We start from the raw sequence: 56,350 nt of genomic DNA, 5'->3' as shown, positions 1-56,350 counted from the left end.
AAGGCCTGGGATGATATTGACCGTGGCGCGTTGCCCGATGGGCCGGCCAGCCAGATCGCCCGCAATGGCCGCAACGATCTGGAGGCACCTGCCATCTCACTATGTCCGCAAATCGCCGATGTGCTCGCTGCATTGCGTAATACGTCACCCTGGCTGGCGCGCATGTCCGGCTCCGGCGCGACCTGCTTTGCCCTCTATGAAACCGCCCAGCAGCGCGACGAAGCCGCCCATGCTATTGCCGCACAGGAACCCGATTGGTGGCAAATGGTTGGTTTCTTAAGATGATTCTTGACGAAAAGCCGTATCGCCATGTCGGGACCTCCAAACATGGCGGAATTGTTTGCGTGGCCGATCACGCGTCCAACTTCGTGCCCGCCGACATCCCGCTGGGCGTAGCGGCCAATCTGATGAACGAGCACATTGCACTCGACATCGGGGTCGAGGGCGTGGCCGAGCGGATGGCTCGCCGCTATGGAATCCCTGCGCATCTCGCTTGCTTGAGCCGCCTTGTGTGTGATCTTCACCGCGAAGAAGACCACCCCGCCGTTGTTCCGACGACGAGCGACGGGCACCTCATCCCCGGCAATATCGGCGCCGATGTCGAAGCCCGGCTCAAGCGCTTCTACCGCCCCTATCACGAGGCCCTGGAAAAGTGGCTCGAAGCGATCGAGCCGGATCTGATCGTATCACTGCACAGCTTCACGCCCGAACTCGCATCGAGCGACGAGCACCGGCCGTGGGAAGTCGCGCTGCTTTACAATGAGGATGATCGCGCGGCCCGCCACGCAATCCGCCTGTTTGGCGAACAAGGGCTGATGGTAGGCGAAAACGAACCTTATTCCGGCAAGGAACTGAATGCGACCATGAACCGCCATGCCGAAGCGCATGGGCGCTTTTACCTCGCGCTGGAAATCCGGCAGGATCTGATCGCGACACGTGCCGATCAGTCGCGTTGGGCATCGATGGTGGCCGATGTCGCTGGCCGGGTCGATCTCGCGCTCAAGAACGAAACCTGATGCCGGTTTTCCAGCTGGCGAAGGCTATTTCGCACGTTTCCAAGAAATTCTCTTTCGCGCAGGCCTTCTGCTACAGTAAATTTGCTGCCACAGCGGCGCGTAACGCCTGCTGATCCGAAACCGGAGTTACCGAATGCCCGCCTATCGTTCCCGTACCACCACCCATGGCCGCAACATGGCCGGCGCACGCGGATTGTGGCGTGCCACGGGTATGAAGGATGGCGATTTTGGCAAGCCGATCATCGCCGTGGTGAACAGCTTCACGCAATTCGTGCCGGGCCATGTCCATCTGAAAGATCTGGGCCAGCTGGTCGCACGCGAGATCGAGGCTGCCGGCGGCGTTGCCAAGGAATTCAACACCATCGCTGTCGATGACGGAATCGCGATGGGGCATGACGGCATGCTCTATTCGCTTCCGAGCCGCGACCTGATCGCTGACAGCGTGGAATATATGGTCAATGCCCATTGCGCCGATGCGATGGTCTGCATCTCCAATTGCGACAAGATCACGCCGGGTATGCTGATGGCCGCGCTGCGGATCAATATCCCGGTGGTGTTCGTATCGGGCGGACCGATGGAAGCGGGCAAAGTCGTGATGAAAGGCAAGGAAGTCGCGCTTGATCTGGTCGATGCCATGGTTGCTGCCGCGGACGAGCATTATTCCGACGAGGAAGTGACCGCGATCGAACAGAACGCCTGCCCAACCTGCGGCTCTTGCTCGGGCATGTTTACCGCCAATTCGATGAACTGCCTGACGGAAGCATTGGGCCTTTCCCTGCCGGGCAATGGTTCGATGCTGGCGACCCATGCCGACCGGCAGGGTCTGTTTGAACGGGCAGGGCGCCTCGTCGTCGCATTGGCCAAGCGCTATTACGAAGAAGGCGACGAGAGCGTGCTGCCGCGTTCCATCGCCAGCTTCGAAGCATTCGAAAACGCCATGTCGCTCGACATCGCGATGGGTGGTTCGACCAATACCGTGCTGCATCTGCTCGCCGCCGCGCATGAGGCTGGGGTCGACTTCACCATGGAAGACATCGACCGGCTCAGCCGCCGCGTGCCCTGCCTCAGCAAAGTCGCGCCTGCCAAGGCCGACGTCCATATGGAGGACGTGCACCGCGCAGGCGGGATCATGGCGATCCTGGGCGAACTTGATCGCGCCGACCTGCTCCACACCGCGCTGCCCACGGTGCACAGCCCGACAATGGCCGACGCGTTGGACGATTGGGATATCGGCCGCACGCAGAACAACAAGGTGCGCGAGTTCTTCGCCGCCGCACCGGGCGGCGTGCCGACGCAGACTGCCTTCAGCCAGTCCCGCCGCTGGGAAGCGCTCGATCTCGACCGCGAAGCAGGTGTGATCCGCAATGCCGAAAACGCTTTCAGCCAGGACGGCGGATTGGCAGTGCTTTATGGCAATATCGCGCGCGATGGCTGCATTGTGAAAACTGCGGGCGTCGATGACAGCATCCTCACATTCACAGGAACGGCGAAGGTCTATGAGAGCCAGGACGCGGCTGTCGAAGCAATCCTGGGTGACGAAGTGAAGGCGGGCGACGTGGTCGTGATCCGCTATGAAGGTCCACGCGGCGGACCGGGCATGCAGGAAATGCTCTATCCCACCAGCTACCTCAAGTCGAAGGGGCTGGGCGCGGCCTGCGCTTTGCTGACCGACGGGCGATTCTCCGGTGGCACGTCGGGCCTGTCCATCGGCCATGTTTCTCCCGAAGCGGAGGAGGGCGGCGCCATCGCTCTGGTGGAAGAAGGTGACACAATCGCGATCGACATTCCGGGCCGCACGATCTCGCTGCAGGTTTCCGATGAGGAACTGGAGCAGCGCCGCGCCGCGATGGAAGCCAGGGGCGACAACGCCTGGAAGCCCGCCGCACCGCGCGAACGCAAGGTCTCGGCCGCGCTCAAGGCATATGCCGCCATGGCGACCTCAGCGGCGCGCGGGGGCGTGCGAGACATCTCCCGGATCACGCGCGGATGATCCGCAGGGCTGCTTCGCTGCTTGCTTTGGGCGCGCTGGCGGCGTGCTCATCGGGTGAAGAAACGCAGCCTCCAAAAGGTGATCCGATCGAATGCGCGCTGGGCGCAGGGGCGGAGTTCGTGCCCGTCTGCATCTATGACTATCGCGAAACCGATAACCAGATCGTGGTGTGGCATCCTGACGGCGGTTTCCGCCGCTTCAACGTGCTGCCAGGCGGAGCCGGTGTCACCAGCGCGGACGGTGCGGAGGACGTCATTCAAGGACTTATGGGCGGGATGCTCGAAGTGACGGTTGGCGATGATCGCTATCGCCTGCCGACCAAGCCGGTCCAATGACACCTTCCCGCCAGATCCTAACGGTCGCGCAGATGCAGGCTGCCGAGCAGGTGCTGATCGACGCCGGAACGAGCGTTGACGAACTCATGCAAATCGCAGGGAAGGGAGCAGCGGATTGGGTCTGGCGCGTCGCGGCTGAACGGCCTGTCACTGTGCTCTGCGGGCCGGGAAACAATGGCGGTGACGGATACGTCATCGCCGAAACGCTGCGGCGGCGCGGGCTGACGGTCCATGTGGTTGCGCCGATTGAACCCAAGACCAGCGCAGCAAAACATGCGCGACAAGCCTACGTGGGCAAAGTCGCTCAATCAGGCGGCGATGCGCATGGACATGTGCTGGTCGATTGCCTGTTCGGATCGGGCCTGACGCGGGCGCTTTCGCCCGAACATCTTCTGCTGCTGAGAGATCTGGCCGCCCGGCACCACATGCTGATCGCCGTCGACTTGCCCTCAGGCGTCGAGAGCGACAGCGGCGCACTGCTCAATGATCGCTTGCCCGAATACGACCTGACCATAGCACTGGGCGCGTGGAAGTTTGCGCATTGGGTGCTTCCTGCGCGCGCCAGATTGGGCGAGCTGAAGCTCGTTCCGATCGGCGTAGAATCCGTTAAGGGCGCAGCGCTGGCTATCGGCAGGCCCTCTGTCGAGCCGCCCGCGCTCGATGCGCATAAATACCGCCGCGGGCTTTGCTCAATTGTTGCGGGGAGAATGCCCGGTGCAGCGCAACTCGCCAGCGAGGCGGCGATGCGGGCAGGGGCAGGCTATGTGAAGCTGCATTCGCCCCACTCGCATGCCACCGCGCCTGCCGGGCTGGTGGTTGATGACGCGCCGCTCAGTGAAGCGCTGGCTGACAGGCGGATTGACGCCATGCTGGTCGGTCCGGGGCTGGGGCGTGGCGGCGAGGGCGAACAGTGCCTCAAAGCCGTCCTGGCGCAAGAGCGCCCGACCGTGATCGATGCGGACGCTCTGGTGCTGTTGACGCCAGGCATGCTGCGCGAAGCAGGCACTTACATCGCAACGCCGCATGACGGCGAACTCGAAACCTTGTGCCGCAGCTTCTCCGTCGTGGCGTCCGGGCGGCAGAAACGCGCTCAGGCACTCGCCCAGACGAGCGGCATGGTGATTCTGGCCAAGGGACCGGACACATTCGTCGCGGCGCCGGACGGAAGGCTGGCTGTGGCTCCACCTGCGCCAAGCTGGCTTTCGACCGCCGGGACGGGCGACGTGCTGGCGGGAATTGCTGTCAGCCGCCTCACGACTGGAGCGGACCCGTTCGTGGCGGCCTGCGAAGCGGTCTGGCTTCATGGCGAAGCCGCGCGGCAGGTCGGCCCGGCTTTTACCGCAGATGATCTTGCACGCGCGGTGAGTGGCGCTATCGCCGCCGCATTGTGAACGACTCTTCAAAAATCATTCGCATCGCCGCCAAAGGCGATGGCGTGACGGCAGATGGCAAGCATGTGCCCGGCACCGCACCCGGCGATACTGTCGAAGCCGATGGCAGCGTGACGCCGGGGCCGCACTACGCCGCGCCTCCTTGTCAGCACTATGGCTCATGTGGCGGATGCCAATTGCAGCATGTCGATGAGGATGCGCTGCGCACTTTCGTGACCGAGCGCGTTGCTTACGCAGCGGAGGGGCAGGGCATAGCGATTGGCGAGCTCCTCGAAACTCACCTCTCGCCCACGCGCAGTCGCCGCCGGGCGACACTTCACGCAATGAAGGTGCAGCGCGGCGCAGTGGTCGGCTTTCGCGAAGCCGGATCGCATCGCATTGTCGATCTGGCCGAATGCCATGTGGTCGCACCCCAACTCTTCGCGCTGGTCGATCCGCTTCGGCACTTTGTTGCGCATCATGGCGGCAAGGGCACCATCGACGTGGCGCTCACGCTGACCGATCAGGGGCTCGATTGCAGCATCAGGAATTTGGCACTGGAAGGACTCGCCGCGACCGAAGCCGCGCTGGAATTCGCGCAACAGAATGGCCTTGCCCGGCTGACGCTCGACCAAGGCTATGGTGCCGAGACCATGTGGGAACCTCAGCCGCTCTCTGTCACTCTTGGGGGCGTTTCAGTCCCGTTCCCCACCGGTGCCTTCATGCAGGCAACCACCGATGCCGAGCAGGTGATGTGCGTGGATGCGAGCGAATGGCTTGCAGGTGCATCTACCATCGCGGACCTGTTCTCCGGGCTCGGCACATTTGCCTTTGCCTTGGCAGGGCCGGCCAAGGTCTTGGCGGTCGAGGCAGCGCGCGATGCGCATCTCGCCTGCAAAACGGCGGCAGGATCGAGCGGTAAACCGGTCCACGCCATGCATCGCGACCTGTTCCGGAACCCGATGCAGCCTGACGAAATCGGGCGTTTTGACGCCGTTTTGCTCGATCCCCCGCGCGCTGGGGCGAAGGAGCAAGTTGCGCAGATCGCGGAAAGCAGCGTCAGCCGCGTAGTCTATGTCAGCTGTAATCCGTCAAGCTGGGCGCGCGACGCCAAGCGCCTTACCGATGCCGGATTCCGTCTTGAGAAACTGCGCCCGGTCGGGCAGTTCCGCTGGTCCACCCATGTCGAGCTAACCAGCTGTTTCACGCGCTAGCCGCGTAGCACGTCCAGAATCTGGTCGAACAACCATTGGCGCGCATGCGGCTCTACATAGGCATGGCTGGCGCCCTTGCAGCGGCGAATCTCGCCATTTGCATTTCCCGGCCACTGCGCATCGAATATCTGCGCCGTGCGGTCGTTCTCTGCCAGCAGGATACGGAATGGCTTGCTCGCCTGCTCCAGCCCTTCGGCCATGTCCTGCGCCAGCGTGGTAGGCTCCGCCTTGGGTCCAAGCGCCTGCTTGATCCCGCGCATCAGCTTGCCAAGATTGACTTGCCCGGTGACGAGCCGGAGCAACTCCTTCGGGTTCTTCAGCTTCTCCGCATAGCGCGAACGCACCGCGTCGGGCGCCATTGCGCCGTCATCCTCCTCGATCGTCCAGGGATTGGATAGTAGAAGGAAGTCGATCATGTTGCCTTTGGACAGCATGAGCGCGCTGGCGGCATCGCAATTGCCGAAAGCGACCAGGCGCTGCATTTGCGGCGCGTTGGCGCGAAAGGCAGCCGCCGCCGCGAGGATATCCTCGGCGGATTCGCGAAACCCACGGTTCTCACCCTCGCTGTCGCCTATCCCGCGCCGGTCGTAACGAAAGACCGGATAGCCCGCTTGCGCGATTGCAGCGGCCAGCTGCGACTGGCCGGAGAAAGCACCTGAGCGGATCTCGTTCCCACCCGATACGATCAACAGTCCGCTCGTGCCGGATGCCTCGTCAAGCGTTCCGGCGAGATTGTCGTCGCCGCAAGGGAACCGGAGATGTGTCCTGGTCACGATTGCCGTTCCAGAGCATCGGCGATCAAGGTGGCAAGGGCGATTGCCTGATCCCGGTCCTCGTCAGGTTCGGCACGCAGCCAAAGTCCGGCTCCGCCAATTTCGGATTGGGCGATTTCCGTCTGGATTGGGCTCTCTACAGGAACGGCAGCTTCCAGCGCCGCAAACATCTGCGCACCAAGCTGCCATCCTGCCAGCTCGATCCCTTCGCGGCGGGCCATTTCCTGCAGGCCGGCGATGGTTTCATCCTGCCCGGCCTCGCGCGCAACGATTGTCCGTGCACGCAACATCGAGCGAAGCTGTTTTGCGCCGCTGGTCGGGGCATAGCGCCATCCGGGCATGTCGTCAGGAGCAATCAGCGCGCTCGCGCGCCAAGCGAGCACATGCGTCGCCCCAAAATGTGCCGCTGCCTGCCTTGCCGCGTCTTTCCAGTCATTGAATGTTTGCTCTGCCTGCGGAGCGAAGCTCTCATTCGTGCCCGGCAGATCGGGCAGGATACTGTCGATTTCGCGTTCCGAAAGCCGCCGCATCACTTCGACGGTTTGACGTCGCAGTTTGTTCGCTTCATCGAACAGTGCGGGCAGGACCAGCAAGCGGAACCGACGCCCCTCGTCGAAATGAACGGCGAGCTCATCGCTCCGCCTTCCATCAGGCAGGCTGCAGGACCAGCTCGTTACCCGCAATGCAGATTAGCCTTCGATGACCTTGGCTTCGGCAAATGCCAGCAAACCGCCATAGGTTTCAAGCATTTCACCGTCGACATCGTCATCCTCGATCAGGATGTCGAGCCGGTCTTCCATTTCGGTCAGCAAGCCCGCGACTGCCATGGAATCGAGTTCCGGAATATGGCCGAACAGGCCGGTGTCCGCATCAAACATTGCGACATTCTCTGGATCGAGGCCGAGCACATCGCACAACACCGCCTTGAGTTCACGATCGATGCTGGCGCGGCTGGGGCCAAGTCCATGACCCCCTTGATGATTTGCGCTGGCTTCGGTTTGACCGGTCATGCAGCAAAATTCCCCTGTTTCAGCGGGCGCAGGCCTTAGCGTTGGGTGGATTATGGTGCAAGCGACGTCAAGCAACGTTTGGCGAGCTGCGGCCAGCTACGCGGCTGACGCGGATCGAGGCAATCGATCCGGAAGCGCGGGCGCACCTGCTCCATCCAGTCCGCCTTGTAGGGATCGTTGCCGGTGCCGAAGTCGACCAGATCGACGCGATCCTTGTCGATGACATGCTCGAACAATGCCGCGGTTAGCGTCGTCCCGGCGGAAAGCTGCTTGTGGCTTTCGAGGTGAGCGAGCTTGTGGATATAAGCCACGCCATTTTCGACAGTCCAGAACTGTGCGGCAACCGGAACGCCCTCGTGCCGGGCGATCCCCAGTCGGATGCGGCCAGCTGCACCCTCATCCTCGGCGAAGCGGCGAAGCAGGGCCGGTTGATCCTCTTCGGGCTTCCAGCTCTCGGCATAGATCGATTCGTAACTATCCCAGATATCTCCATTGAATTGCATCAGAATTTCGACATCAACCTTCTTCGCCTTACGCTTAAGGGTTGTCCGCATCCGGCCAGCTCGCTCCGCCCAATATTCGGCAAAGCTGCGGCCCTCGACAGGCAAGACGTGATTGTGATCGCATTGCTCGCGGCGCACGGCCCAGCCTGCTGATCGAAAAGCGGCTGCAAGGCGTGTCGCGGAGCCATCCTCGTCAGGTACAGGCCATAACGTCACGCGATGTGAACGGCCGCGCAATTGCCGTGCCATATCGGTCAGCAGCGCGTCCCCACGCGGCCCCTCGGGTGCCAATTGCCGCCAGGTAAAGCTGTACCAGTGCCGCAGTGGCTCGATCCGCCCATTCGCTTCTGTCAAGGCAAGCGCGGCGTCGCCTTTACCATCGCTGGCAAGCACAACGAGCGGCGCGAGCCCGGCATCGGCCAGCAACGCAAACCATTCCGACCGTTCAAAAGGAGACGGCGCAGGCTGACACAGCCCTTGCAACACGTTAACCGTCTCGTGGTAGCTCATCGCTGACACGCTTCTAAGTCTCCTGGAACTTCCATGCATTCTGCACCCGATCCCGAACCAAAGCCGCTCGACCATCTTGCCGAACGCGGAGCGGAAGGGGACCCGGCACTTATCCTTCGCGGCGAGACACTTAACCATAATGAGTTAAAACAGCGTGTCGCTCGGCTGGCGGCCTGGCTGGCTAGCGAAGTGCCAGAGAAGGGCGCGCGCGTGGCGACATGGGCGGCCAAGGGCGAACTGACCTGTCTGATGCCACTTGCGGCGGCGCGTGCTGGCCTGGTCCATGTCCCGATCAATCCGCTGCTCAAGCACGCACAGGTCGCCCATATTTTGTCCGATAGCGGCGCGGTGATGCTGATTGGAACGAAGGCGCGGCTTGCCTCGTTGGAAGAGGGTAATGTGCCTGCCATTTGCACCGTGCTGGAGGAAAGCGCGGCGCTGGCCGCGGCCGAGGCGCTGGCGGGTGAATTGCCACCAAGCAATGCTGATACAGACGATCTGGCGGCGATCCTCTACACCAGCGGATCGACCGGGAAGCCCAAGGGCGTAATGTTGAGCCACGCGAACCTGTGGTTGGGTGCCGTAAGCGTTGCGCATTACCTTCGCATGGCTGCAGACGACGTCACGCTGGCAGTGCTTCCGCTATCTTTCGATTACGGGCAGAACCAGCTGCTTTCGTCCTGGTATGCGGGTGGTTGCGCGGTTCCGCTCGACTATCTTTTCCCACGCGATGTGATGAAAGCCTGCGCTAAGCACGGCGTCACTACGCTTGCGGCGGTGCCACCGCTCTGGGTGCAGCTGACCGAGCTCGAATGGAGCGATGACGCCATTCGGGCCATGCGGCGGTTGACCAATAGCGGCGGCGCTTTGACGACAGATCTGGTACATGATTTGCGCTCCATATTTCCGGCGGCAAACCTGTTCCCGATGTATGGATTGACGGAAGCGTTCCGGTCCACTTTTCTCGATCCTGAACTTGTCGATTCACACCCAACTTCAATGGGTAAAGCCATACCTTTCGCAGAGATTCTGGTTATCGACGACGATGGTGACGTCGCGGCGCCAGGCGAGGAAGGCGAGCTGGTTCATTGCGGCCCGCTTGTGGCGCAGGGTTATTGGCAGGACGCCGAGCGTACGGCAGAGCGTTTCAAGCCTGCACCCGCGATGTCCGAATATGGCGGCATTGCCGTCTGGTCGGGCGACAGAGTCACGCGCGATGAAGAGGGCCTGCTCTATTTCGTCGGGCGGCGCGACGCCATGATCAAGAGCGCCGGCAACCGGATCAGCCCGCAGGAAGTCGAGGAGGCTGCGCTGGCGACTGGTCTTGTGGCAGAAGCCGTCGCACTGGGGATCAAGGACGATCGCCTGGGGCAAGCCGTCCATCTGATAGTGCGCGCTTCCGGCGAAGGCGAAGACCCTCAGGCAGCGCTACCGAAGATATTGGCCAAGGAATTGCCTAACTTTATGAATCCACAAGTGATCCATTGGCGCGAAGCCATGCCGCTCAATCCCAATGGCAAGATCGACCGCAACGCGTTGACGCAGGAGCTCTCGCAATGAAGCCGCTCGGCCCCATTCCAGCAGGCTTCGAAACCTTGGACGGCGAACTGGCAATTGGCGGGAAGAGCGCCAGCGCCTTGGCCGATAAAGCCGGATCGACGCCGCTATTCGTCTATTCGAAGGCGATGCTGAACCGGCGGATGGTCGATCTGCGCGCTGCAATGCCGGATCGACTGCGCATTCACTATGCCGTCAAGGCCAATCCTTTCCGCCCGCTCCTGGAGCACATGGCAGGAAAGGTGGACGGTTTCGACATCGCTTCTGGCGGTGAACTGGCGATGATCCTTGCCGCCGGGATTGATCCTGAGAAGGTCAGTTTCGCAGGACCGGGCAAGCGAGACGAGGAAATCGAGGCTGCGATCGGCGTGGGTGCGACGCTCAATTGCGAAAGTGAAGGCGAAGCGCGCCGCACGCTCGCCATCGCCGGGCGGATCGGAAAGGTGCCGCGCGTGGCGATAAGGGTGAACCCCGATTTCGAGCTGCGCGGTTCCGGCATGAAGATGGGCGGCGGGGCCAAGCCCTTTGGTCTGGACGCGGAGCGCGTACCTGCGCTGGCACGCGAATTGATTGCGGGCGGGGCAGATTGGCGCGGTCTGCATATCTTCACCGGCAGCCAGGCCCTTGACGCAGAAGCAATCATAGAAACCCAAGCCAACGTATTGAAACTAGCTGCGAAAATTGCAGAAGAGGTTGGCGAAGTTCTGCCTAAACTGAACATGGGTGGCGGCTTCGGAATTCCCTATTTCAACGGCGATGCGTCGGTCGACATTGCGGCCATTGGCACTGTCTTGAGCGCCCGGGTTATCGATTTACCAGACGTTCTCACAGAGACAGAACTCTGCATCGAACTCGGCCGTTTCCTGGTCGGGGAAGCTGGAGTCTATCTGACCCGGATCGTCGACCGGAAGATCAGCCACGGCACGACCTATCTCGTCACCGATGGGGGGTTGCACCACCAGCTTGCCGCCTCCGGCAATTTCGGAACCGTGGTTCGGCGCAACTATCCTGTTGCCATTGCGAGCAAGTTCACCGCAGAGCCCGAAGAGGAAGCCAGTATCGTCGGCTGTCTGTGCACGCCGCTCGACCGCTTGGCCGATCAGGGTCATTTCCCCCAGGCAGAGGTTGGCGATCTGGTCGCGGTGTTCTGCGCAGGCGCCTATGGTGCAAGCGCTTCACCGGCCAATTTCCTGGGCCAGGGTCCGGCTCGCGAAATCCTGATTTAGATTTGCCTAACCGCCTGTCTCGAAACGGGAATGCTGCGTAAATTTCGCAGTAATACTAACGCATTGTTCACCCTTTTAGGGCAAGGACTGCGCCTGTTCCGTGGGTCGGGAGCAGGCAGGTCGCTCTTGCCGTGTGTTTCTTGCCCGCATGCCAAGGCCAAGGATCCGCGTAAATGCCAAGACCCCTCTTCCGCTCATTCCATGCAGGTTGCGCGCTCGCAGCGCTCGCCCTCGGCGGTTGCGCCACAGGAGGCGGCTCGCAGCTTCCGCCCGCCTCGTTTGTCGCCCTGCAAGAGGGGCCCGGCGAGGAATATGTGATCGGTCCGCTCGACGAGTTGACGATCCATGTGTGGCGCAATCCCGAACTCAGCGCCGAAAAGATCCAGGTTCGCCCTGACGGCCGGATCACTATTCCGCTGGTGCGCGACATGCCGGCCGTGGGCAAGACGCCGACCATGCTGCAGGAGGATATCCGCCTGCAGCTTTCCCAGTTCATCGAACAGCCGATCGTTTCGGTGATCGTGAACAAGTTCGCAGGCACGTTCAGCCAGCAGGTCCGCATCGTAGGTTCGACCGAGAAGCCCGCTTCGCTGCCCTACCGTGCGAATATGACCGTCCTCGACGCGATGATCGCAGTAGGCGGCCTGAGCGAGTTTGCCGCCGGCAACCGTGCCAAGCTGATCCGCTTCGACAAGCAGAGCGGCCAGCAGAAGGAATATGCACTGCATCTGGCAGATCTCCTCAAGCGCGGCGACAGCAAGGCCAACGTCATGCTGCAGCCGGGCGACGTAATCATCATCCCGGAAAGCACGTTCTAGGGAACGGATCGCCAGCATGAGCGAAATATTCGAAGAATTGCGCGCCGCGATCTACACGGTCTGGCACCGCCGCTGGCTTGCGCTGGCTGTGGCCTGGGGCATCTGCATCCTGGGCTGGCTGGTGGTGGCGATGATCCCCAACAGCTACGAAGCCAAGGCGCGGATCTATGTCGACCTCGACGACGTACTGTCCGAGCAGATCGGCATTGCGGGCGATGGCCGTCAGGAGATCCGGCGAGTACGCCAGACGCTGGCGAGTTCGGTAAATCTCGAGAAAGTCATTCGCGGCACGAAGCTGGGCGAAGGCATCACAGAACGTTCGCAAATGGACGGCGCAATCGCGGACCTTTCCAAGAAGGTCACCATCGCAAGCGAAGAGGACAATCTGTTTTCGCTCTCCGCCAAGGTGGGCAAGCGCGAATACTCCGACGCCGAGAACGCCATGCTCGCGCGCGATGTGGTGCAGAAACTGATCGATATCTTTCGCGAAGAGAACATCGCGGGCAATCGCAGCGAAGTCGCGGGGACGATCGTGTTCCTCGACCGGCAGCTCGATGACCGCAAGAAAGAACTGGAAGCAGCCGAGCAACGCCGCTTGGCCTTCGAGGCCAAATACCCCGAGCTGATTGGCGGGTCTTCCACGTTGGCGACCAAGATCCAGCAAGCCCGTACCGAGTTGCGCGGCGTGGACGCCGATCTCGCGGCGGCACAAAGTGCGCTGGCCGCGATCAACGGCCAGATTGCCGGAACTCCGCGCACTATTGTGACGCCTGGTGACAGCGGCGGTACGCGCGGGGCCTTGATGCAGGCGCAGTCGCAGCTTGCCCAGCTTCGCGGACGCGGCCTGACCGACGAGCATCCCGACGTCGCGGCCACCAGGAAGCAGATCGAATTGCTGCGCAGGCAGGCTGCTGAAGAGGGCCCCAATGCCGCAAGCGGGCAGCCCAATCCCGCCTATACCTCGCTGATCTCCATCAAGGCTGAACGCCAGGCCGGTGTCGAATCGCTACAGGCCCGGCGCGCCGCGCTGCAATCGGATATCGCGGCGCTGATGGGCAGCCAGGCCAGCGAACCCGAAGTCGCCGCTGAAGCCAACCGGATCAGCCGCGACTACGAAGTGCTGCGGAAGAAATATGACGAGCTGCTGCAGGATCGCGAGGAGATCCGTCTGCGCGGCCAGGTCGAGAACGAGCGCAGCTCGGTCAAATTCGATCTGATCGACCCGCCGGTGGTCCCGCGCAAACCGGCTGCTCCCAACCGTCCTCTCCTTTTGCTCGGCGTATTGTTTGCAGGCCTGGGGGCCGGGGCAGGGGCCGCGTTTGGCATAGGGCAGCTTCGTTCCACCTTCAGCACCGAAGAAAAGCTCGAGCGCGCAATGGGTCTGCCGGTGATCGGTTCGATCTCGCACACGATGAACGATGGCGCACGTGCGATCCAGGCCAAGCGCCTCAAGCAGTTCATTGGCGCCGCCGCGGCGCTTGGCGGCGTCTTCGTTATCCTCCTGGCGATTGAGTTCGTCCAGGTCGGCGGCGTGGCTTGAAGGGGCGAGTGATGACTGAACAGAGCAAGATACCCCTCGACAAGTCCCGGCCTGCAAATGCCGGAGATTCGCTGTTCGAGCGCGCCAGCGGGGCATTCGGCCTCAGCGCCATGAAACCTGCAGCGCCACCGCTCGACCTTTCACAGGCACGCGAACGGGTTGCGCCGCGCCGTTCTCAGCCGCAGCCTATCGCTACACAGGCTGAAGCCGCACCAGTTGCGCGCGCCGAGGTGGCACCGCCTCAACCTGCGGAGTCGGCCGAGACAGAACGCGTCGCGTTGCGCGGAAAGGCCGTCAGCGTCGACCGCAAGCTCTTGCAGGAAACGGGCATGATCGTGCCCGACGGGCCGGTAACTGCACTGTTGGAGGAATTCCGGATCGTCAAACGCGAGTTGCTTGGCGATGCGCGTGAAACGGGCACACAGGCCGCGCGCCGGATTCTGGTGTGCTCGCCGCATCCAAACGAAGGAAAGACCTATTGCGCCGTCAATCTCGCGCTCGCCATGGCGGCGGAGCGCGATATCGAGGTGGTGCTGGTCGATGCCGATTTTGGCAATCCATCGGTTCCAGGCGTGCTCGGGTTCAAGTCCGATCGCGGTTTCATGGACACGCTTTCCGATCCTTCGATCGCGCCTGAAGATCTGGTTCTTTCAACCGATATCGAGGGGCTGTTCGTACTGCCCGCCGGAAAGCGGACCACCGCCGACGCGGAATATCTGGCGAGCCGCCGCACAAGCGAAGTGCTGGACCGGCTCACGGCTGGCGCGCCCAACCGCATCCTCATCTTCGATACGCCACCTGCGCTCGCCGCTTCGCCTGCTGCCGATCTTGCCAAGCATGTCGGCCAGGCGCTGCTCGTCGCACGGGCCGATGTCACAGGGCAAAGCGCACTGGAGGATGCCAGCCAGCTCCTCTCCGCCTGCCCGGATATCAAACTCTTGCTCAACGCAACGCAATTCAGCCCGTCAGGCCGCAAGTTCGGTTCTTACGGCGGGTATGGGAACTGATTTCATGCGCTCCACCCGCATTCTCAATTCAGCCATGGCGGCACTCGCGCTCGCCGCCATTCCGGGGCAGGCCCTTGCCGACGATGGTGCGCCCGAAAGCGCACGCCATGTCGATGTCTCGCCCTATATCGAGGTGTCACAGGTCTGGCTGGCAGAGCTTTCGCCAGGCGACGACGTGTTGACCTATACCCAGGTCGCCACTGGCGTAGATGCGATATTGACCGGCAGGAACAGTGGTGCGTCTGTATCGCTGCGCTACGAGCGCAATATCAGCTACGACAACAAGTCGCTCGATAGCGATACCGTGAGCGGTATTGCGCGCGGCTATCTCTCGCTCGTCCCGCGCAAGGTCACGCTGGAAGCGGGCGCGCTGGCAAGTCGCACACAAATCGACGGAAGCGGCGGCACAAGCTCCAACCCGCTGCCTTCACGGGATTCGGAAAGCCGAATCTATTCCGCCTATGCCGGCCCCAATCTCCACACCCGCCTCGACGACATCGAAGTCAATGCGCTTGGCCGCGTGGGTTATACCCGTGTCGAATCGCCCAATGCGATCGTTACCGCGCCGGGTGCGGCGCCGCTCGACGTGTTCGATGACAGCGTTACCTACCAGGGCGAAGTCCACTTCGCGACCAAGCCTTACGAGCCGCTGCCGGTCGGCATTGCAGTGGGCGGCGGCGTCTATCAGGAAGATATCTCCAACCTCGATCAGCGGGTGCGTGATGTTCATTGGCGCTCCGACGTCACGATCCCGATCTCGCCCACGCTCGCCGTGGTTGGCGGCGTCGGATACGAGAACGTCGAAATCTCGAGCCGCGACGCCGTGCTCGATGCCAACGGCATTCCCGTAATCGGTAGCAATGGCCGTTATGTGACGGACAAATCCGCGCCACGCCGGATTGCTTTCGAGACCGACGGGCTGATCTGGGATGCTGGCGTGATCTGGCGCCCGAGCCGCCGCACTGCGCTCGAAGCGCATATCGGTCGCCGCTACGATTCGACCACCTACTATGGCAGCTTTGCCTGGGCTCCCAGTGCGTCGAGCAGTGTAAATATTTCCGCTTATGACGGAGTAACAGGCTTTGGCGGGTTGCTGACGACTTCACTTGCTGGACTTCCGACCGAATTCACCGCCGCGCGCAATGCGCTGACGGGCGATTTCAGCGGATGCGTGTCGGGCCAGACCGGTGCGAACTGCGTCGGCGTGTTCGGCTCGGTGCGCTCCTCCACTTTCCGCGGACGCGGCGTGCAGGCCAGCTACACGCGCAAGGTCGGTCGCTATGCGGGCGCAATCGCTGCCGGTTACGATCGCCGCAAATATATCGCGGCCGCCGGAACAGTCCTCGCTGCCGCCAATGGCGTGGTGGATGAAAGCTATTACATCGCGACCTCACTCACCGGCGAACTGGGACCGAATGCCAGCTTCACCGTGGGTAGCTATGTCAACTGGTTCGAGAGCGGCTTCGCCAATGGCGGCGATGTGACTGCCATGGGCACTTCGGCTTCGTACAGCCGCACGATCGGCCCCAGGCTTTCCGCAAGAGCGGCCTTGTCGCTCGACTATCTCGACTCCGATATTTCCGCAGAAGACATCAAGACGGCCTCTGCGCTGCTCGGTCTTCGCTACGATTTCTAAGGGGGCACGACGTGTACGCGCAATTCTACCAGCTAAGCGGGCGCCCGTTCCAGCTCACGCCCGATCCGGATTTCTACTTCGAGAGCGCAAGCCACAAGAAGGCGCTGTCCTATCTCGGCTATGGCCTGTCGCAGGGTGAAGGCTTTATCGTCATCACCGGCGAAGTCGGCGCGGGCAAGTCCACGCTTGTCGCGCATCTGATGAAGCGGATCGATCCCAAGGAATTGAGTATCGCGCAGGTAGTGACCAGCGCGCTTGACGGGGACGAGTTGATCCATGTCGTCGCGCAAAGTTTCGGCCTGGAGGTCGAGGGCCATGACAAGGCGACCGCGCTGGGCGTGATCGAACGCTTCCTGCAGGAAGAAGCGCGCGCCGGGCGCCGATGCCTGCTGGTGGTGGACGAGTGTCAGAACCTCGATATCGAAGCGCTGGAAGAGCTGCGCATGCTCTCAAACTTCCAGCTCGGTTCGCATCCCTTGTTGCAGACGCTTCTGTTGGGGCAGCCCGAATTTCGCGCTCTGGTGGCGAACCATCCCGAATTGGAGCAATTGCGCCAGCGGATCATCGCTTCGCACCATCTCGACGCGCTGGGCGCGCAGGAGCTGGAGGCCTATGTCCGCCACCGCATGATGCGGGTCGGCTGGCAGGGCAATCCGGCTATTGGAACGGAGTTTTTCTCCGCGCTGTATCAGGCGACGAACGGAATTCCGCGCCGCGTGAACCAGGTCATGAACCGCATGCTGCTACTGGGCGCGGTTGAGGAACGGACCGAGTTCACCATCGAAATGCTCGAAGCTGTCTGCGCCGAAATGGCAGGCGATACGCAGCATGGTTCACAGAATGCGCCGAAGAAGGCCGAACCTGTCCGCACGCAACAGCCTGTTCCTGTCGAACGACCTGCTGCCCCGGTCGCCGCAACACCTGCCCCTGCTGTCGACACGGAGGCTCTCGAGGTCCTGCTTGCGGAACGGGACTGCCGGATTGCCGAGCTGGAGCGGATGGTTGGTGCATTGAACCAGCAGAGCGCGCCAAGTACATCGACCGTTTCCTATGAGGATCCTGTGGTCAAACAGGCCGTCGCGGCAATTGAAGCGCGCCTGGAAGAGCAGGAGCACTCGCTCCGCCATGTCCTGACGATGTTGATCGAATGGTTCGAGGACGATTCATCGCGCGAGGCGGCCTGATGAATCAGGAACGTGAAATCCGTCCCGCTTCCGGAACCACGCGCGTCATCAATGGGCTGTCCGTCGATGTCGAAGACTGGTTCCAGGTTGGTGCCTTCGAAAAGGTGATCGACCGTAGCGACTGGGGTTCGATCGCAACCCGCGTCGAAGACAATGTCGCGTGCGTCCTCGATTTGTTTGCTGAAGCAGGTGTGAAGGCAACCTTCTTCACTCTGGGCTGGGTGGCGGAGCGCCATCCGGCAATGATGCAGCGGATCGTTGCGGCAGGGCATGAAGTGGCAAGTCATGGCTACGACCACGCGCGGGTATTCACCTTTGATCGCAAGGCGTTTGGCGAGGATATCAGGCGCGCGCGGAAAATCCTTGAGGATACCTCCGGCACGCGCGTCGCGGGCTACCGCGCGCCGAGCTTCTCGATCGATGCGCGCACCCATTGGGCTTTCGAGGAGCTGGCAGAGCAGGGCTATGCCTATTCCTCCAGCATCGCGCCGGTCGTGCATGACCACTATGGCTGGCCCGAAGCGCCGCGCTTCGCCTTCTATCCACTGCCGGACTCATCGCTCGTGGAGATTCCCGTCACGACCGCCATGCTCGGCAGCAAGCGGCTTGCAGCGGGCGGAGGTGGGTTTTTCCGCGTGCTGCCATACGAGTTTTCTCGCTGGGCGATCCGGCAGGTAAACCAGCGGGAAGGGCGCCCGGCTGCGTTCTATTTCCATCCGTGGGAAGTCGATCCCGGTCAGCCGCGAGTCGCGAACGCTCCGCTCCGCTCACGCTTGCGGCATTACACCAATCTGGACCGGATGGCAGGCAAGCTCGGAATGCTGCTGCGCGACTTCGCCTGGGGGCGGATGGACGAGATCGCGGAGCGCGAGGCGGTGCTGGCAAACTCATGGGAACTGGCCGTATGAATGCGCCGTTGCATCCTGTCTCGACGCAATTCACCACCGCCGATCTGGCCGATCCGGGCGAGCGCACACGCATCGAAGGCTTCGTGCGCGAACTGGGCGGTTCGCTGTTCCAGCGTCCGGCTTGGCTTGCGGCTGTCGAAGCGGGAACGGGACAGCGGGCCAGCGGGATTGTCGCAGAGAAACTGGGAGCCGTGATTGGCTGGCTACCGCTCAGCGTGGTTCATTCACCGCTGTTCGGGCGTGCGCTGATCTCCAGCGGTTTCGGCGTCGGGGGCGGAGCACTGGCGGAGGAATCTTCGGTAGCAGAAGGCCTGTGCCAGTCGGCACAGGAACTGGCGCAGCGCAGCTCCATCTCCACGGTTGAGGTGAGGGGCGGGGTGATCCCGTCTGGCTGGCGCAGTTGGTCCGATCGCCACGCCAATTTCGCAGCTGACTTGGCGCAAGACGACGAAGCTCAGCTCGCCTGGATACCGCGCAAGCAGCGCGCCGAAGTCCGCAAAAGCCTGCAAGGCAATCTCACCGTAACCACTGGACGCGATGAGGCCGAACGCGCCGCGCATTACGCGATCTATGCCGAAAGCGTGCATAATCTGGGCACGCCGGTATTCCCGCGCGCGCTGTTCGACGCGATGCTCGATGCCTTCCCCGACAGCAGCGACATCCTGACCGTGCATTCGCCGCAAGGTCCGGTGGCGAGCGTGCTGTCATTCTATCATCGCGAAACCATCATGCCCTATTGGGGCGGCGGAACATTCGCGGCGCGCGCGCTCAGGGCCAATGAGCGGATGTATTACGAGTTGATGCTCCACGCCCGCAGGCGCGGCATGACCCGCTTCGATTTCGGCCGTTCCAAGACTGGCAGCGGGCCATACAATTACAAGAAGAACTGGGGCTTCGAGCCCGAACCGCTGACATATGGCTTGTGGAGCGCCCCGGGAATGGAAGCGCGCGATCTGGACCCGACTGACGCAAGCTACTCGGCCAAGATCGCGCTGTGGAAGAAGCTGCCGCTCCCTCTCGCCAATGCCATCGGACCATTCATCTCGCGCGGATTGGCGTGATGGGCGAGATTCTGTTTCTGGCTCACCGTATCCCGTTTCCGCCAGACCGGGGAGACAAGATCCGCGCCCACCATTTGTTGAAGCATCTGGCGGAGCTTGGGCCGGTGCATGTTGGGTGCTTTGCCGAGACGGACAGGGATATTGCGGCCGAGTCAGAACTCTCCGAAGTCGCGGCAAGCCATAGCGTCACTCGCCGCAGCAAACCTCTGGCGCTGGCTGGCGCGGAGGCGGTTCTGAGCGGCAAGCCCGTCAGCCTGACCGCATTTCACAGCCGCGCTTTGCAGCTGTGGGTTAGTCGCACCATGGCCGAACGACCGATCGAAACGATCGTGATCTTCTCGGGCCAGATGGGCCAATATATCCCGAATGAGTTCGCGGGCCGGGTGATCGTCGACCTGTGTGACGTCGATTCGGTGAAGTTCGAAGATTATGCAGCTGCGGGCGAGCGGGTCTGGCTCAACCGCCGCGAGGGGCGGCTGCTGGCGGTCGAAGAAGAACGGCTAACTCACCGCTCCGATGCCACGATCCTGATTAGCGAGAACGAGAAATCGCTGCTCCAATCCCGCTTGCGCGACGCTGCCGGCACACGGATTCACGCGATCGGCAACGGGATCGATGCTGAATTCTTCAACCCGGATATGGTGCAGGCCAATCGCGAGATCAGTGCCAGGCCCGGTCCGCATTTCGTCTTTACCGGGCAGATGGACTATCGCCCGAACGAGCAGGCCGCAGCTTGGGCAATCGAGCATTTCCTGCCCGCAATTCGCGCTGTCGAGCCGCAGGCCGAGTTCCATATCGTAGGGCGCAATCCCACTCCGGCGCTGCTCACGCATTCCGACACACCCGGCCTCACAATCTGGGGCGAGGTGCCCGATGTGCGGCCTTTCCTTGCGGCGGCGGATATGGCGCTGGTTCCGCTCTCGATCGCGCGCGGAGTCCAGAACAAGGTGCTCGAGGCCATGGCGATGGGCCTGCCCGTCATGCTCAGCCCTCAGGCAGCCACCGGGATTTCCGCGCGGGATGGCGAACACTGGCTGGTCGAGGCACTCGATGCCGAGGCAATGGTGAAGCGCTTCCAGACATTCCGCACCGAAGGACGAGGCGAAGCAATTGGGCCAGCCGCCCGGCGCTTCGCGCTTGAACACCACAGCTGGCCCGCAGTTCTGGCTCCACTGACCGAATTGGTTTTGCCGCAGGCGGAGAAGCGCAATGCTGCCTGACAGGCTCACTCTGTCATGGCCCGGCGAGGGGCCGCTCACCCGGCTACCCGCGGCGTGGCGCAATGCCTTGCTCCAGCTTGCGGTCGCGTGGATGGGGTTGATTCTCCTGACAGCGCGCGAATGGGGCGAGATGCTCCACCAATGGTGGGACATCGATACCTACAATCACATTCTGCTGGTGCCGATCATCGTGGCCTGGCTGGTCGCTTTGCGGAAGGATGTGCTGGGCAGGCTCACCCCCACCGCCTGGTGGCCGGGGATTGCTTGCGTAGCTCTGGCGCTGTTCCTCTGGTTCGCCGGAAGAGTGACGGAAATCAACCTCTTCGCACAAGCCGGAGCCGTCGCCGCGCTGCAAGGGGCGGTCCTGGCGCTGCTTGGCCCACGTGTCGGTGCGGCACTGCTGCTTCCGCTCGGCTACATGGCCTTCCTTGTGCCTTTTGGTGACGAAATCATCCCGTCATTGCAGACGATCACTGCCAAAATCGCCATCGCACTAACCCATTTGAGCGGTGTGTCCGCGACGATCGATGGGATCTACATCGATACAGCGGCTGGATTGTTCGTGGTGGCCGAAGCCTGTTCTGGCGTAAAGTTCCTCATCGCCATGGTCGCGCTGGGAGCGCTGGTTTGCTTTACCGCATTTGCAAGCTGGACACGGCGCGCGATCTTCCTGCTCGCTTGCGTGGTGGTGCCGATCCTGGCCAATGGCGTGCGCGCCTGGGGCACCATCTATATTGCGCAAAGCCAGGGCGTGGAGTTCGCTGCCGGTTTCGATCACATTTTCTATGGCTGGATATTCTTCGCCGTTGTCGTCGTGCTGCTGCTGGGCGCGGCGTGGCGCTATTTCGAGCGTGAACCGGACGAAGCGGGCCTGAGTCTCGAACAGATTGAAAGCAATTCACTCCTTGCGATTCTGGATCGTAACCTGGCGAATCCCGTCGCGCTTCTCGCGGCGCTCGCCGCAATTCTCGCCTTCTTCATGATTGGCGCGATTTACGCTCCACCATTCCTCCTGTAGGCCCCGGCGCAATGTGCGGGATCGCTGGGATCTATCATCCTGAAACTCCAAAGCCGGTCGATCCCAGACGGGTCGAGCGGATGTGCGAGGCCATGCTCCATCGCGGACCAGACGGATCAGGCGTCTGGACCGGGCCCGGCATAGGCCTCGGCCACCGGCGCCTTTCGATCATCGACCTGGAAGGCTCGCCACAACCGATGCATTCGGCCGATGGGCGGGCGGTGATCGTCTTCAATGGCGAGATCTACAACTACCGCGAATTGCGCCGCACGCTCGAAAAAGAGGGCGCACGATTCAACACGCATGGCGATACCGAAGTCATCCTCGCTGCGTGGCAGCACTGGGGTGTCGATTGTCTGCAGCATCTCGACGGGATGTTTGCGTTTGCGATCTGGGACGTGGAGGAGCGCAGCCTGTTCCTGGCCCGTGACAGGCTGGGGGTAAAGCCGCTTTTCCTCTCGCGCCTGAGCGACGGAAGCATGGCTTTCGCTTCCGAACTCAAAGGCCTGCTGGCCCATCCTCAATTGCGCAGGCGTGTGAACTTGTCTGCGGTCGATGACTATCTTGCCTGGGGCTATGTGCCCGACACGAAGTCGATCCTGGAAGGGGTGGAGAAGCTACCGGCCGGACATTTCTGGCTGATGCAGCAGGGGCGCGATCAGGGCCGTCCGCAACGCTGGTGGGATGTCAACTTCGCGGAACGCCGCAAAGGCTCGCAGGCGGACCTGTCGGCTGAACTGATCCACCTGCTGCGCGAAGGAGTGCAATCGCGCATGGTCGCCGATGTGCCGCTTGGCGCATTCCTTTCGGGCGGGGTCGATTCTTCCAGCGTCGTCGCGCTGATGAGCGAAGCGAGCAGCGATCCAGTCAAGACTTGCTCGATCGGCTTTGATGTCGAGGCGTTGGACGAAACCTCCTATGCGCAAGCGATCGCCGAGCGCTTCCACACCGATCACCGCAGCCGGACCGTGGGCAATGACGATTTCGCGGAGATCGACCGGATCGCCGCCATGTTTGACGAGCCATTTGCCGATGCTTCGGCGCTCCCCACTTGGCGCGTCTGCCAGTTGGCGCGTGAACATGTGACGGTTGCGCTTTCGGGTGACGGAGCGGACGAAGCCTTCGCCGGATATCGAAGGCAGGTGTTCCATGCGCATGAGGAGCGGGCGAGGGCGATGCTTCCCGCTGCGCTGCGCAGTACAGTGTTCGGGTCGCTGGGGCGCCTGTGGCCCAAGGCAGATTGGGCACCGAGGCCCCTGCGCGCGAAGACGACCTTGCTCGCGCTCGCCTCCAGCGGAGAGGAGGGCTATGCGCGCGGCCTGTCCGTCCTCAACCGCGAACAGCGCCACGCGATCTATGGCGAGACAGCGCGTGGCGTGCTCGGATCGTACCGCGCCGAGGACGATCTGATTGCCCTGATGCGCAATGCTCCGGCGCGCAGCGGCCTGGACCGCGCTCAATATGCCGATCTGAAGTTCTGGCTACCCGGCGATATCCTCACCAAGGTTGACCGGACCAGCATGGCAGTGAGCCTCGAAGCGCGCGAACCTCTGCTCGATCACCGCCTGATCGAGTTCGCCGCCACACTTCCCGATTCGCTGCGGGTCAGGGGCAGCCAGGGCAAATACCTGCTCAAACGGAGCATGGAACGCTATTTGCCCCAGGACGTGCTCTATCGTCCGAAGCAGGGTTTCGTGACACCGATTGCCGAATGGCTGCGCGGGCCGCTGGCTGGATCGGCACGATCGATCGCCAGTAGCGAAGTTCTGGCTCAGACCGGATGGTTCGATCCGCGTGCCATTTCCTCTCTCGCCGAAGCGCATATCAGCGGACGATCGGACAATTCGCGGCTCTTGTGGCAATTGATGATGCTCGACCGCTCGCTATCGCGCCTGGGAGCTTCTGCCTGACTATGCTGTGACACATTGGTCACATCATTACTCAGATGACCTCATTTGAGACTCAATTTTGCGTGATTTCTGAAATTTAATGTTTGCCAAGAGACTCCAGCCTCGCTTAGATTCCGCACGAGGGGAACGTTTTGACGGGATTACGGTGACAAGAATCCAGCGATGGGATCGTGCCAATCCGTAATTAAAAGGGGCGCAGTTGGTGGACGGAAGCGCAAACAAGGCCATACCCTTGTCGGATGACGACGAGTTCCTCGCTGAAAGCGCGGTACACTCTGCCATTCCTGACGCTCTATTCAAACTCCACGAGCTCGATGTACTTTATGATGACAAGGCGAGTGCGCTTTGGACTTTCATGAATCCACTGGGCAGGCCCAGTTTTACTCCTTCGATGTTACGCGATTTCGAGGATTGGCAGCGCCTGATTGGAAGCAGTTTTGGGGATGAAAAGGTCCCGCTTCGCTACCTGATCCTGGGTAGCCGCGCGCGCAATGTTTTCTGTTTTGGCGGCGATCTTGACCTCTTCCAGAAGCTGATCCGCGAAAAGAATCGCAAAGCCCTGATCGAATACGGTCACCGCTGCTGCTCGATCCTGCATCGCAACATCAATACGCTCGAGATTCCGATGCTCACGGTCGGCCTCGTTCAGGGAGCAGCCCTGGGCGGCGGCTTCGAAGCGCTGCTGTCGTTCGATTACATTGTGGCTGAGCGTACTGCGACATTCGGGCTGCCCGAAATCATGTTTGGCCTGTTCCCTGGCATGGGTGCCCATGCGCTGCTTTCACGCAAGCTGGGCAGCGCGATGGCGAACCGGCTGATCGAATCGAACGAGACTTACACAGCCGAGCAGATGTATGAGCTGGGCGTGGTTCACCACTTGGCTGAGCCGGGCGACGGCGTCGAAGCCTGCCGCGATTTCATCAAGCGATCAGACCGCCGCCATGCCGGCCTGGTCGGATCGCGCAAGGCCATGAAACATGCCTGGAAGCTGGAGCTGGAAGAGCTCTACCGCATTACAGAGATGTGGGCGGACACTGCGCTCGAACTGCGCGAACAGGATCTCAAGGTCATGAGCCGTCTGGTGGCGGCACAGGGCCGGTTGGCGGAGCGAATGGCGGCAGCCTGAACTGCGCCACCCATCCACTCCGCCGTCTGTTCACTCAGCGGGCGTCGACCAGCACCACCTCACTGTCTTCCAATGCTTCGACCGTGATCGACTCTTCGCCAGCAATGGCAATGCCGTCGCGCGCATTGGCTTCCTTGCCATTGACGCGGACCCTGCCGGTCGGTGCGACAAGATATTGATGGCGCTGGCCATTGCTGGTCCAGGTCGCAGACTGGCCAGCACTGAGGGTTGCAGCCGCAACCTTCGCGTCGGTCCTGATGGGCAGGGCAGAGTCGCCTTCGGGATCGCCGCTAGCGAGTATCTCGAAACCGCCTTCGCGCCCTGCCTTGGGGAACTCACGCTGACCCCAGCCAGGTTTTTCGCCCCGGCGATCAGGAATGATCCATATCTGGAACAGCGTCGTCGGCTCGTCCTCGAGATTGTATTCGGAATGGGTGATGCCGGTACCGGCACTCATCACCTGGACATCGCCGGCAGCGGTGCGCCCTTCATTGCCGAGCGAATCGCGATGCGTGATTGCGCCCGTGCGGACAAAGGTCACGATCTCCATGTCATTATGCGGGTGCGGCGGAAAACCGGACTTGGGTGCAATCGTGTCGTCGTTCCAGACGCGGATCGAACCCCAGCCCATGCGATCCCGGTCGAGATAGCTGGCGAAACTGAAGTGATGGCGCGCGTCGAGCCAGCCATGGTCGGCAGCGCCAAGCGTGGCGAAGGGTCTGACTTCAATCATATCGGTATTCCACGTCGGCGGGTCTTGAGTTGGAATTTGGAACCGCCGGGATAGCGATGAGATAGTATCTCGCTCCGCCGCTTCAACCCTGCTCTCCGTGGCCCAGTGCCATGTAGCCGTCGCTCTGCATCTCCTTGAGGCGGCTGACGGTGCGTTCAAACTCGAAACTCCCGTCGCCTGCTTCATAAAGGAGCTCCGGCTCGGCAGCCGCCGCAGCGAACAGCTTGACCTTCTGCTCGTAGAGCGCGTCGACCAGCTTGGTGAAGCGGATCGCTTCATTGCGCATATCCGGACCCATCAGAGGAATTCCGACAACAATTACCGTGTGATAGGCGTGTGCGATCGATAGATAGTCCGACGCGCCGCGGTTCTCCGAACACAGCCGCTTGAAGCTGAACACGGCCACACCCTTGAGGCTTTTGGGGACATGCAGGGTTCGCCCGCCGCCAAGGTCCAGCTCTGCAGAAGGAACATGCTCGGCATCCTCCGGCTTGTAGTCGGTGAGCCGGAAGAAGGCTTCGCGCACCTGCCCGGTCGCGGCATCGCCCAGCGGCGTATGCCAGGTTGCCAACCCGCCCAGGCGATCGAGCCGGTAGTCGACCGGCCCATCAAGCGCGAGAACATCCAGCTCATCCTCGATCAGGTCGATGAAAGGCAGGAACAGTGAACGGTTGAGCCCATCCTTGTAGAGATCGCGGGGAGGGCGGTTGCTGGTCGTCACCACCACCACGCCTTCATCGCGAATCAGCGCGGTGAACAGGCGGCTCATGATCGCCGCGTCCGCGGTGTTGGTCACCACCATCTCGTCAAACGCAAGGCATCGGATATTCTGCGCCAGCTTGCTCGCCACCGGCGCAATCGGATCGCCGCTCTCCTTCGCGCGCTCCGCCCGGATGAGCGAATCGACCTCGAGCATGAACTCATGGAAATGAACACGGCGCTTCTCGGGAATGCCCAGGCTCTCAACGAAGAGATCCATCAGCATCGACTTTCCACGCCCGACGCCTCCCCACATATAGACCCCGCGCGGTTGCTGCTTGCGGGCGAAGAACTGCGCGAGCAGGCCGCCCGAAGTTTCTGCCTCAAGCTCCTTCTGCAAAGCGTGGAGCCGCTCGGCGGCGCGGCGCTGATCGGGATCCGGCTGCAATTCGCCAGAGGCGACAAGCCTTTCATATTGCGCGAGTATCCCGCTCACCGCGGTGCGAACTTCCTGATGATGCCGCTAAATGCTGCGACCCGGTCTTCATCCTGCTCGACAGTGCCGCGGATGAAAGCGAGCTTGCCGGTCTCCTGAAAGATTTCGGAAACGGCATCGAGGGGCCGCCGGGGATCACCACCACCCACGAATTGCGTGGAAAGCTCGAGCGTCACCGACGGCCCGGCATTGCCACTGCCGATGACATGCATGGTGGTGAAGAGCGAAATGTCGATCAGCCCCAGCGTAACTGCTCCGTGGATGATACCTTGCAGGTTCTCATGCTTGCGCTCCGGAAACATGCGCAGCCGGCACTTGTCGCCTTCGCGGCGCGTCAGCAACTTGCCCATCACCGCGCCGTTGAAAAGCGTCTTGTCCTTCAGGTCCCAGTGATACCATCCGGGATGATCCGGGTCGGGGCCGTGTTCGAAAACCTCGTCCTTCAGCGCCACGAATTGGTGTCCGGTCCCTAGATCTGCCGTTCGGCCATCATCTTCTTGGTTTCGGCGATGGCCTTCGCCGGTGAAAGCCCCTTGGGGCAGACATTGGCGCAGTTCATGATCGTGTGGCAGCGATAGAGCCGGAAGGGATCTTCCAGCGCATCAAGCCGTTCGCCCGTCATCTCGTCGCGACTGTCAGCCAGCCAGCGATAGGCCTGTAGCAGGATAGCCGGGCCCAGGAACTTGTCGCTGTTCCACCAATAGCTAGGGCAGCTGGTCGAGCAGCAGGCACACAGGATGCACTCGTACAGGCCGTCAAGCTTGTCGCGCTGCTCCACACTCTGCAGCCGTTCCTTGCCGCTCGGCGTTGGGCTGACGGTCTGAAGCCATGGCCGGATCGAGGCATATTGCGCATAGAAATGGGTGAAATCGGGCACCAGGTCCTTGATCACATCCATATGCGGCAGCGGCGTGATTCGGATCTCGCCCTTCAGGTCCTCGATCGCGGTGGTGCAGGCGAGCCCGTTGCTGCCATTCATGTTCATCGCGCAGGAGCCGCAAATGCCCTCGCGACAGGAACGGCGGAAAGTCAGCGTGGGATCGATCTCGTTCTTCACCTTGAGCAGTGCATCGAGCACCATCGGCCCGCATTGCTCAAGATCGATCTCGAATGTGTCGTAACGGGGGTTCTCACCGCTATCGGGATCGTAGCGATAGACCTTGAACTTCTTGATCTTGGTGCCGCCCTCAGCCTTGTGTTCGCGGGACTTGCCCGTGATCTTCGAATTCTTGGGAAGGGTAAAGGTGGCCATCGATAAGCTTCCTGATCTGAGCGCTTGGGCAGTCTCTTAGCGATTGTGCCCCGCATGGCAAGCGGGGCCAAGCGCTTTCTGCGCCGCGGAATTACACGGGCCCCGTCCAAACGAGAGCATAACCACTACTTCATCAATCCATGGCGGCGCAGGCTTGTTGCCAAGATCGTTTCAATCAACTGTTCCTGCGTCCATCCTGCAAGAGCTGCGGCACGACCGAACACCTTCTGCGACCACAAATTGCAGTTGAGATTTAGCTCAAGGAAGGTGACTTCGCCCGTTTCCTCGTTCACGCGAAACTCGAACCGGCCATAATCGAACGGGCGATATTCCTCCCACAGCTTGCGCGTGTAGTCGGCTATCCTGGCTGCAATCGCTTCGTCCTCAAACGGATCGAGCGAGTATTTCTGGCTGCGATCGACCAGATCGCGCTTTTCCTGATAGGTGCGCAGATGCGAAGGATCTGCCTGGCGGAAGATCATCATCGGCAGGATCACGGGTTCATCAAGCGTGACGCAGGGAACCTCGACATCGCTGCCGATCACGAAGGGTTCGACCAGCGCATCATGGCCCAGCTCATGCACCTCATCGACCGCTGCCTTCACGCTCGCCCAATCGGTGGCATCGTGGACGCCCCAGCTTGCCGAGGAATTGTTGGGTTTGATGACGAAGCGCTCGCCCTCGGGGCATTTCTCTTCCAGGATCGGTGCGCCGCGGCGATAGATCGCCCAGGGCGCGGTGGGGACACCCGCGTCGCGCGCAGCACGCTTTGCCAGATGCTTGTCATCGGACAGGCCGCGCAGGATCGGGCTGGCGCCGATATAGGGGATGCCGGCACGCTCACACAGAAGCGGGCAAAGCATTTCCGAATTGAAGAATCCTGCGCGATTGAGCAGCGGAAAGACGAAATCGAACTCCGGCTTGTCGAACAGAATCTCGAATCGATCGGCGATTGTGAGGTTCAATCCCAGGCCCTTGAGCACTTCCCGCATCTCGACGTGATATGTCGCGTGATTGCCATCTTCCGCGCTTCCGCTGCCGTCCCACAGCGCATTCTTGGCGATAAACAATATCTTGAGCCGCTCCTTTGCTTCCGGATCGATCGCCAGGGGATTCAGAATCTTTTCCACGCGCGTCACTTTCTGCTTTGAGGCTCTGGTGCGGCCCCTTAATTGCGCTATTGCTCCCGTCAAATCCTATTTGCCAGCACGACCTGAGAGGCAACAATTCACACTCCGACGCCTTCAGTCGCATTTCCACTCTATAGCGGCGATATCGAACTGGATGGCCAAACGCGCCAGACCATAGACTGCCTGGCGAGCGGTGGTGACGCGCGCATAGTCCTCGACCGGGAAACCGGGCTGAACCGCTATCTTTCCGCGCCATATCCCAGTGCGGTCATGGCTTATGCTTCATCGACAGCCAACGATATGAGCAGGGACGCGTTCGCGCATGTCCACGCAATCGCCGCTCAGGGCATACCGGAATATGCTGAAGGGCTCGATCACCTGCGCGGTCGCATCAAGCGCGCCTATGCACTCGGCGACAAGTGCGAAGTGGGCTTCGCAGCGTCTGGAACGGATCTTGAATATTTGCCGATTGCGGCAGTTCGGGGCCGGGCGAAGGGCGGAGTGCACAATATCCTGCTGGGTGCGGATGAGGTGGGTAGCGGCTGCATCCATTCCGCTCACGGCCACTATTTCGCAGAGCAAACCCCGCTTGGTGTGGCGACCAAGCCTGGGGTTCAGGTTCCCGGCCTGGAACGGGTATTCCTGGCCGACGTCCCCGTGCGATGTGGGGAAGGGCTGGCGCGTACGCCAGCAGAGGTTCTCGCCGATTTTGAGCGCCAGATCGCCATTGCCCATGAGAACGAACGCCATGCGCTGGTCCACGTGGTCCATGGTTCGAAGACCGGGCTGATACTGCCCGATCTCGAAGGCCTGGATTATCTGCGCAGCAAATGGGGTGGGGAGGTGACCTTTGTGGTCGATGCCTGCCAGGCCCGCATCACGACCGAGGCGCTACGCGAATATGTTGAACGCGATGCAATCGTGTTCCTCACAGGATCGAAATTCATGGGCGGCCCGCCGTTCAATGGTTTTGCCATTCTGCCAAGATCGATCATCTCCACCGCTCAGCCACCCTCAGGCGGCCTTGCGACCATTTTCGCGCGGGCCGAATGGCCGCAAGGATGGCAAGGGCGCGAAAATCTGACCGAGAGTGAGAATCCCGGCTTGCTGCTGCGCTACGAAGCTTCGGTTTTCGAGTTGGAGCGATTTCAGAAGATAGGGATGGTGCAGGTCGAACGGGTGATCGACGCCTTCGAACGCGCGATCAAGGAAGCCCTTCTTGATTCGTGTGCTATCCGCATGGTCCGGCCATTTCCCAAAGGGCAAAGGGAAGAGGCCGAAACGCACCCGATCGAGATGCGCACGCTGGTTACGCTCGACCTTTCCGCCGTACCTGGTGTCCGGACCTTCGAAGACGCCCAGAAACTGCACCGCAAACTGGCAGTGGACGGAATTCGCCTGGGCCAACCAGTCAAATGCGTGCGGCTGGAGGATAACGAATGGGGCGGGACTCTTCGGATCGGCCTTTCGATGCCCCAGATGGTTCACCTGTCCCAGCTGGACAACGATGCGCTTTCAGCCAGCCTTCACAGCGATATGAGTCGCATCGCGGCGGCATTGCAGTGCTCGAAATAGGCACCCTTCAGGTTTGAATTTCTGAGATAACTTCGCTGTAAACTCACCAGTCGTTCAATTGAATGATTGCAGTGCCGGTCCGATCGACCTAGCCTCTCGATTGCGCATGTTGCGCAGGATTTCGTCGGTCTTGGAGGTCGTGCCGGTGGGATTGCAGAATTGGTATGATCGGCATGTCTTGCCGAAATTGATCAATCTGGCTTGTGGCCAGGGCCAGATCATGAAGCGCCGTGCGCAGATTGTACCGCTCGCCAGCGGCCATGTGTTCGAGCTCGGCTGCGGTGGCGGACTCAATCAGGAATTCTACCAATCCAGCCTTGTCTCGAGCTTTTCGGGGATCGATCCGCATGGCGCCCTGCTCGATCAGGCAACCGCAAGGGCCCGTGCCAGAGGATGGAAATGCGACATTCGCGAAGCGCTGGGTGAGGATATTCCCTTCGCCAGCGGTTCATTCGATACCGTTGTCTGCACCTTCACCCTGTGTTCGGTTGACGACCCCCGGCAGGTCATGGCCGAAATGCGCCGCATACTTAAGCCGAACGGCAGATTGCTGTTTCTCGAACACGGACGCGCACCCGATCCGGGCGTAGCAAAATGGCAAAAGCGGATCGAACCGGTGTGGAAACGGATCGGCGGTGGATGCCATTTGACGCGGCCGATCGGTTCAGCATTGCGCGGCGCTGGTTTCGATGTCGAGCCGCTGGGGCAAGGCTATCTGCCCAAGAGCCCCCGGTTTGCGAGCTGGAACGAATGGGGCGTGGCGCGCAGGGCAGGAGCCTGAAAAGGAGAGGGGCACGAGACAGTAAGTCTCGCACCCCTTCTTCCGTTTCAGCTCAATGTTTTACTCGCCGAATGTTCTTTGCCACCAGCCACGACGCGGACCGCCGTCTTCGGCACCGCCATCGGGGCCTTCCGCATCATCGGATGTTTCGGCAGGCGCTTCCCTGGTCGCTTCGACGCTCTCGGCTGATACTGCCGGAGAAGCATCGGCCTCGGTCTTCTTGGCTTTCGAGCTAGCGCGTGTGCGCTTTGCCTTGGGCTTGGGCTTGGGCTTTTCTTCCCCGGCCTCGGCTTCCTCGCTTGTAGCAACTTCCTCGGCGGCTGCTTCCTCTACCGCTTCGACCTTCTTCTTGCGAGGCGCACGCTTGCGCTTGGGCTTTTCCTCGGCCTCTGGTTCAGGTTGTTCAGACGGCTTGTCGCTGTCGCCGTCCGTACCAGCTTCGGGCTCTTCGGCCTTATCAGCCTTCTTGCGTCGAGAGCGCTTGGGTTTCGGCGTTTCCTCTTCGGCTGCAACAGGCTCGTCATCGGAGGATTCCGACTCTGCAGCTTCTTCGACTACTTCGCTTTCTTCCGTTCCGCCCTCATCGGAAGCGGATTTGCGACGGCGACGACCGCCGCGGCTGCGGCGCCGCTTCTTGGGCTTTTCCTCACCGTCGTCGTCCGATTCTGCATCGCTTGCATCTTCGGCATCGCCAAAACCGGACTCGGCATCGGAATCGCCTTCAGAACGATCCTCTGTCTCTTCGCCATCTAGCTGTTCCTGGCGCTTCTTGTTGCGGCCTCGGCCGCCACGACGCCGGCGCCGGCGTTTCTTCCTGGGCGCTCCGTCCTCATCGTCGGAATCTTCCTCATCGACGATATCCTCGTCTTCCTCGTATTCATCGACGATCGGCTCGAACCGTGGCGCTTCAGAGGGCCGGGGGCCTGAGCTCGAAACGCTCATCTTGGCGCCTTCTTCCTCGCCCTCCGGAATTACCTCGACCGAAACACCATAGCGTTCTTCAATCTCTGCGAGATCGGAGCGCTTGGCATTGAGCAGGTAAATTGCCGCTTCCGTACTGGCCGCCAGGCGGATGATCGTTCCCTTGCCCTTGGCCGCTTCGTCCTCGATCAGACGCAGCGCGGAAAGGCCAGCGCTGGAGGCTGTGCGGACAAGGCCGGTCCCGTCGCAATGCGGGCAATCGCGTGTGGTCGCTTCGAGCACGCCGGTGCGAAGGCGCTGGCGGCTCATTTCCATCAGGCCGAAGCCCGAAATCCGCCCGACCTGGATCCGCGCCCGGTCATGCTTGAGCGCTTCCTTCATCGCCTTTTCGACTTTACGGACGTTGGAGTTGTACTCCATGTCGATGAAGTCGATCACCACCAGGCCAGCCATATCGCGAAGGCGCAACTGGCGCGCGATTTCCTTGGCCGCTTCGAGATTGGTCGAAAGCGCGGTCTGCTCGATCCCATGTTCCTTGGTCGAACGGCCCGAGTTGATGTCGATCGAAACCAACGCCTCGGTCGGGTTGATCACGAGATAACCGCCCGATTTGAGCTGCACGACGGGATCGTACATCGCCCTGAGCTGGTCTTCGGCACCATAGCGCTGGAACAGCGGAACCGGATCGGAATAGGCCTTCACCCGCCGTGCATGGCTGGGCATGAGCAGTTTCATGAAGTCCTTGGCCGATTTATATCCGCCTTCGCCTTCGACCACGACCTCTTCAATCTCGCGATTGTAGATGTCACGGATTGCACGCTTGATCAGGTCGGAATCCGAATGGATCAGCGTGGGAGCAGTCGACGAAAGCGTCTTTTCGCGAATCTCATCCCACAACCGAGCAAGATAGTCGAAGTCCCGCTTGATTTCGGTCTTGGTCCGGCTGAGGCCCGCTGTGCGTACAATCAGCCCCATCGACTTGGGCAGCGTGAGGTCAGACACGACCTGCTTCAATCGCTTGCGGTCGGCTGCCGAACTTATCTTGCGGCTGATCCCGCCACCATGCGACGAGTTGGGCATCAGCACAGTGTAGCGCCCGGCAAGACTGAGATAGGTGGTCAGCGCCGCACCCTTGTTGCCGCGCTCTTCCTTTACGACCTGAACCAGCAGAACCTGACGGCGCTGGATAACGTCCTGGATCTTGTAGCGGCGGCGCAGTGCCATGCGCTTGGCGCGGACTTCGTCCACTTCCTTTGCGCGGCTGCTCTTGCCCTGGCCCTTGCCACCTTGACGGCGGCGCCCGCGACGACCCCGTCCACGACGAGAGCCCTTCCTGTCGTCATCGTCACTATCGCTGTCTTCGCTATCGGATTCGTCCGATTCCTCGTCCGAATCTTCCTCGTCCTCGTCATCACCATCGTCATTGTCATCGCCGTTCTCGACGTGACCGTCTTCAATCGTGGCGACCTTGTCCTTCTCGCTGGTGTCGATCTCCTCGACACCATCTTCGGCCAGGTCTTCTGCCAGCGCCTCAGCCGATTCCTCGTCCTCGGCATCGTATTCGTCGCCGGGGAGGTTACCCTCTTCCTCTTCCTCGGCACGAAGGCGCGCCTCTTCCTCGGCGGCTTCGGCTTCTTCAGCCAGCAGCCGCTCGCGATCAGCCTGCGGAATCTGGTAATAGTCGGGATGGATTTCGTTGAAGGCGAGGAACCCGTGGCGGTTGCCGCCAAAATCGACGAACGCTGCCTGAAGCGAGGGTTCTACGCGGGTTACCTTGGCGAGGTAGATATTGCCTTTAATCTGCTTGTGTTCAGCAGATTCGAAATCAAACTCTTCAATCCGGTTGCCTTTGAGCACCGCCACCCGCGTTTCTTCCGGGTGGCGCGCGTCGATGAGCATACGCGTTGCCATTATATTGTCTCCGAACGCCAACGGGTGGGGACCAGCCTCCAACCCGGTTGCGCGTATATGTGTAAGGACCGGTCGCCTTCATGGTCGGACCGGCGGGATTGCTTCGGCCCTGCGCAGTTTGCTGGCAGGGCGAAAGTTCTGCGTCTGCAGAGACAAGATTGCATGATGTCGATGCAGCCTGGCCAACATAAGCCATGGCGCGCCCGAAGCGCTGCTCATGAAATTGTTGGGAGGGACGACTCATCTCTGCTTCAACCTGTTGTAACGCTTCGCAAACTGGTCATTGCGAAGTTTGGGGAATTCTCGCCTGTAGAAGCCTTCAGGGAAGGTTCGGGTCAGGCTCAGCCCGGTATGCAGCGTGCTAGCACCGTGTATTACACCCCGCAACCATATTGCGTTAACATCGCGACACAACGTATCGGATCAGGACCATGGCATTGCGTTGGCATCTTGCACTGGCGGTGGCGCTTCCGGTCGCTTTGGTCGCCAGCCTGATCGGGCTGGGGATAAAGGTCCCCGTGCCATATTTTTTCGGGCGCAGTTATGTCCTGCACCTGCTGCTGCCTGACGCAGCCAGGCAAATTGCGCTTCCGGGCGTTTACGGCCCTGACGATCCAAGCCGTCCGCTGGTCGTCATCGACGCAGGGCATGGAGGTCGCGATCCGGGTGCAGTGGGTCAGGGCTTTCGTGAAAAGGATATTACGCTGGGTCTTGCAAAGGCGCTGCGTGACAAGCTGGTCGAGCAAGGGGGCGTTCGCGTTGCGCTGACGCGCGAAGAGGATCGAATTGTGGCCCTGGCAGAGCGCCCGGAGATTGCGCGCCGCCTCGGGGCCGATCTGTTCCTCTCCATCCATGCCGATTCAGCTGGCGAAAAGACACCTGTGAGCGGAGCGAGCATCTACACTCTTTCGCGCAAGGCCTCCTCGAAAGCCGCAGCCCGTTTCGCAGCCCGCGAAAACGATGCCGACCGTGTGAACGGCCTTTCAATCGATGGGCAAAGCGAGGAAGTGAGCGCGATCCTGGTGGAACTGTCGCAAAAGCGCGCGCAGCATGACTCGAACGAATTCTCCTCGCTTATAAGGCGAGAAGGGCAATCCGAGCTTGTGTTCCATCCCAGCCCGCAGCGATCGGCGGACCTGGTGGTGCTGCATTCGCCTGACCTTCCTTCCGTCCTGTTCGAAGCCGGCTTCGTCACCAATCCCGAAGAGGCGCGCAGGCTCACTTCACCAGAGGGCAGGGAACAATTCGCCAATGCAATGGCCCGCGCGATCCGGGTCTATTTCGCACGCCAGGCCAACCAATAGGGACTGACGAGACAGCATCCATTCATCTGTTCCCGGTTTTGTAGCTTTCCGGCATCAAGCCGCTGGCGCGCCGACAAAACTGCATGCTAAGAGCCCAGCCACATCATGGAAGACCAGTCGACAATCGAATATGTCCGCTACCGCTTGAAGCGCGACAGCTCCGCAGCGGCGGAATGGTTTCGCACGAATTGGAAGGGCAAGCGCTGGTTCCGCTGGGCCGCGGCCGCGCTCGCCGCGTTTGTCCTGTTATGGATGGGCGCGTGGGCCTTGCTGGCACGCGACCTGCCTGAAGCGGAAACGCTGCTCGATTACGAAACACCGTTGCCCACCGTGGTTCGCGGGATCGATGGCGAGATCGTCCATTCATACGCACGCGAACGACGGGTCCAGCTCCAGTATCGCGATTTTCCCGAGAAATTGGTCGAAGCATTCCTGTCTGCCGAGGACAAGACCTTCTTCAGCCACGGTGGCGTCGACCTGACCGGCACCGCCAATGCCGTGTTCGACTATGTCCGCAAATATGGTTCGGGGCAGCGCGCGGTCGGCGGATCAACGATTACCCAACAGGTGGCCAAGAACCTGCTGCTGGGTGACGAATACTCGGTGACACGCAAGCTCAAGGAAATGATCCTCGCTCGCCGCATCGAAGACGTGCTGAGCAAACAGGAGATCCTGGAACTCTATCTCAACGAGATTCCACTTGGACGGCGCAGCTTCGGCGTTCAGGCGGCCTCGCGCGCCTATTTCGACAAGGACGTGGGCGACCTCGACCTGCACGAAATGGCCTTCCTCGCAATCCTGCCCAAAGCCCCCGAGCGATATGGCCGCAAGCGCTATGAAAAGATGGCGCTCGAAAGGCGCGATTTTGTCTTGCACCAGATGGAGGACAACGGCTTCATCACGGCCGAAGACCTGCGCGAGGCTCAGGCGAAGCCACTTGGACTGGTGACCCAGCGGACCGAACGTTCGGCCGATGCCGGGTATTTCCTGGAAGAGGTTCGCCGCCAGTTGATCGACAAGTTCGGCGAGACAGCCGAGGATGGACCGAACAGCGTCTATGCTGGCGGGCTTTGGGTCCGTACCTCGCTCGACACCGAATATCAGGACGCGGCACGCGAAGCCTTGCGCGCCGGGCTCCTGCGCTATCACGGCAACCGTGGATGGACCGGGCCGATCGCCACAATCAAGATGGACGATGGCAATTGGCAGAGCCAACTCGCCAGTTCCTATCTCGGTATCCGCTACAAGGACTGGCGCGTCGGCGTAGTGACGCAGCGAAGCGGATCAAGCGCGACGATAGGCTTCTCGGACGGCAAGGAAGCCCCCCTCAGCGGCTTGCCCGACAAGCTCAAGGCCGGCGACGTGATCGTGGCTTCACCCAGCGGCAATGGATACAGCGTCAGGACCGTCCCGGAAGTTTCCGGCGGCTTCCTGGCGGAATCGGTCCAGACCGGGAGGATCCTCGCGATGCAGGGCGGTTTCGACCACCGCTTGAGCGATTTCAATCGTGCGACGCAGGCAGAACGGCAGCCCGGCTCGACGATCAAACCGTTCGTTTATGCGACCGGACTCGACAATGGCATGACTCCCGCAACCGAAGTGCCCGACCAGACCTTCTGTTACTATCAGGGTTCGCAACTGGGCGAGAAATGCTTCCGCAACTTTGGCGGCGGAGGTGGGGGCATCCACACCATGCGCTGGGGCCTCGAGCAGTCGCGCAATCTGATGACGGTCCATATCGCAATGGATGCGGGAATGCCGAATGTCATCCAGACCTTCGAAAAGATGGGCATAGGCTCCTATCAGCCCTATCCGGCCTTCGCGCTGGGGGCAGGCGACACAACGGTCGAAAGGATCGTCAATGCCTATGCCGCATTGGCCAATCACGGCCGTCTGCATAAACCTACAGTGATCGACTACATCCAGGATCGCAGAGGCAAGGTGATCTGGCGCGCCGACAAGCGAAAATGTGACGGCTGCAACATGGCCGAGTGGGACGGGCAGCCGATGCCCCGCCTGGGTGCTATGGGCCAGCAAGCGCTGGACCCGCGCACAGCCTATCAGGTGGTCCACATGATGGAGGGGGTTGTGACACGCGGTACGGCTGTGCGGCTGCGCGATCTGGACCTGCCGCTATTCGGCAAGACCGGCACTACTTCCGGACCGACCAACGCATGGTTCGTTGGCGGATCGCCGGAGGTCGTCGCCGGTGTCTATGTTGGCTTCGACCAGCCCCGCAATCTGGGCGGCTGGATCCAGGGCGGCAACACCGCTGCCCCGATCTTCAAGCAATTCGTGCAGGCCACGCGGGAGCGCTGGAAGGACGAACCCGCCGTTGCGCCTGCTGGCGTGCGAATGGTGCGGATCGACCGGCTTTCGGGCAAGCGCGTGTTTGACGCCTGGCCGACCGACGAGCCCAAGGCTGCAGTGATCTGGGAAGCGTTCAAGCCTGATACCGAGCCACCGCGCGCTACGCGCCAGGATGCAATCGCCGCCAAGCGCCAGGAGATCCTGGCGCTGATCCGCGAAGGCAAGAACGGCGGTGAACAGCAGGTTATCGTCACTGACGGGAACGGTGAGCCGGGCGATTTCGTTGAAGAGCAGGGCGGCATCTACTGATATCGCCGCTTCATGACCGGATAAGGTAGGCGTAACATGAACATCTTTCGCAGGATCACATTCGGCGCCGCATTGGCTTTCGCAGCATCCGCGCCTGCAGCCGCAGAGCTACCCGTCGGGGCTAAGGCTCCGGGCTTTTCGACCAAGGCCGCGCTGGCCGGCAAAAGCTTCGGCTTCTCGCTTAGCGCCGCTCTCGCGAAGGGCCCTGTTGTGCTCTATTTCTACCCCAAGGCGTTTACGCAGGGATGCACGCTGGAAGCGAATGCTTTCGCCGAGGCCATGCCCGAGTTCGCTGCCGCCGGTGCGAGCGTTGTGGGCATGTCGAACGATGATATCGAAACGCTGAAGGAGTTCTCGCGCAAGGAATGCCGCGACGCGTTCCCGGTTGGAGTTGCCAGCGCCAAGTTGATCCAGGCCTATGACGTGGCCTTGATCCGCGATGGGAAGGACACGGGCGTTACCAGCCGCACGAGCTATGTCATCGCCCCGGACGGCAAGATCGTTATGGTACATTCCGACATGGACTATCGCGATCACGTGCGTCTGACGCTCGAAGCGGTGCACAAACTCACACACTAGCGCGAGGCAGGCACTCCGCCATTCTTTACAATCGCAAGCCGTCCGCTAAGCGGGCGGCAACAGATTTTTGCGAAGGACGTATTATGCGTGCCGAAGGGCAGGCCTTCATTGACCGGATAGAAGCAGCGCTCGAACTTGTGCGCCAGTCGCTGGATTGGGAACGCGCGTTGAGGCGTCTCGACGAGCTGAACGCACGCGTGCAGGACCCGAGTTTGTGGGACAATCCGAAGGAAGCGCAGGCCGTAAGCCGCGAACAGAAGCAGCTCGAGAGTGCCATCGGAACGGTCAAGGAAATCTCTGCCGAGATGGCCGACGCCATTGAGTTCATCGAAATGGGCGAAGCCGAGGGCGAGGACAGCGTTATCGAGGATGGCCTTGCTACGCTTGAACGGCTCGCAGACCGGGCCGATTCGGACAAGGTCCAGGCGCTGCTATCGGGCGAAGCCGATGGCAACGACACCTATATCGAGATTCATGCCGGTGCCGGCGGCACTGAAAGCCAGGACTGGGCCGAGATGCTCCAGCGCATGTATTCCCGCTGGGCAGAACAGCGCGGATACAAGGTCGAAGTGGTCGATTACCATGCGGGCGATCAGGCCGGGATCAAGTCCGCCACGCTTCTGGTGAAAGGCGACAATGCCTATGGCTATGCCAAGACCGAAAGCGGCGTGCACCGTCTTGTCCGTATCAGCCCCTATGACAGCTCCGCACGGCGCCACACCTCGTTCAGTTCGGTCTGGGTCTACCCTGTGATCGACGACGATATCGAGATCGAAGTCAATGAAGGGGATCTCAAGATCGATACCTATCGGGCATCGGGCGCGGGCGGACAGCACGTCAACACGACCGATTCCGCGGTGCGTATCACCCACGTCCCCACGGGCATTGTCGTCGCCAGCCAGAATGACCGCAGTCAGCACAAGAACCGCGCTACCGCGATGAACATGCTCAAGGCGCGGCTGTTCGAACGCGAGATGGCGGAACGCGAAGCTGCGGCAAGCGGCGAATATCAGGAAAAGAGCGAAATCGGCTGGGGCCACCAGATCCGGTCGTACGTGTTGCAGCCCTATCAGATGGTCAAGGATTTGCGCACGGGTGTGACTTCCAGTTCGCCCGACAATGTGCTCGACGGCGGGATTGACGATTTCATCTCTGCCGCTTTGGCACAGCGCGTCACCGGCGAGACGGTAGAAGTGGAAGACGTCGATTGATGCTGAAGTGGTTTGCACCTTGCTTCGCGCTCCTCGCGCTGGCCAGTTGCGGGCCCAAGGGCGAAGAGTCGGAGCGCCCGGGAAGCGCGCTCGATTTTCCCGAGGCTGACCGGCCCGTCTCCGGCCTTGGCGCAAACCAGATTTCGACCGAAGACATTCGTGACAGCCGCGGCGAAGCGCAGAAGGTCATGGACCTCGCGAATGTCAGGAACGGGATGACTGTCGCCGATATCGGCGCGGGTGAAGGCTATTATACGGTTCGCCTGGCGGAACGTGTGGGCGAGGGCGGTCGCGTGCTCGCGCAGGATATCGATAGCGAGGCATTGGCCCGGTTGGGGCAGCGGGTCGAACGCGAACGGCTGGACAATGTTTCGATCAAGCTGGGCACACCGGACGATCCACAGCTTCCGGTCGACAGTTTCGACCGGATATTTCTCGTCCACATGTATCACGAAGTAACCGAACCCTATGCGTTCCTTTGGCGGCTCTGGCCTGCGCTGGCGGAAGGCGGGCAGGTGATCGTGGTCGATACGGACCGACCGACCGACCAGCACGGCATCCCGCCGCTTCTGCTTTCCTGCGAGTTTGAAACAGTTGGCTACCGACTTGTCGAATTCGTCGAGAAACCCGATATCAGGGGTTACTTCGCCCGCTTCGAGCGTGATGGGAAGCGCCGCGAACCTTCGCTGATCCGTCCGTGCCGCATGCGGAACTGATCGCCGGGTGGCCGGAAGCGCAGCTTGCGCCTGGATTACTGTACGCCTATGCGCGCTACTCCGGTAGGAAGCCGGTCGGAATTCGGATGTAGCATCGAGCGCATCCACTAGGGGAGCCAAAGTTTGTTCAAGGGATTAAGCCCGATTGTGTATGGCGGGCGAGAGGTATGGCCGCTGGTCGAAGGCGGCAAGGGCGTTTCCGCCACGAATCACGCAAGCTCCGGCGCATGGGCTGCGGCAGGCGGCATTGGAACTGTCAGTGCGGTCAATGCCGACAGTTATGACGAAGACGGCAATCCCATCCCGCAGGTTTATCCGCAGGCGACCCGCAAGGAGCGGCACGAGCAGTTGATCCGCTATGCGATTGACGGCGCTACCGAACAGGTCAAACGCGCGCATGAGATCGCCAATGGCAAGGGCGCGATCAATATCAACGTGCTTTGGGAAATGGGCGGCGCGCAGGCGGTGCTCGAAGGCGTTCTGGAGAACTGCAAGGGCCTGATAACCGGTGTCACTTGCGGCGCCGGAATGCCTTACAAACTTGCCGAGATCGCGGCGCGTTTCAACGTCCACTACCTGCCGATCATCAGCTCTGCTCGCGCGTTCCGTGCACTGTGGAAGCGCAGCTATTCCAAGGTTCCCGAACTGATGGCGGCGGTGGTTTATGAGGACCCGTGGCTTGCCGGTGGGCACAACGGATTGTCCAATGCGGAAGATCCGACCAAGCCCGAAGATCCCTATCCCCGGGTGAAGGCCCTGCGCGAAACCATGCGCAAGGAAGGCGTTTCGGAAGACACCGCGATCGTGATGGCCGGCGGCGTCTGGTTCCTGCGCGAATGGAACGATTGGATCGACAATCCGGAGCTGGGCAAGATCGCATTCCAGTTCGGCACGCGCCCGCTTTTGACCAAGGAAAGCCCGATCCCGCAGGTCTGGAAGGAAATGCTGCGCACGGTCGAGCCGGGCGATGTGCTGCTCCATAAGTTCAGCCCGACGGGCTTCTACTCAAGCGCGGTGAAAACTCCGTTCCTCTATGACCTGATGCATCGCAGCGAGCGGCAAATTCCGATCTTCAAGCGCGGAGAGGAAGAGGGCACCGTTCCTTTGCTCGATCACGGCAAGGCGAAATATTTCTGGGTCCATCCCGGCGACCAGCGCAAGGCGCTGGCCTGGATCGGCGAAGGCTTCAGCGAACCGCTCAAGACGCCCGATGACACCGTGGTGTTCGTCACTCCCGAGAGCGCCGAAGTGATCCGCAAGGACCAGCAGGATTGCATGGGCTGTCTCAGCCATTGCCAGTTTTCGAGCTGGAAGGATCACGACAATTACACGACCGGGCGCCTGGCCGATCCGCGCAGCTTCTGCATCCAGAAGACCCTGCAGGACATTGCCCATGGCGGCGACCCGGACGAGAACCTCGCCTTTGCCGGTCACGCAGCCTACCGCTTCAAGCAGGACCCGTTCTATTCGAACAATTTCACCCCGACGGTGAAGGAGCTGGTCGAGCGGATCCTGACCGGCGATTGATGCGGGATGGGGCAGTGAGCTTTGGCTCGCTCGCCCGCTCGGTTCGTTTCAATCCATTTCCCAGCCGCGTTCACCGTGGCTGGTGATGTCCAGACCTTCGGTTTCCTCGTCCTGGGATACGCGCATCGGGAATACCAGGCTGACCATCAGCGCAAGCACAGCGGTTGCAATGGCGCTGTAGATCGCCACGATCCCGACCGAGAGAACCTGCGAGCCGAACTGGCTGCCCATGCTCATGCCCTGGGCATAGCCGGTCCCGCCAAGCGCAGGCGACAGAAACAGCCCCAGAAGGACGCTTCCGAGCATCCCGCCGACGCCGTGAACCGCAAAGACATCGAGCGAATCGTCGATCTTCATACGGAACTTCACCAGTTGAATCGCGCCATAGCAGACCACGGCAGCCAGCATGCCGAACAGGATTGCCGCACCGGGTGAGATGAATCCCGCTGCCGGAGTGACTGTAGCAAGCCCGGCGATGGCGCCGGTGGCCCAGCCGATGCTGGTCGGCTTGCCTACCATGATCCGTTCCACCAGCAGCCAGACAAGCGCCGCTGCACTGGCAGCAACATGAGTGTTGATTATCGCGCTGGACGCATCGTCGGTCGCGACGAAGGCGGAACCGCCATTAAAGCCGAACCAGCCGACCCAGAGCAGCGAAGCGCCCACCATGGTAAGGACAGGGGCGTGCGGCAGCATCAGGCGAGTGGGGAAGCCGTCGCGTTTGCCGAGCAGAAGAGCCACAACCAGCGCGGAAACCCCCGCGGTGGTATGCACTACGATCCCGCCGGCAAAATCGAGCACGCCGAAGCGCTGCGCCATCCAGCCGCCACCCCAGACCCAGTGGGCGACCGGAGCATAGACCACCAGGCTCCACAGCGTGCAGAACCCCAGCACCCAGCCAAAGCGCGCACGGTCAACCCATGCGCCCACCATCAGCGCAGGAGTGATTACCGCGAAGGTCATCTGGAACAGCACGAAGGTGCTTTCCGGCATGGTTGTGCCAGCACGGACCGAACCGAGATCGGTCAGCATCCAGGCATTGCCGCCGCCCAGCCATCCACTGGTCACGCTGCCGAACGCCAACGTATAGCCGACCACTACCCACAGGACCGAAGCAATCGCCGCGATCGCTCCACATTGCAGCAGCACCGAAAGCACGTTCTTCGCCCGCACCAACCCGCCATAAAACAGGCCGAGCCCGGGCAAAGTCATCATCAGGATCAGGGCCGAGGCCGTCAGTATCCAGGAGGTATCGCCGCTATCGCTCATCGCCATTGCTGCCGAATCCTGCGCCGAGGCGGCTGTCGGAAAGAAAACCAGCACACCAAGCACTGCAAGCAAACGCATTATCACCCGAATTTCCCCTCACCGGCCTGGAGGCGCGCGGCCTCAAGCCGTGGCGGTTAGGATATTATCTGGCGTGATTACAAGCCCCCACGCAAGGATCGTGCACAAAGCTGGGGGTCGACTATTGCGCCAGCGCGGTCAACACCTGGTCAGGCGGGCGGTGACCATCCATCCAGAACCGGATGTTCGCGATGACCTTCTCGCCCGATGCCTCGCGTCCTTCCGCAGTCGCACTGCCGATATGCGGCAAGGTCATGACGTTGGGCAGGTCGAGCAGTCGAGGATCGACATTTGGTTCATCGGGATAGACGTCCAGGCCGACACCGATGAGCTTGCCTTGCTGCAATGCCGCAATCATCGCTTCCTGGTCTATCAACTCTCCGCGCGCAGTGTTGATGAGGCAGGCGCCGGCAGGCATCAACCCGATGCGACGTTCGTCCATCAGATGATGCGTTTCAGGCGTCGCGGGGCAATGGAGCGAGAGGATGTCTGCCTGAGCGATCAGGTCGTCCAGCCCTTCGACATAGCGTGCGCCGAACATCCGCTCGATCGCTTCAGGCAGTCGCTTGCGATTATGATAGGCGATCTCAAGGCCGAAAGCTTTGGCGCGGTGCGCCACGCCCTGTCCGATCCGGCCCATGCCGACAATGCCGAGTACCTTGCCAGCAAGCTTGCGGCCAAGCAGCGCGGTTGGAGTCCAGCCTGTCCATTCGCCGCGCCGTACCATGGCGATGCCTTCACGCACCCGTCGCGGCAGTCCGATGACCATCTCCATCGCAATATCCGCCGTATCATCAGTGAAGACGCCGGGCGTATTGGTGACGATTATCTTGCGCTTTGCGGCGGCGGCCAGGTCGATATGGTCAGTTCCTGCACCGAAACTCGCGATCAGCCGCAGCCGGTCCCCCGCCTGTTCGATCATCTCGGCATCGATGCTGTCGGTAACCGTTGGCACCAGGACGTCAGTATCCTGCATGGCCTTCAACAGGTCTTCGCGGCTCATCGGTACGTCCGCCGAATTGAGTTTCGCATCGAACAACTCGCTCATCCGTGATTCGACCGATGGCATCAGATGCCTCGTCACCACGACCTTGGGTTTGCCATCGATGGGTTTGCGGATTGCTTCGTTCTCGTTCGGCATAGGAGTGCGCTAGGACGGGCAGGGTAGGGCGGTCAAGCGGCCGGTGATGTCTGCTTGAAGCAAACCGGGTAGGCACGCTAATAGGTGACTGATGTTTCGGCTTCTTCTCGCCTCATTGGCCATTGCCCAAATCCTGCTCTCTGCGCCGGCATATGCCCAGCAGAGAGAGACGCCTTACTGGGCCTCGATCAGGGCAGACGTGGTCAACATGCGCGTTGGCCCGAGCCATGATTACAAGATTGATTGGGTCTACAAGCGCAAGGCTCTGCCGGTGAAGGTTATCCGCGTGATGGAAGGGTGGCGGTTGATTCGCGATCCCGACGGGGCGCAGGGGTGGATCGTCGCCCGGCTGCTTAGCCCCGAGAGAACGGCAATAGTGATTGGCAAGGGCCTCGCTCCCATGCGCGAAGAGCCACAAGCAAGCTCGGAGCTAAAATGGAATGCGCAACCGGGCGTTGTAGGCGCCTTGGGCAAATGCGAATCGGGCTGGTGCGCGTTAAACGTCGAAGGACGCGAAGGCTGGATAGAGGCCGAACGACTGTGGGGAGCTGGCGAGCCGTAGGTTTCAATGAGCATTAACGAAAAAGGCGACCCGATTGGGCCGCCTTTCTCATGGATGGTCCAACCAGCGGTCGGATGATCAGCCTTCGCCGTCTTCCATCGCATCGCCTTCAGCCGCCGCATCGTCAGCTGCCTCGGAGACCTTCACCGTCACGCCATCGGGCGAAGTCGAGATAAAGCTGCCATCAGCATCCGGCTCGCCATCCGTCCAGCAGACTTCCTCCGCACCTTCAGCGGAATCGGTGAAGCAGGTTTTGCCATCCTTCAGCGCCCAGGTTCCGGTGGTTGGCTCCTGGCCTACCTGATTGTCGGTGTAGGTGCCGTCCTCATTCATGACGACCTGTCCCGAAAGAGACCCGTCTTCCGAAGCGTAGTCGAAGGTTCCCGCCCCTTCGACCGTCGCGGTTTCCGCTACGGATGTCGTATCAGCCTCGGTGTCGGCTGGAGCTTCGGCTTGCGAGCAGGCCGCGAGCAGAATTGCACCGGAATAGGCTACCAATTTCTTCATGGCATTTCCTCTCAATTATCAGCGTAGTCGATTATTCTGCAGCAGCTTCTGCGCCGCTATCGGTCTCGATCTCTTTCACGGTAGCAGTCGTCCCATCGTCATTGGTGATCGTGACAACACCGTTTTCGTCTGGCTCGCTGCCCGTACTGCAGGATGGCGGTTCATCGCTGCCGTCGGTCGAGAAACAGGCCTTCCCGTCAACCATCTCGAAGGTTCCGGTCATGTCTTCACCATCTTCTCCCGGCACCACCCAAGTGTTACCTTCATTGATGGTGATGGTGTAAGAACCGTCTTCGTTGGTCACTTCATATGTGCCAGGTTGCGGGCCCACAGGCGCTTCCGCTTCGGTTGCTACCTCTTCCTCCGCAGGAGGCGCTTCCGCCTGCGAACAAGCCGCCAGTGCGGCCAGGCCTACAATTGCAATCAATGCTTTCATGGTCATTCCCCTCTCAGTTGCGACCACCAAGTACCGCCCGCCTCGTACAGGGCGGCTCGACCAGCGGCGCAGCCGGGATCATCCCCCGACCGGCGAACCGAGCGGGGGATGTATCACAAACGAGGAATTTGTCTAAATGGTGATCAGTCGAGCAATTCGACCGCGACGGCCGTAGCCTCGCCGCCACCGATACAAAGGGTTGCGACGCCCTTTGTCTTGCCCTGTACCTTGAGTGCATTGAGCAGCGTGACGAGGATACGCGTACCGCTGGCACCGATCGGATGGCCAAGCGCAGTTGCACCGCCGTTCACATTGATCTTCTCGTGCGGGATGCCGAGATCGCGCATGGCGAACATGGCAACACAGGCGAAGGCTTCGTTGACTTCAAACAAGTCGACGTCGTCCACGCTCCAGCCAGCCAGTTCGAGGCACTTGGTGACCGCACCCACCGGTGCAGTGGTGAAATCCTTCGGCTCCTGAGCATGGGCCGCTGAAGCGACAATCCTGGCGACCGGCTTTGCGCCCTTCTCATTGGCCGTGCTGGTGCGAGCCAGGACCACGGCGGCGGCGCCATCGGAAATGGAGCTCGAAGTCGCAGCCGTGATCGTGCCATCCTTGGCAAATGCGGGGCGCAGCTGCGGAATCTTGTCCGGGCGGCCCTTGCCGGGCTGCTCATCCGTATCGACAACGACTTCACCCTTGCGCGATGCGATGGTCACGGGAACGACCTCATCGGCGAAAGCGCCGCTTTCGATCGCAGCATTTGCGCGGCGCAGAGATTCGATCGTGTACTCATCCATCTGTTCGCGCGTGAGCTGGTATGCGTCAGCGGTATCCTGCGCGAAAGTGCCCATGGCGCGGCCTGCCTCATACGCGTCTTCAAGACCGTCGAGGAACATATGGTCATAGGTCGTATCATGGCCGATGCGCGCACCCGAGCGGTGCTTCTTGAGCAGGTAGGGGGCATTGGTCATGCTCTCCATCCCGCCCGCAACGATCAGGTCGACGCTGCCGCTGGCGAGCGCTTCCGATCCCATGATGACGGTCTGCATGCCGCTGCCGCAGACCTTGTTGACCGTGGTAGCCTGGACCGATTTGGGCAGGCCGGCCTTCAGCGCGGCCTGGCGGGCAGGTGCCTGGCCAAGGCCTGCAGGAAGCACACAGCCCATGTAGATCCGGTCGACATCGTCACCGGAGACGCCAGAGCGTTCGACGGCGGCCTTGACCGCGGTTGCCCCGAGTTGGGTCGCGTCGACATCGGCGAGGGCACCCTGCATGCCGCCCATCGGCGTACGCGCATAGGAAAGAATGACAATCGGGTCGGCTTCGGAAAACTGGGGCATCGAAAAAGTCCTTGCTGGAGACGAAAGAGCGTTGGCCGCTCTAATGCTGCACTGCGGCAAACGCAAATCGAATGCGTATGTTCAGCATACTCCTTTCGTCTCAGTGGCGCTTGTCATTCTTTCGAGAGTCGGCAACAACCAGTGGCAATTCGAAACCAAGGAGAGTGGGATGGCTGAAGACCGTCGGCAAGAAATGGAGCGCATCCTGCAGCTTCAGCGAGATACCTTCACAGCAAACCGCCCCGAACCGATGGCGAAGCGCAAGGACCGCATCAAGCGGGCCATCGCTCTGCTGAAGGACAATGGCAAAGACCTGGCCAAGACGATGAATGCCGATTTCGGCAATCGCAGCAATTATCAGTCCATGCTCACCGATATCGCCGGCACTGTCAGTGCGGGCAGGGATGCGCTCAAACGCATGGATGGCTGGTCGCAAGGCGAAAAGCGCAAGGTGCAATTCCCGCTAGGACTGTTGGGAGCCAAGGCTGAAGTTCGCTATGAGCCCAAGGGCGTCATCGGCATACTGTCACCATGGAACTTCCCCGTGAACCTCGCATTCGGGCCGCTGATGCAGGTCTTTGCGGCGGGCAACCGCGCGATGATCAAGCCGAGCGAGTTTACCGAGAAGACCAGCCTGCTGATGAAGGAGCTGGTCGACGAATATTTCACGCCTGACGAGCTTGCTGTGATTACCGGTGGCCCGGAAGTTGCCGCAACCTTCTCGACACTGCCATTCGACCATCTTGTGTTCACCGGCTCGACCGCCACGGGGCGGCGCGTGATGGAAGCAGCAGCGGCCAATCTCGTGCCCGTCACGCTGGAACTGGGCGGCAAGAGCCCGGTCGTGATGGGACGTGACAGTGATTTCGCCAAGGCTGGCGAGCGTATCGCCATGGGCAAGATGATGAATGCGGGCCAGATCTGTCTCGCGCCGGACTATATGTATGTCCCGGCGGATAGGGAGGAAGATGCAATCGCGGGTGTAAGCCAGGGCGTCGCGAATATGTATCCCACTCTGCTTGAGAATGACGACTACGCCTCGATCGTGTCAGACCGGCATTTCGAGCGGCTGCAGGGCCTCGTGGCCGATGCGCGCGAGAAGGGCGCAGAGGTGATTGAAGTCAATCCCGGAGGCGAGGATTTCTCAAACGCCAATGTCCGCAAGATGCCGCTCAACATCCTGCGCGGCGTGAATGACGACATGAAGGTGATGCAGGAGGAGATTTTCGGGCCCGTCCTGCCGGTAAAGACCTACGGCCAGATCGACGAGGCGATCGACTATGTGAACAGCCATGACCGTCCACTCGGCCTCTACTACTTCGGGCAGGACAAGCGCGAGCAGGAGCAAGTGCTGTCTCGCACGATATCAGGCGGTGTGACCACCAATGACGTGGTCTTCCATGTGTCGATGGAGGATTTGCCGTTCGGCGGCGTGGGGCCAAGCGGGATGGGCGCTTACCATGCGGTCGAGGGCTTCCGCGAGTTCAGCCACACACGGGCCGTCTATCACCAGCCCAAGATCGACATCGCCAAGCTGGGCGGTTTCAAGCCGCCCTATGGCAAGGCAACGGCGAAGGCCATCAAGACGATGATGAAATGAGCCCTGCATCGCTTCTTGCGCCGCTGGCCCTGCTGGCTTCCTGTGCCGCACTGGTGCCAGTCCATGCAGAGGATGGCGGGGCAAATGCGAGCGTCGGCTGGCATCCGCTCGGCGAAGAGGCCAGTGCGGCCCGCGATGTCGCCGCGATCGAGGCGCTGGTGCAGGCCTTTCCCGATAGCGGCACGTTGCGGCTGCGGCTTCTGACAGCCCAGTTCCAGGATGCCGACATTGAAGGCGTGTTGGCGACATTGGATTGGCTCAAGCAACGCGGATATGTTTTCACCGGGACTTCGCAGCAGCAAATCCCCAAGCTGGTCGGCAAGGAGAACTCCGACAGGGCGAGGGCGCTGCTTATCCCTGAAGGCGAGGTCATTGCAGCCAGTTCGGTGATCGACACCGTTCCGGCCGATGCGCAGTTGGTCGAAAGCGTGGTTCGCGATCCGAAAGAAGATCGCCTGATCGTCACAAGCGTCATCGGCAAGGCCGTGTTCGGGCACAAGCCGACGGGCGGCTGGGACGGCTATGCGCCGAAGGACGCCGCCAATCTCAGCGGGATTGCGCTCGATCCTGATCGGAGGATCGTCTGGATTGCCTCAGGCCATATCGACGGTTCTGAGAGCAAGAGCGGGTTCGCGGGCCTGATCGGGCTCGACCACAGGACTGACACGGAAACCCGCATCCCGGCTCCATCGGGCGTTTCACTGTCCGACATCACACTTGCGCCTGACGGCACAATCTATGCCAGTGATCCGGCCGGTGGGGGCGTCTATCGAGCATCGCCCGATGCAACGGAAATGAACGTGCTCATCCCGCCGGGTACATTCCGTTCTCCGCAAGGGCTGGCGCTCAACGATGACGGTGGGCTGCTCTATGTCAGCGATTATCGCTACGGCATTGCCATCGTCGATCTGGCGACGAAGAAAGTCTCGCGCCTCGCCACCGGACTGAAGCTGATTCTCGACGGCGTGGACGGAATGTGGCGACACGGCCAGGAGCTGATCGTGGTCCAAAACGGCACCAGCCCCATGCGCATTTCGGCCTTCAAGCTTGCCGATGACGGCATGAGCGTAGTCGCAAACCGAATCCTGGAGCAGGCGAACCCTGCATGGACCGAGCCTCTATCGGGGAATCTCGATGGCGATTCGCTGCTCTATGTCGGCAACGGCCAATGGGATCGCTTTGTCGCGGGCGAACCTGCCCAGGATAAGGCCTCGCTTCCGACCCAGATACGCCGCCTTCCGCTCGATTGAATATCGCTCTGATTGGGGCACATGGGCCAAAAGGTGCAGGGATTACACGATTCACGCCCTTGCGCCCTCTGCGCGAGCGGCCTAGAGGCACCGGCAGATTCTAGCCCCTTAGGGATTCCAAGTGGTCGATCTCAGCCAATATCTTCCAATCCTGCTCTTTCTCTTCATCGCAGCCGGATTGTCAGCCCTGTTCGTGTTCCTGCCCATGGGCGTTTCGCTACTGACGGGCACACACAATCCCGATGCGGAAAAGAACAGCGAGTATGAATGCGGCTTCCCCGCTTTCGAGGATCCGCGCAGCCAGTTCGATGTGCGCTTCTATCTCGTGTCGATCCTGTTCATCATCTTCGACCTTGAAGCGGCCTTCCTGTTCCCCTGGGCCGTCAGCCTCGATCTGACCGGATGGCCGGGCTGGATCACGATGATGGTATTTCTGGGTGAGCTGGCATTCGGCCTTGCCTATGCCTGGAAAGTGGGGGCACTGGATTGGGAATGAGCACGACTATTACCCCCCCGACCGAGCTTCCGCCCGCTGCACAGCCGGGCTCAGTCCTTCAGCCTGACGCGGACTATTTCAACGCGCTGCAGAATGAAGTGAATGACAAGGGCTTCCTCGTAACGTCAACCGAAGACCTGTTCCAGTGGGCCCGCACCGGCAGCCTGTGGTGGATGACCTTCGGCCTCGCCTGCTGCGCGGTCGAGATGATCCACGTCAACATGCCGCGCTATGACATGGAGCGTTTTGGCGTCGCGCCGCGCGCCAGCCCGCGCCAGAGCGACGTGATGATCGTCGCGGGCACGCTCTGCAACAAGATGGCGCCTGCATTGCGCAAGGTTTACGACCAGATGTCGGACCCGAAATATGTCATTTCGATGGGCTCCTGCGCCAATGGCGGCGGCTATTACCACTATAGCTATAGCGTCGTGCGCGGCTGCGACCGGATCGTGCCGGTCGACATCTATGTGCCGGGTTGCCCGCCGACTGCAGAAGCGCTGCTCTATGGCGTGATGCAGTTGCAGCGGAAGATCCGCCGGGCAGGGACGATCGCGCGATGACTGTCCTCCATTCTGCCCCGAGATTTGCCAGCAATGAAGGCGTGCTCGACACTCTGACCAAGGCGCTGGGCGACATGGTCGCCGCGTCGAAGGAAGAGCATGGCGAGATCGTCATCACCATCAAGCGCGAAGCCATCGAAGATGCGCTGCGCCTGCTGCGCGACGAGCACGAATACCAGCAGCTGATGGAAATGGCCGGGGCCGATTACCCCGACCGTGCCGAGCGTTTCGACGTGGTCTACATGCTGCTTTCGCTCACCCGCAATCACCGCCTGCTGGTCAAGGTCTGCACTGACGAGGACACGCCCGTTCCCACAGTCACTACGCTGTGGCCCAACGCAGGCTGGCTCGAGCGCGAAGTGTTCGACATGTATGGCGTGAAATTCGCGGGCAACAATGACCTTCGCCGCATCCTCACCGATTACGGTTTCGAAGGGCATCCCTTCCGCAAGGACTTCCCGCTCACCGGCTATGTCGAGCTGCGCTATTCCGAAGAAGAAAAGCGAGTCGTTTACGAGCCGGTCGAGCTTGCGCAGGATTTGCGCCAGTTCGATTTCCTCAGCCCGTGGGAAGGATCGGATTACGTCCTCCCCGGTGACGAAAAAGCCGAAGGGGATAGCTGATGAGCATGCAGCTCGAAGAATCGCCCACCACCGGCGATGAGGTCATCACCAACTACACGATCAATTTCGGGCCCCAGCACCCGGCGGCGCATGGCGTGTTGCGCATGGTGATGGAGCTGGACGGCGAAGTGATCGAGCGGATCGATCCGCATGTCGGTCTGCTTCACCGCGGCACCGAAAAGCTGATCGAACACAAGACCTATCTGCAGGCGCTGCCCTATTTCGACCGGCTCGATTACTGCAGCCCGCTGTGCATGGAGCACAGCTATATCCTCGCGATCGAGAAGCTGCTCAACATCGAGGTTCCGATCCGTGCGCAATATCTGCGCGTGTTGTTCGCCGAGCTGACGCGCATCTGCAACCACATGCTCAACATCGGCAGCCACGTGATGGATGTCGGCGCGATGACGCCGAACCTGTGGGTGTTCGAAATCCGCGAAGACTGCATGAACTTCTTCGAGCGGATGAGCGGCGCGCGCATGCACCACGCCTATATGCGCCCCGGCGGCGTGCATCAGGACGTGCCCGAAAAGCTGCTCGTCGATATCGGCGAATGGGTCGATACGCGCCTGCCCGAACTGTTCGGCGATGCGATGAGCCTGGTGCTCGACAACCGCATCTTCAAGCAGCGCAATGTCGATATCGCCGTGGTCAGCCGCGAAGATGCGATCAAATGGGGCTTCTCCGGCCCGATGATCCGCGCTGCCGGTATCCCGTGGGATATCCGCAAGTCGCAGCCTTACGAAGTCTATGACCGGATGGATTTCGATATCCCGGTCGGCACCAATTCGGACTGCTATGACCGCTTCGTGGTGCGGGTGAAGGAAGTTTACGAAAGCGCGAAGATCATCAAGCAGTGCCTCGCCGAGATGCCCGAAGGGCCGGTCGCGAGCACCGATGGCAAGGTTTCACCGCCCAAGCGCGGCGAGATGAAGCAATCGATGGAAAGCCTGATCCATCACTTCAAGCTCTATACTGAGGGCTTCCACGTGCCTGCCGGCGAAGTCTACGTCGCGACCGAAAGCCCCAAGGGCGAGTTCGGCGTCTATCTCGTCAGCGACGGGACCAACAAACCTTACCGCTGCAAGATCCGACCGACTGCTTTCAGCCACCTTCAGGCGATGGATATGATGTGCAAGGGCCATATGCTGCCCGACGCGACCGCCATTCTGGGCGCGATCGACGTCGTTTTCGGGGAGTGTGACCGGTGAGTTACGGCAAACAACTTGCACAAAAACTTGCCGCGGCCTTGGGATGGCAGGTAGTTGCAATCCTATTGGCGGCTTTCTTGGTCTTTGCCCTCAATCTAGCTGATCCAATTCCCAATATTGTAGGCGCAGTGGTGATCCTTGGGATCGTAATTGTTCTGGGCATCAGACTCCACAAAGCCATCACCAGTCCAGTTAAAGTTGTAAGTTGGGACAAGGAAAATGGCTGACCGTTCTCCCGCACCCGATACGCCCGAACTGCGCGAGCGCTGGGGTAAGTTCGCTTTCACTGACGCGTGGAAGGCGAAGGCCGACAAGGCGATCGCGCAATATCCGGAAGGGCGCCAGCGTTCCGCCGTCATGGCCCTGCTCGATTATGCCCAGCGGCAGGTTGGCGAGGAAACCGAGACGCAAGGCTGGCTGCCGCTGCCGGTGATCGAATATGTCGCGGCCTATCTCGACATGCCGGTGATCCGCGTGCTCGAAGTCGCGACCTTCTATTTCATGTATAATTTGAAGCCGGTCGGGAAATTCCACGTGCAGGTCTGCGGCACGACGCCCTGCATGTTGCGCGGCTCCGATGGCCTGTTCGAAACCTGCGCCAAGCGCGGCATGATGAAGGGCCAAGTTTCGGACGATGGCCTCTGGACCCTCACCGAGGTCGAATGCATGGGCAATTGCGCCACCGCGCCGATGGTCCAGATCAATGACGACAATTACGAGGATCTAACGCCCGAGCGGCTCGATGCCGTGCTCGATGCGTTGGAAAAGGGTGAGACGCCCAAGACCGGGACGCAGGAACCGGGCAAGCACACCAGCGAGCCGATGGGCGGGCCTACCTCTCTGAAAGAGATGGTCTCAGAGAACCACGATTATCGGGGGGACTGGTGATGGATAAGAAATCCTCCATCAATCCCTTTGGCCTCGTGCTGCTGATCGTGGGTATCGGCCTGTCGGTCTCGCTTGGCGTGACCAAGGGCGCGGCCTTCATTGGCACCGGACTCCCGTTGGCGCTGATCGGTCTTCTTATGCTCAAGAAGAGCAGAAACAAGGGCAGAAACAAGGGCAGAAACAAGGGCGAAGCACAATGAGCGCTGACTGGCTCACAATTCTGCTCGTCATCGTGGGCGTGGTCATCGCCTGGAAAGTCTTCAAGGGTGTCGTGAAAACTGCCGTGCTCGTCGCAATCTTGATTGCTGATGGCTTATACGTATCGAGGGGGCTGGCGTGATGGATCTTGTCAAGCTGCGCAGTCGCGCCCGCGCGATGATGATGATCGGCAGTGTGGCCATTCTTGTCGGCACTGGGATCATGGTTCACGGCGAAATGGATTTTGGTGACGGTGTGCTGATCGCCGGGATCGTGCTGCTGATAATCGGGGTCTCCATGCTCGCGCGTACTCCGCCGGGAGATCAAGATGTCGTCTGACGTTGTTATTGGGAGCGCACTCTGATGCTCGCGGATCGGGACCGCATCTTCACCAATCTCTACGGTTTCCAGCCGTGGAACCTCGACGCTGCGCGCAAGCGTGGCGATTGGGACGACACCAAGACACTGCTTGAGCGCGGGCAGGACGCGATCATTGACGAGATCAAGGCTTCCGGCCTGCGCGGGCGGGGCGGGGCGGGCTTCCCGACCGGCCTCAAATGGTCGTTCATGCCCAAGGAGAGCAAGGACGGTCGCCCGAGCTTCCTGGTCATCAATGCCGACGAATCCGAACCCGGATCGTGCAAGGACCGTGAGATCATCCGCCACGATCCGCACAAGCTGATCGAAGGCGCGCTGGTCGCCGGTTTCGCGATGCGCGCGCGCGCTGCCTATATCTATATCCGCGGCGAGTTCATCCGCGAGGCGCAGACGCTGCAGGCGGCCATCGACGAGGCCTATGACGCCGGGCTGATCGGCAAGAACGCCAGCGGCTCAGGATACGATTTCGACGTCTTCATGCATCGCGGCGCGGGCGCCTACATCTGCGGCGAAGAAACCGCGATGATCGAAAGCCTGGAAGGCAAGAAGGGCCAGCCCCGGCTCAAGCCGCCATTCCCGGCGGGCGCGGGCCTCTATGGCTGCCCAACCACGGTCAACAATGTCGAATCGATTGCGGTCACGCCCACAATCCTGCGGCGCGGCGCTTCGTGGTTCTCCAGTTTCGGGCGCGAGAACAACCACGGCACCAAGCTGTTCCAGATCAGCGGCCATGTCGAAAAGCCCTGCGTCGTCGAAGAGTCGATGAGCATTCCGTTCGAAGAGCTGATCGAAAAGCATTGCGGCGGCATTCGCGGCGGGTGGGACAACCTCCTAGCAGTGATTCCCGGCGGTTCCTCGGTTCCACTGGTTCCGGCGGAACAGATTCGCAGCGCACCGATGGATTTTGACGGGCTGAAGGAACTTGGCTCTGGCCTCGGCACCGCTGGCGTGATCGTGATGGACAAGTCGACCGACGTGGTCCGCGCCATTGCCCGCCTCTCGGCCTTCTACAAGCATGAGAGCTGCGGCCAATGTACGCCCTGCCGCGAAGGCACCGGCTGGATGTGGCGCGTGATGGAGCGCCTGCGCACCGGCGATGCGGCGATCGAGGAGATCGACATGCTGCAGCAGGTCACCAAACAGGTCGAAGGCCACACCATCTGCGCACTGGGCGATGCAGCGGCCTGGCCGATCCAGGGCCTGATCCGCCACTTCCGCCCCGAGCTGGAGCGCAGGATCAATGAGCACAACGCCAAATTCGCGGAGGCGGCGGAGTAATGCCTAAAGTCACCGTAGACGGACAGGAAATCGAGGTCCCCGCAGGCGCAACCGTGCTGCAGGCGTGCGAACTTGCGGGCAAGGAAATCCCGCGTTTCTGTTACCACGAACGCTTAAGTATCGCCGGTAACTGCCGGATGTGCCTG

Annotated in this window: 55 protein-coding genes and 1 pseudogene (1 of these 56 cut by a window edge); 41 read left to right on the top strand and 15 right to left on the bottom strand. The window is 61.1% G+C overall.

Features of this window, described 5'->3' with window-relative positions:
* The 6 genes from ACQY6C_RS08310 to ACQY6C_RS08285 form a co-directional block, all read left to right on the top strand.
* Nucleotides 1-285, top strand: partial view of a 4-(cytidine 5'-diphospho)-2-C-methyl-D-erythritol kinase gene (locus ACQY6C_RS08310; RefSeq protein WP_427967413.1) — the 3' end only. Its footprint begins 525 nt before the window's first position; the window shows 285 of its 810 coding nt (coding positions 526-810); its start codon lies beyond the left edge, outside the window; the stop codon is at nt 283-285.
* Nucleotides 282-1,016 (top strand): N-formylglutamate amidohydrolase, encoded by a 735-nt coding sequence (locus ACQY6C_RS08305; protein ID WP_427967410.1) that lies wholly within the window; start codon nt 282-284, stop codon nt 1,014-1,016. The genes ACQY6C_RS08310 and ACQY6C_RS08305 overlap by 4 nt, the downstream gene beginning before the upstream one ends.
* A 133-nt stretch (nt 1,017-1,149) precedes the next feature.
* Nucleotides 1,150-3,006: a dihydroxy-acid dehydratase gene (ilvD, locus tag ACQY6C_RS08300; protein ID WP_427967407.1), complete on the top strand. Its 1,857-nt coding sequence runs from the start codon at nt 1,150-1,152 to the stop codon at nt 3,004-3,006.
* Entirely contained in the window at nt 3,003-3,341 is a 339-nt protein-coding gene (locus ACQY6C_RS08295; RefSeq protein WP_427967404.1) for a hypothetical protein, read from the top strand. The genes ilvD and ACQY6C_RS08295 overlap by 4 nt, the downstream gene beginning before the upstream one ends.
* Nucleotides 3,338-4,732, top strand: a complete 1,395-nt coding sequence (locus ACQY6C_RS08290) for an NAD(P)H-hydrate dehydratase (RefSeq protein WP_427967401.1) — start codon at nt 3,338-3,340, stop codon at nt 4,730-4,732. The genes ACQY6C_RS08295 and ACQY6C_RS08290 overlap by 4 nt, the downstream gene beginning before the upstream one ends.
* Nucleotides 4,729-5,925, top strand: a complete 1,197-nt coding sequence (locus tag ACQY6C_RS08285; RefSeq protein ID WP_427967398.1) for a class I SAM-dependent RNA methyltransferase — start codon at nt 4,729-4,731, stop codon at nt 5,923-5,925. Before ACQY6C_RS08290 ends, ACQY6C_RS08285 begins: the two co-directional genes overlap by 4 nt.
* Here ACQY6C_RS08285 and ACQY6C_RS08280 read toward each other — a convergent pair.
* Genes ACQY6C_RS08280 through ACQY6C_RS08265 form a run of 4 tightly spaced genes read right to left on the bottom strand, consistent with a single transcriptional unit; the run spans nt 5,922 to nt 8,721 of the window.
* A complete protein-coding gene (locus ACQY6C_RS08280) occupies nt 5,922-6,698 on the bottom strand; it encodes a hydrolase 1, exosortase A system-associated (RefSeq protein WP_427967395.1) in 777 nt (258 codons plus the stop codon). The genes ACQY6C_RS08285 and ACQY6C_RS08280 overlap by 4 nt on opposite strands.
* Nucleotides 6,695-7,381: a hypothetical protein gene (locus ACQY6C_RS08275; RefSeq protein ID WP_427967392.1), complete on the bottom strand. Its 687-nt coding sequence runs from the start codon at nt 7,379-7,381 to the stop codon at nt 6,695-6,697. The genes ACQY6C_RS08280 and ACQY6C_RS08275 overlap by 4 nt, the downstream gene beginning before the upstream one ends.
* Before the next feature lie 6 nt (nt 7,382-7,387).
* Nucleotides 7,388-7,708 (bottom strand): acyl carrier protein, encoded by a 321-nt coding sequence (locus ACQY6C_RS08270; RefSeq protein WP_427967389.1) that lies wholly within the window; start codon nt 7,706-7,708, stop codon nt 7,388-7,390.
* Between the two features lie 50 nt (nt 7,709-7,758).
* Nucleotides 7,759-8,721 (bottom strand): GNAT family N-acetyltransferase, encoded by a 963-nt coding sequence (locus ACQY6C_RS08265; protein WP_427967503.1) that lies wholly within the window; start codon nt 8,719-8,721, stop codon nt 7,759-7,761.
* 33 nt (nt 8,722-8,754) lie between these two features.
* On the opposite strand from ACQY6C_RS08265, the gene ACQY6C_RS08260 reads away from it, so the two are divergent.
* From ACQY6C_RS08260 to ACQY6C_RS08200, 13 genes are all read left to right on the top strand, one after another.
* Nucleotides 8,755-10,281 carry an acyl-CoA ligase (AMP-forming), exosortase A system-associated gene (locus ACQY6C_RS08260; protein ID WP_427967386.1) on the top strand — a complete coding sequence of 509 codons (1,527 nt, stop codon included), beginning with the start codon at nt 8,755-8,757 and terminating at the stop codon, nt 10,279-10,281.
* Nucleotides 10,278-11,504, top strand: coding sequence for a pyridoxal-dependent decarboxylase, exosortase A system-associated (locus ACQY6C_RS08255; protein ID WP_427967383.1), 1,227 nt, complete (start codon nt 10,278-10,280; stop codon nt 11,502-11,504). The genes ACQY6C_RS08260 and ACQY6C_RS08255 overlap by 4 nt, the downstream gene beginning before the upstream one ends.
* 173 nt (nt 11,505-11,677) lie before the next feature.
* Nucleotides 11,678-12,322, top strand: coding sequence for an XrtA/PEP-CTERM system exopolysaccharide export protein (locus ACQY6C_RS08250; RefSeq protein ID WP_427967380.1), 645 nt, complete (start codon nt 11,678-11,680; stop codon nt 12,320-12,322).
* A 16-nt stretch (nt 12,323-12,338) separates the two neighbouring features.
* The gene (locus ACQY6C_RS08245) at nt 12,339-13,862 is read left to right on the top strand and encodes an XrtA system polysaccharide chain length determinant (RefSeq protein ID WP_427967377.1); all 1,524 of its coding nucleotides are present in this window, start codon (nt 12,339-12,341) and stop codon (nt 13,860-13,862) included.
* Between the two features lie 11 nt (nt 13,863-13,873).
* Nucleotides 13,874-14,869 carry a capsular biosynthesis protein gene (locus ACQY6C_RS08240; RefSeq protein WP_427967375.1) on the top strand — a complete coding sequence of 332 codons (996 nt, stop codon included), beginning with the start codon at nt 13,874-13,876 and terminating at the stop codon, nt 14,867-14,869.
* A 4-nt stretch (nt 14,870-14,873) separates the two neighbouring features.
* Complete coding sequence (locus tag ACQY6C_RS08235) at nt 14,874-16,505, top strand: preprotein translocase subunit YajC (RefSeq protein WP_427967372.1); 1,632 nt, start codon at nt 14,874-14,876, stop codon at nt 16,503-16,505.
* An 11-nt stretch (nt 16,506-16,516) separates the two neighbouring features.
* The gene (locus ACQY6C_RS08230) at nt 16,517-17,689 is read left to right on the top strand and encodes an XrtA/PEP-CTERM system-associated ATPase (protein WP_427967370.1); all 1,173 of its coding nucleotides are present in this window, start codon (nt 16,517-16,519) and stop codon (nt 17,687-17,689) included.
* Entirely contained in the window at nt 17,689-18,597 is a 909-nt protein-coding gene (locus ACQY6C_RS08225; RefSeq protein ID WP_427967367.1) for an XrtA system polysaccharide deacetylase, read from the top strand. The genes ACQY6C_RS08230 and ACQY6C_RS08225 overlap by 1 nt, the downstream gene beginning before the upstream one ends.
* A complete protein-coding gene (locus tag ACQY6C_RS08220; RefSeq protein WP_427967364.1) occupies nt 18,594-19,658 on the top strand; it encodes a FemAB family XrtA/PEP-CTERM system-associated protein in 1,065 nt (354 codons plus the stop codon). Before ACQY6C_RS08225 ends, ACQY6C_RS08220 begins: the two co-directional genes overlap by 4 nt.
* Nucleotides 19,658-20,878 carry a TIGR03087 family PEP-CTERM/XrtA system glycosyltransferase gene (locus ACQY6C_RS08215; RefSeq protein WP_427967361.1) on the top strand — a complete coding sequence of 407 codons (1,221 nt, stop codon included), beginning with the start codon at nt 19,658-19,660 and terminating at the stop codon, nt 20,876-20,878. Before ACQY6C_RS08220 ends, ACQY6C_RS08215 begins: the two co-directional genes overlap by 1 nt.
* Nucleotides 20,868-21,896 carry an exosortase A gene (gene xrtA / locus ACQY6C_RS08210; protein WP_427967358.1) on the top strand — a complete coding sequence of 343 codons (1,029 nt, stop codon included), beginning with the start codon at nt 20,868-20,870 and terminating at the stop codon, nt 21,894-21,896. Before ACQY6C_RS08215 ends, xrtA begins: the two co-directional genes overlap by 11 nt.
* Nucleotides 21,897-21,907: 11 nt before the next feature.
* Entirely contained in the window at nt 21,908-23,806 is a 1,899-nt protein-coding gene (locus ACQY6C_RS08205) for an XrtA/PEP-CTERM system amidotransferase (protein ID WP_427967355.1), read from the top strand.
* Between the two features lie 202 nt (nt 23,807-24,008).
* Nucleotides 24,009-24,932 carry a crotonase/enoyl-CoA hydratase family protein gene (locus tag ACQY6C_RS08200; RefSeq protein WP_427967352.1) on the top strand — a complete coding sequence of 308 codons (924 nt, stop codon included), beginning with the start codon at nt 24,009-24,011 and terminating at the stop codon, nt 24,930-24,932.
* 34 nt (nt 24,933-24,966) lie between these two features.
* On the opposite strand, the gene ACQY6C_RS08195 is transcribed toward ACQY6C_RS08200, so the two are convergent.
* The 5 genes from ACQY6C_RS08195 to ACQY6C_RS08175 form a co-directional block, all read right to left on the bottom strand.
* On the bottom strand, nt 24,967-25,665 hold the full coding sequence (locus ACQY6C_RS08195) for a pirin family protein (RefSeq protein ID WP_427967349.1): 699 nt from the start codon (nt 25,663-25,665) through the stop codon (nt 24,967-24,969).
* A gap of 82 nt (nt 25,666-25,747) precedes the next feature.
* Entirely contained in the window at nt 25,748-26,860 is a 1,113-nt protein-coding gene (zapE, locus tag ACQY6C_RS08190) for a cell division protein ZapE (protein ID WP_427967346.1), read from the bottom strand.
* The gene (locus tag ACQY6C_RS08185) at nt 26,857-27,312 is read right to left on the bottom strand and encodes a PaaI family thioesterase (RefSeq protein ID WP_427967343.1); all 456 of its coding nucleotides are present in this window, start codon (nt 27,310-27,312) and stop codon (nt 26,857-26,859) included. The genes zapE and ACQY6C_RS08185 overlap by 4 nt, the downstream gene beginning before the upstream one ends.
* 17 nt (nt 27,313-27,329) lie before the next feature.
* On the bottom strand, nt 27,330-28,112 hold the full coding sequence (locus ACQY6C_RS08180) for a succinate dehydrogenase iron-sulfur subunit (RefSeq protein WP_427967340.1): 783 nt from the start codon (nt 28,110-28,112) through the stop codon (nt 27,330-27,332).
* A gap of 125 nt (nt 28,113-28,237) precedes the next feature.
* Nucleotides 28,238-29,242, bottom strand: a complete 1,005-nt coding sequence (locus tag ACQY6C_RS08175; RefSeq protein WP_427967337.1) for a D-alanine--D-alanine ligase family protein — start codon at nt 29,240-29,242, stop codon at nt 28,238-28,240.
* A gap of 300 nt (nt 29,243-29,542) precedes the next feature.
* On the opposite strand from ACQY6C_RS08175, the gene ACQY6C_RS08170 reads away from it, so the two are divergent.
* Nucleotides 29,543-30,817 carry a hypothetical protein gene (locus ACQY6C_RS08170; protein ID WP_427967334.1) on the top strand — a complete coding sequence of 425 codons (1,275 nt, stop codon included), beginning with the start codon at nt 29,543-29,545 and terminating at the stop codon, nt 30,815-30,817.
* Nucleotides 30,818-31,004: 187 nt separating this feature from the next.
* A complete protein-coding gene (locus tag ACQY6C_RS08165; protein ID WP_427967331.1) occupies nt 31,005-31,598 on the top strand; it encodes a class I SAM-dependent methyltransferase in 594 nt (197 codons plus the stop codon).
* A 60-nt stretch (nt 31,599-31,658) separates the two neighbouring features.
* Here the strand turns inward: ACQY6C_RS08165 and ACQY6C_RS08160 are convergent, their stop codons facing one another.
* Nucleotides 31,659-34,430: an Rne/Rng family ribonuclease gene (locus tag ACQY6C_RS08160; protein ID WP_427967328.1), complete on the bottom strand. Its 2,772-nt coding sequence runs from the start codon at nt 34,428-34,430 to the stop codon at nt 31,659-31,661.
* A 431-nt stretch (nt 34,431-34,861) separates the two neighbouring features.
* On the opposite strand from ACQY6C_RS08160, the gene ACQY6C_RS08155 reads away from it, so the two are divergent.
* The 6 genes from ACQY6C_RS08155 (at nt 34,862) to ACQY6C_RS08130 (ending at nt 42,386) form a co-directional block, all read left to right on the top strand.
* Nucleotides 34,862-35,734: an N-acetylmuramoyl-L-alanine amidase family protein gene (locus ACQY6C_RS08155; RefSeq protein ID WP_427967325.1), complete on the top strand. Its 873-nt coding sequence runs from the start codon at nt 34,862-34,864 to the stop codon at nt 35,732-35,734.
* A gap of 105 nt (nt 35,735-35,839) precedes the next feature.
* The gene (locus ACQY6C_RS08150) at nt 35,840-38,353 is read left to right on the top strand and encodes a penicillin-binding protein 1A (protein ID WP_427967323.1); all 2,514 of its coding nucleotides are present in this window, start codon (nt 35,840-35,842) and stop codon (nt 38,351-38,353) included.
* Nucleotides 38,354-38,389: 36 nt separating this feature from the next.
* A complete protein-coding gene (locus ACQY6C_RS08145) occupies nt 38,390-38,932 on the top strand; it encodes a peroxiredoxin (protein ID WP_427967320.1) in 543 nt (180 codons plus the stop codon).
* Between the two features lie 83 nt (nt 38,933-39,015).
* Nucleotides 39,016-40,143, top strand: coding sequence for a peptide chain release factor 2 (gene prfB / locus ACQY6C_RS08140; protein WP_427967317.1), 1,128 nt, complete (start codon nt 39,016-39,018; stop codon nt 40,141-40,143).
* A complete protein-coding gene (locus tag ACQY6C_RS08135) occupies nt 40,143-40,859 on the top strand; it encodes a class I SAM-dependent methyltransferase (protein WP_427967315.1) in 717 nt (238 codons plus the stop codon). Before prfB ends, ACQY6C_RS08135 begins: the two co-directional genes overlap by 1 nt.
* 123 nt (nt 40,860-40,982) lie before the next feature.
* Complete coding sequence (locus tag ACQY6C_RS08130; RefSeq protein ID WP_427967312.1) at nt 40,983-42,386, top strand: NAD(P)H-dependent flavin oxidoreductase; 1,404 nt, start codon at nt 40,983-40,985, stop codon at nt 42,384-42,386.
* Nucleotides 42,387-42,434: 48 nt separating this feature from the next.
* On the opposite strand, the gene ACQY6C_RS08125 is transcribed toward ACQY6C_RS08130, so the two are convergent.
* A complete protein-coding gene (locus tag ACQY6C_RS08125; protein WP_427967309.1) occupies nt 42,435-43,733 on the bottom strand; it encodes an ammonium transporter in 1,299 nt (432 codons plus the stop codon).
* 121 nt (nt 43,734-43,854) lie between these two features.
* Nucleotides 43,855-44,874 carry a 2-hydroxyacid dehydrogenase gene (locus ACQY6C_RS08120; RefSeq protein ID WP_427967306.1) on the bottom strand — a complete coding sequence of 340 codons (1,020 nt, stop codon included), beginning with the start codon at nt 44,872-44,874 and terminating at the stop codon, nt 43,855-43,857.
* Nucleotides 44,875-44,965: 91 nt separating this feature from the next.
* On the opposite strand from ACQY6C_RS08120, the gene ACQY6C_RS08115 reads away from it, so the two are divergent.
* On the top strand, nt 44,966-45,436 hold the full coding sequence (locus ACQY6C_RS08115) for an SH3 domain-containing protein (protein WP_427967304.1): 471 nt from the start codon (nt 44,966-44,968) through the stop codon (nt 45,434-45,436).
* Between the two features lie 78 nt (nt 45,437-45,514).
* Here ACQY6C_RS08115 and ACQY6C_RS08110 read toward each other — a convergent pair whose 3' ends face one another.
* From ACQY6C_RS08110 to ACQY6C_RS08100, 3 genes are all read right to left on the bottom strand, one after another.
* A complete protein-coding gene (locus ACQY6C_RS08110) occupies nt 45,515-45,943 on the bottom strand; it encodes a hypothetical protein (protein ID WP_427967301.1) in 429 nt (142 codons plus the stop codon).
* A gap of 31 nt (nt 45,944-45,974) precedes the next feature.
* Nucleotides 45,975-46,379, bottom strand: coding sequence for a hypothetical protein (locus tag ACQY6C_RS08105; RefSeq protein ID WP_427967298.1), 405 nt, complete (start codon nt 46,377-46,379; stop codon nt 45,975-45,977).
* Between the two features lie 143 nt (nt 46,380-46,522).
* Nucleotides 46,523-47,722 carry a thiolase family protein gene (locus ACQY6C_RS08100; RefSeq protein WP_427967295.1) on the bottom strand — a complete coding sequence of 400 codons (1,200 nt, stop codon included), beginning with the start codon at nt 47,720-47,722 and terminating at the stop codon, nt 46,523-46,525.
* 169 nt (nt 47,723-47,891) lie between these two features.
* Here ACQY6C_RS08100 and ACQY6C_RS08095 point away from each other — a divergent pair, with 169 nt between their 5' ends.
* From ACQY6C_RS08095 to ACQY6C_RS08035, 13 genes and pseudogenes are all read left to right on the top strand, one after another.
* Nucleotides 47,892-49,322 (top strand): coniferyl aldehyde dehydrogenase, encoded by a 1,431-nt coding sequence (locus tag ACQY6C_RS08095; RefSeq protein WP_427967292.1) that lies wholly within the window; start codon nt 47,892-47,894, stop codon nt 49,320-49,322.
* The gene (locus ACQY6C_RS08090) at nt 49,319-50,572 is read left to right on the top strand and encodes an SMP-30/gluconolactonase/LRE family protein (protein WP_427967289.1); all 1,254 of its coding nucleotides are present in this window, start codon (nt 49,319-49,321) and stop codon (nt 50,570-50,572) included. The genes ACQY6C_RS08095 and ACQY6C_RS08090 overlap by 4 nt, the downstream gene beginning before the upstream one ends.
* Before the next feature lie 121 nt (nt 50,573-50,693).
* A complete protein-coding gene (gene ndhC / locus ACQY6C_RS08085) occupies nt 50,694-51,068 on the top strand; it encodes an NADH-quinone oxidoreductase subunit A (protein ID WP_427967286.1) in 375 nt (124 codons plus the stop codon).
* A complete protein-coding gene (locus ACQY6C_RS08080; protein ID WP_427967283.1) occupies nt 51,065-51,628 on the top strand; it encodes a NuoB/complex I 20 kDa subunit family protein in 564 nt (187 codons plus the stop codon). Before ndhC ends, ACQY6C_RS08080 begins: the two co-directional genes overlap by 4 nt.
* Nucleotides 51,625-52,236: pseudogene (locus tag ACQY6C_RS08075) on the top strand (NADH-quinone oxidoreductase subunit C); the annotation flags it as partial. The gene ACQY6C_RS08080 and the pseudogene ACQY6C_RS08075, both read left to right, overlap by 4 nt.
* Nucleotides 52,237-52,250: 14 nt before the next feature.
* Entirely contained in the window at nt 52,251-53,462 is a 1,212-nt protein-coding gene (locus tag ACQY6C_RS08070; RefSeq protein WP_427967280.1) for an NADH-quinone oxidoreductase subunit D, read from the top strand.
* Nucleotides 53,459-53,689, top strand: a complete 231-nt coding sequence (locus ACQY6C_RS08065) for a hypothetical protein (RefSeq protein WP_427967277.1) — start codon at nt 53,459-53,461, stop codon at nt 53,687-53,689. Before ACQY6C_RS08070 ends, ACQY6C_RS08065 begins: the two co-directional genes overlap by 4 nt.
* Nucleotides 53,682-54,350, top strand: coding sequence for an NADH-quinone oxidoreductase subunit NuoE (gene nuoE / locus ACQY6C_RS08060; RefSeq protein ID WP_427967274.1), 669 nt, complete (start codon nt 53,682-53,684; stop codon nt 54,348-54,350). Before ACQY6C_RS08065 ends, nuoE begins: the two co-directional genes overlap by 8 nt.
* Entirely contained in the window at nt 54,350-54,550 is a 201-nt protein-coding gene (locus tag ACQY6C_RS08055; protein WP_427967271.1) for a hypothetical protein, read from the top strand. Before nuoE ends, ACQY6C_RS08055 begins: the two co-directional genes overlap by 1 nt.
* A complete protein-coding gene (locus ACQY6C_RS08050; protein ID WP_427967268.1) occupies nt 54,547-54,690 on the top strand; it encodes a hypothetical protein in 144 nt (47 codons plus the stop codon). The genes ACQY6C_RS08055 and ACQY6C_RS08050 overlap by 4 nt, the downstream gene beginning before the upstream one ends.
* Nucleotides 54,690-54,887 (top strand): hypothetical protein, encoded by a 198-nt coding sequence (locus ACQY6C_RS08045; RefSeq protein WP_427967265.1) that lies wholly within the window; start codon nt 54,690-54,692, stop codon nt 54,885-54,887. The genes ACQY6C_RS08050 and ACQY6C_RS08045 overlap by 1 nt, the downstream gene beginning before the upstream one ends.
* Nucleotides 54,888-54,911: 24 nt before the next feature.
* Nucleotides 54,912-56,204 (top strand): NADH-quinone oxidoreductase subunit NuoF, encoded by a 1,293-nt coding sequence (nuoF, locus tag ACQY6C_RS08040; RefSeq protein WP_427967262.1) that lies wholly within the window; start codon nt 54,912-54,914, stop codon nt 56,202-56,204.
* The coding region (locus ACQY6C_RS08035) for a 2Fe-2S iron-sulfur cluster-binding protein (protein WP_427967500.1) at nt 56,204-56,350 on the top strand (147 nt) is incomplete at its 3' end. The genes nuoF and ACQY6C_RS08035, both read left to right, overlap by 1 nt.

It is taken from the genome of Altererythrobacter sp. (assembly GCF_050299635.1).
In the GTDB taxonomy this organism is placed as follows: Bacteria; Pseudomonadota; Alphaproteobacteria; order Sphingomonadales; family Sphingomonadaceae; genus Erythrobacter.
The sequence above is the reverse complement of the archived record's forward strand: the minus strand, read 5'-3'. Positions and strand labels throughout refer to the sequence as shown.

Excerpts from the sequence above, each read along its gene's own strand:
- ACQY6C_RS08290 (WP_427967401.1), top strand. The coding sequence starts at position 3,338 with ATGACACCTTCCCGCCAGATCCTAACGGTCGCGCAGATGCAGGCTGCC.
- ACQY6C_RS08195 (WP_427967349.1), bottom strand. The coding sequence starts at position 25,665 with ATGATTGAAGTCAGACCCTTCGCCACGCTTGGCGCTGCCGACCATGGC.
- ACQY6C_RS08135 (WP_427967315.1), top strand. The coding sequence starts at position 40,143 with ATGCTGAAGTGGTTTGCACCTTGCTTCGCGCTCCTCGCGCTGGCCAGT.
- ACQY6C_RS08170 (WP_427967334.1), top strand. The coding sequence starts at position 29,543 with ATGAGCAGGGACGCGTTCGCGCATGTCCACGCAATCGCCGCTCAGGGC.
- ACQY6C_RS08225 (WP_427967367.1), top strand. The coding sequence starts at position 17,689 with ATGAATCAGGAACGTGAAATCCGTCCCGCTTCCGGAACCACGCGCGTC.
- prfB (WP_427967317.1), top strand. The coding sequence starts at position 39,016 with ATGCGTGCCGAAGGGCAGGCCTTCATTGACCGGATAGAAGCAGCGCTC.
- ilvD (WP_427967407.1), top strand. The coding sequence starts at position 1,150 with ATGCCCGCCTATCGTTCCCGTACCACCACCCATGGCCGCAACATGGCC.
- ACQY6C_RS08220 (WP_427967364.1), top strand. The coding sequence starts at position 18,594 with ATGAATGCGCCGTTGCATCCTGTCTCGACGCAATTCACCACCGCCGAT.
- ACQY6C_RS08045 (WP_427967265.1), top strand. The coding sequence starts at position 54,690 with ATGGATCTTGTCAAGCTGCGCAGTCGCGCCCGCGCGATGATGATGATC.
- ACQY6C_RS08055 (WP_427967271.1), top strand. The coding sequence starts at position 54,350 with ATGGATAAGAAATCCTCCATCAATCCCTTTGGCCTCGTGCTGCTGATC.
- ACQY6C_RS08255 (WP_427967383.1), top strand. The coding sequence starts at position 10,278 with ATGAAGCCGCTCGGCCCCATTCCAGCAGGCTTCGAAACCTTGGACGGC.
- ACQY6C_RS08120 (WP_427967306.1), bottom strand. The coding sequence starts at position 44,874 with ATGCCGAACGAGAACGAAGCAATCCGCAAACCCATCGATGGCAAACCC.
- ACQY6C_RS08145 (WP_427967320.1), top strand. The coding sequence starts at position 38,390 with ATGAACATCTTTCGCAGGATCACATTCGGCGCCGCATTGGCTTTCGCA.
- ACQY6C_RS08305 (WP_427967410.1), top strand. The coding sequence starts at position 282 with ATGATTCTTGACGAAAAGCCGTATCGCCATGTCGGGACCTCCAAACAT.
- ACQY6C_RS08155 (WP_427967325.1), top strand. The coding sequence starts at position 34,862 with ATGGCATTGCGTTGGCATCTTGCACTGGCGGTGGCGCTTCCGGTCGCT.
- ACQY6C_RS08115 (WP_427967304.1), top strand. The coding sequence starts at position 44,966 with ATGTTTCGGCTTCTTCTCGCCTCATTGGCCATTGCCCAAATCCTGCTC.
- ACQY6C_RS08180 (WP_427967340.1), bottom strand. The coding sequence starts at position 28,112 with ATGGCCACCTTTACCCTTCCCAAGAATTCGAAGATCACGGGCAAGTCC.
- ACQY6C_RS08050 (WP_427967268.1), top strand. The coding sequence starts at position 54,547 with ATGAGCGCTGACTGGCTCACAATTCTGCTCGTCATCGTGGGCGTGGTC.
- ACQY6C_RS08095 (WP_427967292.1), top strand. The coding sequence starts at position 47,892 with ATGGCTGAAGACCGTCGGCAAGAAATGGAGCGCATCCTGCAGCTTCAG.
- ACQY6C_RS08260 (WP_427967386.1), top strand. The coding sequence starts at position 8,755 with ATGCATTCTGCACCCGATCCCGAACCAAAGCCGCTCGACCATCTTGCC.
- nuoF (WP_427967262.1), top strand. The coding sequence starts at position 54,912 with ATGCTCGCGGATCGGGACCGCATCTTCACCAATCTCTACGGTTTCCAG.
- ACQY6C_RS08150 (WP_427967323.1), top strand. The coding sequence starts at position 35,840 with ATGGAAGACCAGTCGACAATCGAATATGTCCGCTACCGCTTGAAGCGC.
- ACQY6C_RS08240 (WP_427967375.1), top strand. The coding sequence starts at position 13,874 with ATGACTGAACAGAGCAAGATACCCCTCGACAAGTCCCGGCCTGCAAAT.
- ACQY6C_RS08265 (WP_427967503.1), bottom strand. The coding sequence starts at position 8,721 with ATGAGCTACCACGAGACGGTTAACGTGTTGCAAGGGCTGTGTCAGCCT.
- xrtA (WP_427967358.1), top strand. The coding sequence starts at position 20,868 with ATGCTGCCTGACAGGCTCACTCTGTCATGGCCCGGCGAGGGGCCGCTC.
- ACQY6C_RS08105 (WP_427967298.1), bottom strand. The coding sequence starts at position 46,379 with ATGAAAGCATTGATTGCAATTGTAGGCCTGGCCGCACTGGCGGCTTGT.
- ACQY6C_RS08235 (WP_427967372.1), top strand. The coding sequence starts at position 14,874 with ATGCGCTCCACCCGCATTCTCAATTCAGCCATGGCGGCACTCGCGCTC.
- ACQY6C_RS08070 (WP_427967280.1), top strand. The coding sequence starts at position 52,251 with ATGAGCATGCAGCTCGAAGAATCGCCCACCACCGGCGATGAGGTCATC.
- ACQY6C_RS08250 (WP_427967380.1), top strand. The coding sequence starts at position 11,678 with ATGCCAAGACCCCTCTTCCGCTCATTCCATGCAGGTTGCGCGCTCGCA.
- ACQY6C_RS08245 (WP_427967377.1), top strand. The coding sequence starts at position 12,339 with ATGAGCGAAATATTCGAAGAATTGCGCGCCGCGATCTACACGGTCTGG.
- ACQY6C_RS08215 (WP_427967361.1), top strand. The coding sequence starts at position 19,658 with ATGGGCGAGATTCTGTTTCTGGCTCACCGTATCCCGTTTCCGCCAGAC.
- ACQY6C_RS08295 (WP_427967404.1), top strand. The coding sequence starts at position 3,003 with ATGATCCGCAGGGCTGCTTCGCTGCTTGCTTTGGGCGCGCTGGCGGCG.
- ACQY6C_RS08205 (WP_427967355.1), top strand. The coding sequence starts at position 21,908 with ATGTGCGGGATCGCTGGGATCTATCATCCTGAAACTCCAAAGCCGGTC.
- ACQY6C_RS08125 (WP_427967309.1), bottom strand. The coding sequence starts at position 43,733 with ATGCGTTTGCTTGCAGTGCTTGGTGTGCTGGTTTTCTTTCCGACAGCC.
- ACQY6C_RS08110 (WP_427967301.1), bottom strand. The coding sequence starts at position 45,943 with ATGAAGAAATTGGTAGCCTATTCCGGTGCAATTCTGCTCGCGGCCTGC.
- ACQY6C_RS08080 (WP_427967283.1), top strand. The coding sequence starts at position 51,065 with ATGAGCACGACTATTACCCCCCCGACCGAGCTTCCGCCCGCTGCACAG.
- ACQY6C_RS08270 (WP_427967389.1), bottom strand. The coding sequence starts at position 7,708 with ATGACCGGTCAAACCGAAGCCAGCGCAAATCATCAAGGGGGTCATGGA.
- ACQY6C_RS08100 (WP_427967295.1), bottom strand. The coding sequence starts at position 47,722 with ATGCCCCAGTTTTCCGAAGCCGACCCGATTGTCATTCTTTCCTATGCG.
- ACQY6C_RS08160 (WP_427967328.1), bottom strand. The coding sequence starts at position 34,430 with ATGGCAACGCGTATGCTCATCGACGCGCGCCACCCGGAAGAAACGCGG.
- nuoE (WP_427967274.1), top strand. The coding sequence starts at position 53,682 with ATGGCTGACCGTTCTCCCGCACCCGATACGCCCGAACTGCGCGAGCGC.
- ACQY6C_RS08090 (WP_427967289.1), top strand. The coding sequence starts at position 49,319 with ATGAGCCCTGCATCGCTTCTTGCGCCGCTGGCCCTGCTGGCTTCCTGT.